We start from the raw sequence: 56,488 nt of genomic DNA on the forward strand, positions 1-56,488 counted from the left end.
GAAAAACTCAACGAACTCCTGATCAACCACGGTGTCGCACCCACCACCTGAGACCAAGGCCCCAAAGAAACCACTCCACCCCATCGAGCGGACCCACGAAAGCCGGGAACCACACCCCATCGAGCAGACAGCACCCAGCCGACCACCCACAAGGGTCACGGCACGTCCCTCAATAGGCTCACCACCGTTTAAACAAACCAAAGGCAGTGCTCTCCTGGAGAAGCGAATAGCTCTGGGGAGGCAACCATGTCCATACTCCGAACCCTGACCCTGTCACTGGCCGCGATCGCCGCACTGATGACCGCCCCCGCGACCGCCTCAGCAACGCCACCACAGCAATGCCCAGGATTCTGCCCAGCCGTCTACACCCCCGTATGCGGCATAGACCCGTCAGGCCACCAACGCACCTTCAACAACGAATGCGAACTCCGCCGCCACAACTGCCAGTACCACACTGCCTACGTCGTGCTGCACCAAGGCAAGTGCGTAGGCGACTGACCCTCACACCTCGACCAGGTCTGGCTGAGTGCGGCGGAGGACGAAAACCATCCCCGCGCCTCCCAGCAGCGCCAGCGCCCCGTAAATCGCGATCAACGACGGTGGTGTGGCGCCCGTCAGCGCGTCGCCGAGGATGACGGCGGCGGCTGTGCCGGGCAGGCTTCCGATGACGGTTCCCACCAGGAACGGTCGGAACGGGATGGTGGACAAGCCGCAGCAGTAGTTGACCGGGGCGAAGGGCACCACCGGGATCAGCCGCAGCGAGATCACGCCTGCCAAGCCGCCGCCGCTGAGTCGGCGGTTGACCGCGCGCACGGCAGCGCGTTCCAGATGCGGCTCCACCCAGCGCCTGCCCAGGCCCCTGACCAGGGTGAAGGTCAGGGTGGCCGCGAGCGCGGTGGCGAGCATGGCGATCAGGACGCCCGCGATCTCGCCGAGCAGGAGGCCTGCGGAGAGGTTGAAGACCGTGCGCGGGATCGGGGCCACTGTGAGCACGGAGTAGGCGAGCAGGAACAGCACCGGGGTGGCCCAGCCCGCGCCGTCCGCCCAGCCGCGGATTTCGGCTGGGGTGGGGAGCGGCACGAGGGAGCCCGCCACCACGAGGGCGGCGAGCAGCACGGTCACGGTGATCAGGGTGGCGCGGGCGGACACCCGGCACACGTTAGGCCCTGCGCGCACGTGACCGGGGCCACCTGGGGTTTGGCGTGGTCAGCCAGCCGAGCACCTACACTGGGCAGAGCCTCACTTCCGTCCACAGGGAGCGCTTCGGTGGTCACCGACCAGTTCAACACTGGCCCTTCCCAGTCCGATCTCCCCTCCGAGCAGCCGGAAGCCGAGCCGCGCGAAGAATGCGGCGTCTTCGGTGTCTGGGCCCCCGGTGAAGAAGTGGCCAAGCTCACGTATTACGGGCTGTACGCGCTTCAGCACCGTGGGCAGGAAGCGGCGGGCATCTCCGTCGCCGACGGCCACCAGATCGTCGTGTTCAAGGATCTCGGCCTGGTGAGCCAGGTGTTCGACGAGCAGGTGCTGTCCTCGCTGCGCGGGCACGTCGCCGTGGGGCACTGCCGGTACTCCACCACAGGGTCCACCACCTGGGAGAACGCGCAGCCCACGTTCCGGACCACGGCCACCGGCAGCGGCCTGTCCCTCGGGCACAACGGCAACCTGGTCAACACCGCCGAGTTGCGCGACCGGGCCGCCGAGCTGGGGATCAACACCCGCAACGGGGCCACCACCGACTCCGACCTGCTCACCGGGCTGCTCGCCGCGGGCGCCGCGGACAAGGGCATCGAGCAGGCCGCCCTCGAACTGCTGCCGACCGTGCGCGGCGCGTACTGCCTGACCTTCTCCGACGAGTCCACCCTCTACGCCGCCCGCGACCCGCACGGGGTGCGGCCGCTGGTGCTGGGGCGGCTGGAACGCGGTTGGGTCGTGGCCAGCGAGACCGCGGCCCTGGACATCGTGGGCGCGTCGTTCGTGCGCGAGGTCGAGCCGGGCGAGCTGATCGCCATCGACGCGGAGGGGCTGCGCTCGTCGCGGTTCGCCACCCCCGAGCCCAAGGGCTGCGTGTTCGAGTACGTCTACCTGGCCCGCCCCGACACCGCGATCGCGGGCCGGTCGGTGCACGCGGCCCGCGTCGAGATCGGCCGCAAGCTCGCCGCCGAGTTCCCCGCCGAGGCCGACCTGGTGATCCCGGTGCCCGAGTCCGGCACCCCGGCCGCCATCGGCTACGCCCAGGCCAGCGGCATCCCCTACGGCACGGCGCTGGTGAAGAACGCCTACGTGGGGCGCACCTTCATCCAGCCGTCGCAGACCATCCGCCAGCTCGGCATCCGGCTCAAGCTCAACCCGCTGCGCGACGTCATCCGCGGCAAGCGGCTCGTGGTCGTCGACGACTCCGTGGTGCGCGGCAACACCCAGCGCGCCCTGGTCCGGATGCTGCGCGAGGCGGGCGCGCTGGAGGTGCACGTGCGCATCGCGTCGCCGCCGGTGCGGTGGCCCTGCTTCTACGGCATCGACTTCGCCTCCCGCGCCGAGCTGATCGCCAACGGGCTCGACCTCGACGGCATCCGCCGCTCCATCGGCGCGGACAGCCTCGGCTACGTGTCGCTGGAAAGCCTGATCGCCGCCACCGAGCAGCCGCGCACCCGGCTGTGCTCGGCCTGCTTCGACGGCGAGTACCCGATTCCGCTGCCCGACGACGCGCTCATCGGCAAGCACCTGCTCGAAGGCATCGAGAAGGGTGTGACGGGGTCCGCCGCGCCAGTGCCCTCGGCCGGGTACGGTGCCGAAGACGCTTTGCGCCGACCCTGACCCTTCGACCTGATTAGAGCCATGACTGAGATCAGTTCCTCCGGGACCACCGTCAACGCCACCTACGCCGCGGCTGGGGTGAGCATCGAGGCGGGCGACGAGGCCGTCGAGAAGCTCAAGCCCTGGGCGGCGAAGGCGAACCGGCCCGAGGTGCTGGGCGGCATCGGCGGGTTCGCCGGGCTGTTCAAGCTGCGGCTCGACCGGTGGAAGGAGCCGGTGCTCGCCTCGTCCACCGACGGCGTCGGCACCAAGATCGCGGTGGCGCAAGCGCTTGACGTGCACGACACCGTGGGCATCGACCTGGTCGCCATGGTCGTGGACGACCTGGTGGTCTGCGGGGCGGAGCCGCTGTTCCTGCAGGACTACATCGCCGTTGGCAAGGTCCTGCCGGACCGGGTGGCCGCGCTGGTCAAGGGCATCTCGGAGGGCTGCGTCCAAGCGGGCTGCGCGCTGCTGGGCGGCGAGACCGCCGAGCACCCCGGCCTGATGTCCGACGGCGCCTACGACCTGTCCGCGACCGGGGTCGGCGTGGTCGAGGCGGACGCGGTGCTCGGCCCGGACCGGGTGCGCCCCGGCGACGTGCTCATCGCCATGGCGTCCTCCGGGTTGCACTCCAACGGGTACTCCCTGGCCCGGCACGTGCTGCTGCAGATCGGCCGCATCCCGCTGTCCGGGCACGTCGAGGAGTTCGGCCGCACCCTGGGCGAGGAGATGCTGGAGCCGACCCGCATCTACGCCAAGGACTGCCTCGCCCTGATCGCCGAGACCGAGGTGCGCACGTTCGCGCACATCACCGGCGGCGGCCTGGCCGCGAACCTGGCCCGGGTCATCCCCGATGGCCTGCGCGCCACCATCGACCGGGGCACCTGGACGCCGCAGCCGGTGTTCTCGCTGATCGCCCAGCGCGGCCGGGTCGACCGGCTGGAGATGGAGCGCACGTTCAACATGGGCGTGGGCATGGTCGCGGTCGTCGCCCCCGAGGACGTCGACCGGGCGTTGGCCGTCCTCACCGCCCGGCACGTGCCGTCGTGGATTCTCGGCGAGGTCCGGCCCAGCGCCGACGCCGACGCGCCGCGCGCCGAGCTGCACGGAGACCATCCTCGGTTCTGACGGCAACCTCCCCCGGGGCTGGGCCGTACTAACGGCTGAGGTGAGGGGGGACCAGTGCCGGATCGGGACGCGGAGTTCGGGGAGTACCTGGACAGCCGGGCCGTCGTCATGCGCAGAACCGCCTTCTTGCTCAGTGGTGGGGACTGGCATCGCGCGGAGGACCTGGTGCAGACAACGCTCGCGAAGATCTACGTGGCCTGGCCGCGGCTGAACCGCGACGGCAGTGTGGACGCTTACGCCCGCAAAGTGATGGTGCGGACGGCCATCGATGACTCCCGGCGCGCTTTCCGAAGACGGGAAAGCGTGGTCGAGAGCCTGCCGGAAATCGGTGTCGCCCCGGCCGGAGTGGACGACGCGGTGGACGTCCGGCGCGCGCTCGCGCGGCTGCCCGCCGGACAGCGCGCGGTCGTGGTGCTGCGCTACTGGGAAGACCTCTCGGTCGCCGAGACAGCGCAACTGCTCGGCAAGAGCGAAGGCACGATCAAGAGCCAGGCGTCCAAGGGTCTCGCCGCCCTGCGCGAGCTGCTGGCCGGTGGGCGCGTCCTGTTCGAGGGCCAACGATGACCGATGACGTGCGTGACCTGCTCGCGCTGGCCGTCCGGGACGAGCCAGCGCTGACCCTGGACCGGGACGCTGTCCTCGCCGACGGGCGCCGCGCGCTGCGCCGCCGCCGCACGGCCGCGGTGGGCGGGGTGGCCGCGGTGGTCGCCGGCGCCGTGATCGGCACGACCGCGCTCACCGGCGGCGCGTTCAACCGCTCCGACATGATCCAGCCCGCCGCGCCGGTGTCCACGACCGACCGGCCCCGCGCGCCCGCCCCGCCGACCGGCCCGTCGGTGACCACGACCACCAGTGCGCCGCTGTCGTCGGCGCCGGTGTCGTCGAACCCGCTGCCGCCGCGGACCACGGCCACAGCGAAGCACCTGGACGACCTGGCCCGCATTGAGGACATGATGCACGCGGAGAACCTCGCCTGGCCCGCGGGGGTCTCGGGCAAACGGGAGGCGGGCGGCGGGTACACCTCCACCACGAGCGGTGTGCTGACGGCCCGGTTGCGAACGGACGAGGGTGACCGGTGGTTCACCATCGACGCGTACCGGACCGGGTCCCGTATCCCGCCGACAATCCGGTGTGTGAGCGCGCAGGACGGCGAGCCGCTGCCCAACTGCCAGGAGTCACGCGGCCCGGACGGCTCGATTCGGCGGGTCAGCATCGAATACCCGACGAAGCCGCAGTCCCCCATGATCGTCATGGTGACCGTCGAGCGGGTCGACGGCACCACGGTCGAGGTCCTGGACACCGCGGGCATCGGCCCGGAATGGCGCTCGGCGAAGGCCCTGCCGACTGACTTCCTGTTCGCCGTGGCCGCGCTCAAGGGCTTGGCCGTCGCCCGGTAAACCGCGTCGCTTTCTCCTCGGCCGGTGCGGCATCCTGGACCGGTGCCCGACGAGCTGGTGGTGTCCCGAACGCTGGTGATTCCGGCGACCGAGCTGCGTGAGCGGTTCTCCCGGTCGTCCGGTCCCGGCGGCCAGGGCGTGAACACCGCCGACAGCCGAGTGGAGCTGTCTTTCGACGTCGCGAACTCTCCCTCGATCCCGGCGCACCTGCGTCCCCGCATGCTGACCCGCCTAGCCAACCGCCTGGTTGACGGCGTGGTCACCGTCGCGGCCAGCGAACACCGCGCCCAGCTGGCCAACCGCGCCGCCGCCCGCGAACGGCTGACCGCTCTCCTCCGGCAAGCCGCGGAACCACCCCCACCGGCCCGCAGGGACACCAAACCCTCCCGCGGCTCCCGCGAACGCAGGCTGACGGACAAGAAACGCCGCGCCCAGACCAAACAGTCCCGCCGCACTCACCACGACGACTGACTCCCGTTCGGCGGCGCAGCAGCCCCTGCCTGCCGCCGGTTGGGGGCGCCACCCGTCGACCGGCACGCTACCCGGCGAGCGCACCCGCCCGCGCCCGGCGAGATCCTGGCAGGTTCCTCTCGTAACGCCAGCACGGCCCTCGGGCGCACGCCAGACTGGCAGGGGCAGAGGAGGCGGTGTGTCCGGTCGGCGGTGGCGGCCCGTGCGGGTCCTGATTTCCGCGGGAAGCCTGCTGTGGCGGGTGCACCCGCGCGAGCAGGGTGGCGAGGAGTTCGCCACGTCGCGGGGGCGGTTCGACAGTGGAGAAAACTGGCTCTACGCCTCGGAAACCGCGGTCACCGCGCTCGCCGAGAAGTTCTTCCCGCACACCCCTCGCAACGTCGGCGGGATGTTGACGGTGCGCCGCCGGGAGGTGGCGGGGATGCGGGTGTCGGCGCTGCGGGTGAGCCGGGACATCGCGGTGGTGTCGCTGCTGTCCGACCGCGATCTCGCCGCGGCGGGGGTGGATTCGGTCGCGGTCACCGATGGGCCGGAAGGGTTCGTCGGCAGCCGCGAGCACGCCGCCGCGCTGCGCCGGGACCTGCCGGAGATCGCGGGCATCGCCTGGCCGTCCACCGAGAACCTCCCGGAGCGGACCTTCGTGCTGTTCGGCGACCGGGTTCCGGCGGGCGGGTTGCTGCCGGTGCCCGAACTCGGCCGCGACCTTGACGACCAGGCGGGAGCCGGGTGGCTCAATGAGACGCTGGCGCCGCTGCGGGCCCGGGTCGCCGTGCCGAAGGACGAGCAGCCGTTGGTGTTCGTGAACTACCGCAGCTCCGACGCGCACGCCGCGGCCGTGCTGCTCGACCGGGAGTTGACCGCCCGGCTGGGGCCGGACGCGGTGTTCCGGGACACCCGCTCCATGACGGCAGGCACGGTGTATCCCTCGCACCTGATGGCGAAAGTGCGGGCCGCCGAGGTGTTGCTCGTCGTCGTCGGGCCGAGGTGGGAAACGGCGCTCGACGCCGAAACCGGGAAACCGCACCTGCACGACCCGCGCGACTGGGTGCGGGTCGAAATCGAGATCGCGCTGGCGGGCCGGACGAAAATCATTCCGGTGTTGGCGGGGGCGCGGGGGAAGCTGGCCGTGGAGATGCTGCCGCCGAGTCTCGCCGCGCTGGCGGATCGGCAATTCGCGCAGTTGCAGCACGGGTTCGCCGAATACGCCGAAAGCTCGGTGACGACCGTGGTCGACCACATTCTCCACACCACACCGGCGCTCGCCGCGGCCGCGCGCGCCTGGGCACGGAAGTCCGCCGGATGACCGGCCGCCGCGCGCGCTTGGACACGGAAGCCGGCTGGGTGATCGGGGCGGATTCGGGTGCGTTTCACGGCGGTCACGCCTGCGGGGAGTGGCTGGTTCGCTGGGGGCTCGGGTCAGATCCAGCCGCGCTTCGCCGCCGCTACCCCCGCGGCGAACCGGCTGTCCACGCCCAGCGCCCCGTAGATCGCCTTCACGTGCCTGCGGACGGTGGTGGTGCTCATGTTCAGCCTGCGGGCGATCGTGTCGTCGCTGCCGATCACCATCAGTTCGAGGACTTGCCGTCGGACGGGGGTGAGGACTTCGGCGGTGCGGTCAGCCAGGTTGACCGTGAGGGTCGCCGGGTCGGACCAGAGCAGGTCGAACCAGTCGGCGAGCATCGACAGCAGGGGTTCGGACCGCACCAGCAGGGCGGTGTCGCCGGAGCGGTCGGTGCTGACCAGGGCGATCGAGTCGTCCACATGCAGCATCTGCACCGGCAGGGTCTGGCGCAGGCGGATCTCGCCCGCACCGACTGGGCCCGGGCCGCGCTGGCCGATCTGGTAGATCGTCTGGTACCGCGCGCCGCCCGAGGGCGCCAGGCCGCGGCGGGATTTGGGGCGCAGCGGGGAGCGGCCGGTCTCGGTGCCGCGGAAATGCCGTCGCGCGGCCGAGCGCAGCTCCGCGGCGCGGGTGGCGACCTCGGCCGGGTCGTCCAGGGCCAGCACGCCGTCGACCGCGGCCTGCCCCGCCGCCCGCAGCCGGTCCAAGCTCGCGCACACCTTCCGCTGCGCGGCCCACTGATCCGCGTCCGGGCCGACAGCGGCGGCGTGGATGTCGTCCAAGGCACTGCTCCTTTCGACGCGACGCGGTGAGAGGCCGCGTTCACCCTGGTATTCGGGGGTGGGGCGGACCAACGTGACAGTGGCAGCGGGATTCCGGGCCACGATACTTTTCCGCCTGGCCGGGAAATACCACAGGACGGGCCAGGATTGGAAGGAATCCGGCCGCTGCTGGCAGGTTGCCGCCATCGACAGGGGGCGGGGCTTGACTGTCCGCTACAACTAGGAAAGCTCTGCCACGCCCGTGGTGGCGAGTTCCCCCTTCGACGGCGGAAATCGAGAGGCCGGTGTCCGGAAAAGTGTCTGATGTGGACGGATCGACCGAAGTCGCGCCGCCCGGCTCGGCGCGCGAACCCGATTCCACAACCGACGACGGCGTGCGCGACCAAGCCGAAAACCAGCCGGACACCAGCGCCGACGACCAGGCGGGCGAGCAGGCCGAAGGCACGGCCGACGAACCGGCCGACACCTCTGCCGCCGATCTGGCCGACGCGCTCGCCGAGGCGGCCCGCGCCTACCACCTGCGCGCGGAGGCCAGAGAGCGCGTGATCGACAACCTGCACGCCGAGGTCGAGCGACTGCGGGTCGGCGAGCGGAACCTGCTGCTCCGGCCGGTGATCGTGGACCTGCAGAAACTCCGCGACGACCTCGCCCGCCAGGCCGCCGGGCTGCCCGAGCAGGTGACCCGCGCGCAGATGGCCGACCTGCTCGACTCGTTCGCGCTGACCGTCGAGCAGTCCCTCGAACGCTGCGGGACCGTGCCGGTGCGACCCGAGGTGGGCGACGCGTTCTCCGCCCGCGCGCACCGCGCGGTCAAGGTCGTCGCCGCCGCGTCGGCCGAAGAGGACGGCACGGTCGCCGCGGTCGTCGCCGATGGCTACCTCGACACCTCGACCGATCGCGTCACCACCCCGGCGCGGGTCCATGTGCGGCGCTGGACGCCGTCCGCCGAACCGGAGGACACCGATGTCTGAGACGAACCTGCGGGTGTTCGGCATTGACCTGGGCACCACCTACTCGGCCATCTCCTATGTGGACGAGACCGGCAGGCCCAGCGTGTGCCGCAACACCGAGAGCCTGGAGACCACCCCGTCCGTGGTGTTCTTCGAGAACGAGTCCAACGTGGTTGTCGGCTCGGTGGCGAAGAACTCTGCGGTGACCAACCCGGACCGGGTGGTGTCGCTGATCAAGCGGGAGATGGGCACGGACGCGCCGCGCATCTTCGACGGCAAGACGCACACCCCGGAGTCCATTTCCGCGCTGATCCTCAAGCAACTGGCCCAGGACGCGGCCGAGCACACCGGCGCGGAGGTCCGGCAGGTCGTGATCACCGTGCCCGCGTACTTCGGGATGCTGGAGCGGGACGCGACCAAGAACGCCGGGAAGATCGCCGGGCTGGACGTGATCGGCATCGTGCCCGAGCCGGTGGCCGCCGCGCTGCACTACGACGCGACCACCGAGGGCGGCGAGCGCACGATCCTGGTCTACGACCTGGGCGGCGGCACGTTCGACACCACGGTCATCCGGGTCGCGGAGAACGAGATCACCGTGCTGTGCACCGACGGCGACGACCACCTCGGCGGCGCGGACTGGGACGCGCGGCTGCGTGAGCACCTGCTGACCCAGTTCGCCCAGCAGGTGCCGCCGGAGGTCGACGTCGAGGACGACGAGGAGTTCCTGCAGGCGCTGGCGACGATCTCCGAGGAGACCAAGAAGCAGCTTTCCCGGCTGGAGTCGCGGCCGGTGGCGCTGCGCGGCGCTGGCGCGTCGGCGCGCATCGATGTCACCCGCGCCCAGTTCGAGGACCTGACCAAGGACCTGCTGGACAAGACGATCGACATCGTGCGGCGCACGCTGGCGATGCTGGCCGAGAAGAGTCCCGGCACGACGATCGATGACGTGCTGCTGGTCGGCGGCTCGTCGAGCATGCCCGCGGTGGCGCGGCGGCTGAGCGCGGAGTTCGGCTGGACGCCGAAGCTGCACGACCCGCACCTGGCCGTCACCAAGGGCGCCGCCCTGTTCGCGCTGGGCCGGGTCGTGCACCGCGAGGTGGACGAGGCGCGGGCGCAGGCGGGCAGCGCGGCGGAGGCGGAGACCCTGGTGGCCGAGGCGGTCGACACCGTCGCCGCGCGCACCGGCATCACCTCGGCCCGGTTGCAGGGCCTGGTGAAGGACACCCACAACGTGCTGCCGAAGGCGTTCGGCGTGAAGCTGATCGACACCACCTCGCCGGGGTGGCGCGACGAGCCGCCGCGCGAGTACGTCGAGCACCTGGTGCACGCCAACGACACGCTGCCCACCGACGACCGCACGCTGACCGCGTACACCGTCGAGCCGAACCAGACCGCGGTGGAGATCGAGCTCTACGAGCAGTCCGGGGTGGTCGCCGGGCGCGAGTTGAGCGAGAACAAGCCGCTCACCGAGGGCCGGGGCGCCATCGACGGCCTGCCGCCGCTACCGGAGGGCGCGCCGATCGACATCGTGATGCGGGTGGACGACGAGGGCCTGCTCGACCTGTCGGCCACCGAGCGCAGCACTGGCAAGACGTTGCGGATCCAGGTCCGGGTGAGCGTGCTCAGCGCCGAACAGGTCGAGGAGGCCACGCGCACGGTGTCCGGGTTGACGGTCACCGGCTGATGCCGCCGTTCGACCCGAGGGCCTACGAGGACGCGGTGGTCAAGCCGCTGCGTCGGCGCTCGGTGCGCGACCTGCCCGACGAGCTGGTGTCCCGGTACGCCGTCGACCTGGGCATGTCGGACGCGGAGATCGTCGCCCGGCTGGCCGAAGTCCGGTCGCACTGGAACAAGAGCGCCGCGTCGACCGGGAAAGCCGCTTCGGTCAAGGCGATCTACAAGGCGTTCCTGGCCGAGGACTTGGCGCTGCGCGGCGAGCACGGCGACCAGATGCACACCGTCGCCTGGTGGCGGGCGCGCGCGGCGGAGCGGGCCGGGGCGCGCCAAGGCGAGATCGACGCGCTCGCGGCGACGCTGCGGGCGCACTTCGGCGCGCTCGGCCTGGTCGCCGCCGGGCAGCTGGCCGCGACCATGCGGGCCACCTCGTCGTCGCTGGCGCCGGACGAGGTGGACCAGGCGCTGGCCGCGGCGAAGGTCCGGCGGGAAGTGCCGGTGGAGCTGCCGAAGACCAGCGGCTTGCAGGACACGGTGTACCGCACGCTGCGCGCCCGGCTCGGGGACGCGCGGGTCGGCAGCGTGGTCGAGCTGCTGCACGGGCCGCCCACCGACATGCGGCTCCTGCGGCCGGACCGCGTCGTGCCGGTGAACGGCCTGACCCCGGTCGCGGTCGCCGAGGCCGTCGACCGGGCGAACCGCCGGTCCGGCGAGCAGGCCGCCCGGGAGGCGCTGGGCATCCTCAACACCGCCGCCCGCGCCGGGGTCGACCTGCGCGCCCTGGCGCTGTTCCACCTGCTCGAAGACGTCCGGCAGGCCAGGGCGGACGGCGTGCCGGACGGGGTGCTAGTGCGGCGGCTGCGCGCGTCCGGGCTGGCCGACGACGAGGCGCGGCTGGCCGTGTTCAGCGTGCTGAACGAGACCGTGCGCGCGCCGGTCGGCGGGCCCGCCGGGGTCGCCGAGCTGCTCGCGGCGGGCAAGCTCATCGCGGCGCGGCAGGCGTTGGCCACGGTCACCGGGGACGACGCGGACGCGGCGGCGGCGCGCGCCGCCGTCGACCAGCAGGCCGAGCAGGTGCGGCGGTTGCGCGCGCTGGCCCAGGACGCGCTGGCCGCCGGAGACGAGGGCGCGGCGGCGCACCACCTGCGGCAGGCCGTCGCGCTCGCCGCGGACGACGACGAGTTGGCCGCGCAGGTCCTGCGCGTTCCGCCGCCGCCGGTGACCGAGGTGTCGGCGCGGGTCGACGGGCTCGGCGCGCGGGTGTCCTGGCGGGCGCCCGCGACGCACCCGGACGACACGGTCTACCGGGTGGTCCGCCAAGCGGGTCGAGCGCCCGGCGACCCGGAGGACGGCGCGGTGGTGCGGGAGGCCGCGGGCGGCTCGGTGTGCGTCGACGGCAAGGCCCCGGCGGGCGCGGTCGGCTACGCGGTGTTCGCGCGGGTCGCGGGCGGCGCGTGGTCGCGCGCGGCGACCGCGGTCGTGGACCTGCTGCCGACCGCGCACGACATCCAACTGTCCTCAGTGGACGGTAAGGTGGAGGCGCAGTGGCAGGTCCACCCGGACGCGGTGGCCGTCGAGGTGCGCCGCGACGGGTCCGACAACCCCGTGCGCTTGGGCGGCAAGACGTCGTTTGTCGACCGGCCGGGCAGCGGCGACCACGTCTACACCTTCGCCGTGGCCTACCGCGGCCCGGACGGCGCGCGGCGGTGGTCGGCGAAGACCACGGCTCGCGCTGGACATCGCGCCCGCGCACGGGCGGTGTCCGCGCTGCGGCTCACCGCGGTGCCCAGCGACGCGGGCGCCCGGGTGGCGATCACCTGGCGGCACGCGGAAGGCGTCGAGGTCACCGTGGTCCGCGCGGACCAGCCAGCGCCGTGGGCGTTCGGCGCGGTGGTGACCGCGGCGGCGGTGGCCGGGCACGGCGAGCCGGTGCGCGGCACGGTCGCCGACCGCGGCGAGTGGCGCACCCTCACCGCGGACGTGCCGGTCGGGCGGTTCTTCTACGTCCCGTTCACTCACGGCCCGGCGGGCATGATCCGCGGCCATGAGGACGTGTTGGGCGTCGCGCCGCCCGTCGCCGACCTGCGCTGCACACGGCTCGGGGCCGACGCCGTCGTGTCCTGGACGTGGCCCGCGGACACCGGGGCCGCGGACGTGCGGTGGACCGGCGGCTCCCGGCGGATCACCCGGCACGAGTACCAGAGCGAGGGCGGCTGCCGCATCCACTGTGGAACCGGCGCGGTCACGATCGCCGTGTCCGGGGTCGTCCCGACTCCCGGCGGCGACTCGGTGTCCACGCCGGTCGAACTCGTCCTCGACGCGCGCCCGCCCGCGGTCGCCTACACCGTCTCGCTGGCCCGCAGGCCGCTGGTCGGCGGCGGCACGGTCCGCGTCCGGCTGACCGCGGACCAGGAAATCCCCGACTGCACGGTCCTCGTCGTCGCCGCCCCCGGCCTGGTGATGCCGCTGCGCGCGGACCAGGGCCAGGTGCTGCTGCGGCGTACCCAGGACCTGCCCGCGGGTGATCCCGTGGAGCTGGTCGCCGACTTGCCCAAGCTGCGCAAGCCGTTCTGGGTCCGCTGTTTTCTCGACCATGACGTCCATGGCGTCGCCGCGCGCCTGGTCGACCCGCCCACTCGGCAGATGAAGGTGTCCTGATGCCGATAGTCGCCTGTCCCTACTGCTACCACCGCATCGACTCGAAGCAGCTGCTGTTCCAGTGCACCGGCCGCAGGGCGGCGGGCACCCGCGAGCGCTGCGTGAAGCGGCTTGACGAGGACCGCCGCAGGCTCACCGGCTACAGCGCCGACTCGTGGCCGACGTTCGCCGCCGAGAACCCGGGCCCTCTCGCGCCGTGCCCGAAGTGCCAGGTGGAGACCGGGGTGCGGGCGTGCCAGGTGTGCCACACGCCGCTGCCCGCGAACTTCGCCGACAGCCGGTCCCCGCTGATCGGCATCGTCGGCGGCAAGAACGCCGGGAAGACGGTCTACACGACCGTGCTGGCCCACGAGCTGCGGCACAAGATCCGCCGCCGGTTCAGCGCCGACATCTGGTTCGCGGGCGACCAGCAGGGCGGTGACGGCTCGGTCAGCGACTGGCTGGCCAAGTACGAGGCGGCCCTGTTCGAGGACAGCAAGCTGTTCGAGTCCACGATGAGCGCCGCCGACGGGATCAAGGTGCCGCTGGTGCTCCAGTGGCGGCAGGCGCGGCGCGGGGTCGGGACCTTCGGGCGGGAAGTCCTCAACACCACCACCCTGTCGTTCTACGACGCGGCGGGCGAGGACATGACGAGCCAGGAGTTCGTCAACGCGCAGGCCTACCTCGCCGCGGCGGATGGGCTGATCGTGCTGCTCGACCCGTTCCAGCTCGCGGGCGCGCGAGACCGGATCACCGTGCCGGACGCGGGCAGGCGCGACGCGGAGCAGCCGGTCAACGTGCTGCACCGGGTCACGGACCTGCTGCGGACCACGCACGGCGTGCGCGGGCGGGCCAAGATCGACGTGCCGCTGGCCGTGGTGTTCTCCAAGATCGACGCGTTCTACCCGATGCTGGGCGACGACCACCCGCTGCTGCGGCAGCCGCCGCAGGGCCCGCACTACGACGAGGCCGTCGGCCGTGACACCGACGACCACCTGCGCGCGCTGCTCGACGATCTCGGCGCGGACGACATCGACGCGCACTTGCGCGCGCACTACAAGCGGTTCCGCTACTTCGCGGTGTCCTCGCTGGGCGCCGAGCCGGACTACGACCGCAAGCTGCTCGGCGCGGGCGGGGTGCGGCCGTTCCGGGTGGACGAGCCGCTGCTGTGGCTGCTCAGCCTGTTCAAGATCATCAACAAGGTCGTGAGCAAGGCGGCGACATGAGCGAGCTCGCGAGCGAATCATCGACACAGGGCGCGGGCGCGCGGGGCTGCCGAACGAGTGAGGCAGCCCCATGACCGAGCCTGGGTTCCGGTCGCTCTATTACACCGATTGCCTTCCCGGGCAAGGGTTGCGCGGCGGCGCGGGCTTCCAGTTCCAGGCCGTGTCGCCGGGCGTGGAGCACGAGACGATGACCTTCGTCCAGCGGTCCTCGCTGTACGAGGCCCCGGTCGAGTGGATGCGCGCGCAGCGGCCCGTCGCCGACTACCCGCCGTCGCTGACCCACGTCCACGACGACGCGGCGGGCTATGTGACCGCCCGGGGCGTCTACCTCGGCGCCGAGGCGAACGGGGTGCGCGAGGGAAACCAGTTCACCCACGCGCTGGCCACCGGCGACGCCCGCGCCTACGGCCAGACCCGGCCCGCCCAGCTCTGGGACGCGCCGTGGTGGGTCGAGCGGCCCGCGCCGGGCACGGTGTGCGACCCGGTCGAGCCCGAGCCGGAGCCGGGACCGTGGGGGGTCGACGCGGTCCGGGAATGGGTGCTGGGGCGACCCGACGCGCAAGCGTGGCTGACCGCGGTGGCCTCGGCGTTCGACCGGCTCGACGGCGCGGACCGCAAGCGGGTGCTGTTCGTCGCCGCCGACCCGGCCGCGGTGCTGGGCTGGATCGCGGCGGGCACGCTGCTGCTGCCGCAGGAGCGCGCGCTGCGGGTCGGTTTCCGGGTGTACGCGACGAATCCGAACTTCAGCAGGCAGGACGTGCTGGCCGTGCACCCGGACTGGGCGGGCGCGCTGGGCGATCCCGCCCGCAACCGCGAGCACGTGGTGTTCAACCTCGACACCGGCGCGCGGTCTGAGGTCGAGCCGACCCCGGCCGCGCGGCACTGGGCGCCGCGGTTCCTGCGCGCGGACCCCTACGACCTGCTCGACGCCGTGGAGTTGGCGCACCAGTTCGCGGGCGAGCACCAGCCGACGGCGGCGGACCGGGTGGTCGCCGGGGTCGTCGTGCTCGGCGACGCGGTCGCCCCGGCCGAGACCGCCGCGCTGGCCGACTGGCTGGCCGCCCGGCCGTGGGTGTCCACAGAGGACGTCGCGGACCCGGTGGCGCGCATGGTGGTCGACGCGGGCCCGGATGTGGCCGGGTGGCGGGTGCTGGACGCGGCGATGGCCGCGCACCCGGACGGAGCGCTGGCCGAGCCGGTGCGGTTGGGCCTGCTGCGGGCGGAGTTGGCCGAGCTGCGCGCGGGCGGCGATCCAGCGACCGGGGCGCCCGCGCTGAGCGCCCGGCGGGCAGCGGGCGCGGTCGAGGTGATCGAAAGCGAGTTCGCCGTCGTCCCCGGGGCCCGCGGGGACGCGCTGCTGCGGCTGGCCGCCCGCTTCGGCCTCGCGCCGCGCCTGGACCGGGTGCGCGACGGCGTGCACCGGTTCGCCCAGTGGTGGGCCGATCACCCGGACGCCGCGGTCGAGCCGGACCGCTGGCCGCTGCGGGACGCGCTGGTCGACCAGTTGCGCGACGAGCTGGCGCTGCGGCTGACCGACGCCCGCGCCGCCGAGGTCGTCTCGGCGGTGCGCCGCACGTGGTGGCGGCTGCTGCTGCCGACCGCGACCGACCCGAGGATGCCGCTCGACGCGGTGGTCACCGCCGCCGCCTTCGCCGCGGGGGAGCGCGGGGTGGTGGCCGACGTCGTCGCCCGGGTGCGCGGGCTGCCGCAGCCGGAAGCCTCGGACGTGGCGTGGAAAGCGCTGTTCCAGCACGCGCGGCCCACCGCGGCCGACCTGGCCAAGTTCTTCGCCGGACTCCCGCTGGGCCGGATCGGGGAGGCCGCGGCGACCGGCGTGCACGACGCCCTCGCTGACACGGTGATCACGGCCCCCGAACTGGACTTGCTCGCGGTCCTCGCGGGCCACGGCTGGGAGCCCCGGCAGCCCGATCTGCGCCGCGTCCAGCACGACGACGGCGTGCTGCGGTCCTGGCTGGCCGCCCTGCCGAAGCTGCCCAAGGTCCCGGGCGCGGTGCTGGGCGATCTCGACCCGAAGGTGCTGGAGATCCGGGCCAGGACGCTGGCCGCCGCGCTCATCGACCGGCTGCCGCCCGCGACCGCGGCGGCCGTGCTCGACACCGCGACAGCCGGGCCGCAGGAGACGCTGCTCGACGCGCTGATGGCCACCTGGGGGCAACCGCGCACCGGCCCGCACGCGGTGGCGTTGAGCTACGTGTGCGCGATAGAGGGGACCGACCGCGCCGCCGATCGGTTCGAGGCCAAGGCCAAACCGTGGATTCGCGCCGCCGCGCCCGAAGCGCTCGCCGCCGTCGCGGCCGTCCTGACCGTCTGCGGCGGCGGCTGGGCCAAGCGGTGGCACGAATACGTGGCCGACGCGCGCGCGAGCCGCCGCAAGCACGCCAAACCCGCCCCGAAACCGGCCGCGGAGCAGAAGAAGCCCGGCCGGTTCTTCGGCCGGCGCGGCGACAGGAGCTGACCCGTGCAGATCATCGGCGCGCTTATCGGCCTGCTGTTCGTGCTCTGGCTCGCCGCGATGCTGCTCGGGTTCGCGATGGGCGTCGTGGTGACCATCGCGCCGGTTGTGTTCCTGGTGGGGATGTTGGCCGCGTTCGGGGTCGCGCTGATGGCGCTGGCGGGCGCGCGCGGGCGGCAGCCGCTCACCGTGGGGCCGGACGATGTGCGGGCGGGGCTGGGGAAAGTGCCCGTCGCGCCGCAGGCGGACCGCCCGGACCCGGCGTGGCCGGTGTACTTCGTCGGGCAGTGGCGGATCGACCTGGTCACCATGGGCGAGCAGACCTGGCGGGACCTGACCTGGGCGTGGCGGTGGCTGCGGGGCAAGCTGCGCTACCGCGGCGGCCCAGCCGCCGCGGTCGGCGTCGTGGCGTACCCGCTGCTGGTGATCGCCAGCGGCGGCGCGCTGCTGGGGCTCGGCCTGGTGCTGGTCCTGTGCGGGGCGCTGGTGGCCGTGGCCTGGCTGGGCTGGCTGCTGGTCGTCCTGGTCGCCGGGACGGTCGACCGGGCGGTGCGCGCGCTGCGCAAGGCGGAAAGCAGTTGCCCGACGTGCTTCCACGTCGCCAAGATCCCCGCGTTCCCCTGCGGGCACTGCGGTGAGACCCACTTCGACCTGCGTCCGGGCAAGCTCGGCGCGCTGTGGCGGCGGTGCGCGTGCGGCACCCGCCTGCCCACGACGGTGCTGCGCGCCGCGGCCAGGCTGACCGCGACCTGCCCTTCCTGCGCCGGTCCGCTGCGGCCCGGCGCTGGCGTGCTCACCGACCTGCGGCTCCCGGTGTTCGGCCCGGTGTCCGCTGGCAAGACGCGCTTGGTCTACGCGGCCATGCTCGCGTTGCGCGACCAGGCTTCCGCGCGCGGCGCTGCGCTCGACTTCGTCGACGACCACAGCCGCCAGGTGTTCGACCAGGGCACCGCCCTGATCACCAGCGGCGGCGACACTGTCAAAACTCCGGCTGGCGTGCCCTCGGCCGCGATCACCCTGCGGTTCACCCACGCCAAGCGCCGCGCCCTGCTGCACCTGTTCGACGCTCCCGGCGAGTCGTTCAGCGACCGCGACGAGAACACCGAACTGGAGTTCCTCGACCACGCGCAAGGCCTGGTGTTCGTCGTGGACCCGTTCTCCGTGCGCTGGGTGCGCGACCAGTTGACCGGCCCCAACGACAAACACCTGATCCGCGCCAACCCGGCCCACGACGACCCGGAACAGACCTACCACCTGACCGTCCGCCGCCTGCGGGACTTCCGCGTCGACACCCGCAAACGTCGGTTGGCCGTGGTCGTGGTCAAGGCCGACCTGCTGGACGACCTACCGGCGGGCGAGGGACTGCGCCCCGGCCGCGTGAAGCGCTGGTTGGAGGACGCGGGCCTGGACAACCTGGTCCTGGCCGCCGAACGCGACTTCGCCGAAGCCCGCTTCTTCGTGGTGGCGTCCCTGCCCGACCGGGGCACCCCCCGCTCCCCCGCGACCCCCTTCGCCTGGCTGATGGCCCGCTCCGGCTTCCCACTGCTCCCGGTGGACGACCCCGCAGAGGAGAACGTGTGAGTCCCGCCCCGATCCCACCCCCGCCAGGCACCACCGGATACCGCTGGGTGCTGTTCGGCGTCGTCGTGGTGCTCGCCATCCTGTTCGTGCTGGTGACCGGCTACGTCGTGGTCGACATCGTCACCCCGTGACAGCCCGACCCGTCACCGCGCGCGCGGCGGCGTCACCCGGGCCCCATACGCCACGAGCAGCGCGTTCAGCCACAGCGCGCCGCACTCGTCGTCAAGATCGAGCCCGAACACCGGGTCCGGCTCGAACACCGAGCCATCCACCCGGTCGCCGAACAGCACGACCAGACGGCCAGGCGCGCGCCGAGGCGGCCACAGCAGGCCGTGCGCGGTCGGGGCCTGCGCACGCAGCCAACTCGCCCACCGCCGCAGGCGCGGCGAATCACTTTCCGCGCTGACCACTAGCCAGGCGTTCTGGCCCACGGCGGCGAGGTCGGCCCCATCGCACAGGCTGACCAGGTCCAGTTCGCGGACAGTGCTCAGAGCGCTGATCCGCCTCCCCGCCACCGCGACCCGCCGAACCGTCCGGAATGCCTTGTCATCGAACGGAACCCCGTGCAGCAGGGTTTCCGCGATGATCGCCGACGCGTCGGTTCCGCCGCGGTGGGTGGGATACCGGTCGTGCGGGGCGCCCTCGAACCGCGCCCCCGTGTGCCGTTGCGCGGGCGGGCTGAAGTCCGCGGGCCGCTGCTTCTTCCCGTGCACGCGCCAGAGAACGCTGTCCGCTGGCAGCAGATGCCTGCGCGGCGTGCCGGTGTACGCGGCGGGCGGGTCGTGGTCGGGCACCGTCAAACCTCCGCTCGTTCGCCATGGGCGACGTCGATCAGCAGTTGGGCGTCGACCTCGCTCAGCAGGGTGGCCGGTGGCGCGGGCAGCCAGGCGTTCGCGCCGAGCCACCAGTCCGCCGCGCCCCACGGGTCGCCCGCAGCGTCGAGGATGCGGTTGACCGCCAGCACGGTGTCCAGCGGCGTCCCATCCGCGTCGAACTGGAACGCGGGCCACTGCCCGGAGCCATCGGGACGCTCCAGCCGGATCAGGTCGGCCGGGTCGATCGCGGGGTCGAGCGCGGCGTCCTCGACGGCGTCGGCGGCGAGCAGCCACGCCGTCGCGCCCGCCGCCACCTCGGCCACGGTCGGCGGCGGGTCCGGCAGCAGCGCCCGCAGGTCCGCGCCGAGCTCAAGGGACTCGCGCAGCCGGGCCGGGTCGGCGAACAGGTTCCCGGCGAGCCGGTGCTCGGTGTGCCCGAGCGCGACGCGGAACGGGTGGTCGCGGTCGAGGGCGTCGCCGAGCAGCAGCGCGATGTCCTCGCCCGCGGCGGCCTGGTCGTCGGGCAGTGCGGCCCGGGTGTAGGTCTCGACGTGCTCGGTCAGCTCGGCGAACCGCTCGTCGTCAAGCCGGTCACGCAGGTCGGCCCAGGTGTCGACCAGCGTCCGCAGCGCCCGGTGCAGTCCCATGTCAGCCGCTCACCTCGTGCCGCGCGATGCCCGCCCGCGCCTTGTCGACCGCGGCCTGGTCCCAGCCGCCGAGCCGCAGCTCGAACTGGACCCGCGCGCCGGAGTCCGGTTCGACGGCGGTCACGGTGAGCGTGCCGGTCTCGGACATGGCGAAGGTGACGTCGAAAGTCGTCCCCGCTGGCCGTGGCGGCAGCCGGGTGAGCAGGCCGCTGCCCACTTTCGCGTTGTCCTCCACCGCTTCGGACAGCTCCGGCCCGACCTGCTCCCACACCTCGATCTCGACCATCCGCTGGTTGCGGACCGACGTGGCGAACGGAAACGGCCCGCTGTCCGCGGGCAGCGCGGTGTTGGCGTGCAGCAGGTGCGCGATCATCTGCCGGGCGCGCAGCGGGTCGGTCAGCGCCAGCGGGTCGCGCGCGTCGATGGCCTTGACGCCGAACGAGCGCGGCACCACCGTGCGCACCTTCTTAGCCGCCAGCCCGGCGGCCCGCTCGGCGCTGATCCCGAGCCGTTCGCCCGCGGTCGCGCTGTCGAACCGCTTGGCCACCGCGTACAGCGCCGCCCCTTTGGCCACGGCGAGGTCCGGTTCGATCATCCGGGGCTTGGTGTCGAACCGCTGCGCCAGCCGCTCGCGCACCGCGGGCGTCCGGCTCATCCCGCCGACCAGCAGCACCTCGTCGAAACTGGTCACACCCTTGGCCGCGGCCTCGGTGACGGCCCGCTCGACCACGGTCATCATGCGCGCCAGCAACGGTTCGGTCAGCTCCGCCAACTTGGCCCGGGTCAGCTCGACCGTGGCCGACGCGCCGCGGAACCGGAGCGTGACCGAGCGGGAGTCGCGCCCGCTCAACGCGATCTTGGTTTCCTCCGCGAGGCCGATCAGCTCGTCCTGGAACAGCGCGTCCGCGGTCGGGTCAAGGCGCGGGTGGCGCGCGGTGAACTCGGCGACGAGGTGGTCGGCGATCGCGGTGTCCCAGTCGGCCCCGCCGAGCGCGGTGTCGCCCTCGGTGCAGACGGTGGTCACCTCGTCGCCGGACACGCTGAGCACACTGGTGTCGAAGGTGCCGCCGCCGAGGTCGCACACCAGCAGGGTGCGCGCCCCGGCGAGCGCGTCGAGTTCCTGGTAGTACAGGGCCGCGGCCACCGGCTCGGCCAGCACGTCGAGCACGGTCAGGCCCGCGATCTCGCCCGCGCGCAGCGTCGCCGCCCGCTGGGCGACGCCGAAGTCCGCGGGCACGGTGATCACCACGTCGCGCACGTCGAGCCCGGCGCCGTCCCGGGCGGCGCGGACGAGTTCGCGCAGCACCAGCGCGGAAAGCTCCTCCGGCTGGTATTCGCGGTCGTGGTAGACGCGCGGCGTGTGGTCCGGGTCGCCCATGTCGCGCTTGAACAGCTTGGCGACCAGGTGCGGCGCGAGCACCGCGGCGTTCTTCGCCGTCGCGCCGACCGTGGCCTGTTCCGGCCGCTCGAAGTAGATCACCGACGGCATGGTGTCCTGGCCCGCGGCGGTGGCAACCATGACCGGTTTGCCCGCTGTGTCCACATAGGACAAACAGGAGTGGGTGGTGCCCAGGTCGATGCCGAACGTCGTTTCCACGTGCTGCCTTTCTCCTCAGCGGCCCTGGTAGGTGAACGCGGCCCACGCGGCGACGTCGGTCGGGTCGCAGTGCGGCAGCTCCTCGGCGAGCTTCGGGTTCATCGTCGGCGGCACCCGGCGCGCGGCGTCGAGCAGCCACAGTTGCGCCGCCCGCAGCGCGGTCGCCGGATCGTCGTAGCCGCGGTTGAGGTAGTGGTGGAACATCGTCATCAGCAGCGCGGTCGGCACGTCCGGCACCGGCCACCGGGAGCCGACCACCCCGGCGGCGCCCGCGGCCAGGAACGTGCTCGCCAGGCTCAGCGGCTCGTCATGCCCCACGTGCCCGGTCACGTCGCTCGCGCACGCCGCCAGCACCACCAGCGCCCCGGGCGCGTCGGCGGGCCGGTCCCGCGCGTCGGCGATCAGATCGCGCACCCGCAGCGCGCTCTGACCGCCAAGCTCCACATAGGACTCAACCGGCGGCACGGCCTGGTGCGCGTGGCAGCCGAAGTGCACCAGCGACGGCCCCGGCGAGCGCAGCACCTCCCGCACCACCTTCGCCACGGCTTTGCGCGGATGCCGCCGCCGGTCCCGGCCGCCCAGGTAGACCCCGTGCGGGTAGAAGTTCGCGTGCAGCGTCTCGGTTTCCTGCGACGACCAGAACAGCCGCGACGACGCGACCCGCACCACCGCGGGCGCCTCGGTCCAGTCCCGCGCGCCCCGCGCCGCCGCCGCGACGAACTGCCGCGCCGACGCGGCGTAGGAGATCACCGCGTCCTCGCAGGCGTAGCGGTGCCCGCCGGTCACCCGCCGCCGCGCCGCGTGCCAGGGCACCGACGCCAGCGCCCCCACCGGAACCAGCACCAGCCGCTGCTGTCGCACCCCGGAGCCCACCAGGTCGGCCATCGCCGCGGGCCACGCCCAGTCGGCGAGCGCGGCAACCGCGGCCCGCAACGGCCCGGCGTCCTCGGCCGGGTTGGCGTACAGCGGCGCCAGGGCCGCCTCGAACGCGGCCACCAGCGGCTCGTGGCCGCGCGCGGAAATCGGGACGGCGGTGACGGTCTCGTTCCGGTGCACCAGAACGGCGGTCGCGTCGACCCGCTCTCCCGCTGGGAGAAGGTAGACCAGCGCGTCGCACCCGGACCGGTCCAGCGCGGCGGCGATCTCGGCGATCGTGGGCGCGGAGAACAGCTTCTCCCGCTCCGGCGTCCCGGCCAGCGCCACCAGCACCTCCCGCCGCAGGTCGCTCGGCACCCGGGCGGGCGCGATCGGGTCCGCACTGTCCGAAAAGGACTCCGCCCAGCGCGCGGCCAAGTCGTGCTCACCGCGGGCGCGGAGCAGATCGGGCACGTCCCGCTCGGAGCTCGCCGCGTGCAGGGCCATCGCCCGCCCGATTTCCAGCGCCAGCACCGTTTCCGGCAGCCGCTCGGCCGCCAGCCCCCACCGGGCGACCTCGACCGCTTCCCCGGTGGCCCGGACCGCCTTGTTCCACGCGTACCGCGTGTCGCTCTGCAACAGGACGTCGGCCGACCGCTCGGCCAGCGCCTCCAACCCCACCGCGACCGCCCGCTCCCGGTCGCGGAGCGCGGCGTCCGCGCGCTGGAAGTAGCTGTCGCCGAGCGCCTTGAGCACATCACCGCCGTGCCAGACTCCCGGCTCGGCGCGAATCAGCCGCCGCGCCTGCTCGTACCGGTGAATCGCCAACGACAGGTCATCGCGCCGCCCGGTCAGCGCGTGCCGCATCCCCAGCGTGTTCCCGCTCATCTCCAAGACCTCGATGCGCTGCTGCGGCCGGAGATCCACGTTCTCGGCGAGCGGCCCCAGCAACGCCACCGCCTGGTCGATCAACCGCCGGTCACGGGTCATCATTCCCTTGCCCGACAACGCCAGCGCCTGCCGCGTGGTGTGCACGTAGTGCCGCATCGCCGGGGGCATCCCCGGGTCGGGGGGACGCGCCAGCATCGCCTCGACGCCCGCGAGGTACGCGGTCATATCGGCCTGGCGTGGGTCGAATCCGCCGCGCAGCGCGGCCATCGTGCGGACGGTCTCCAGGGCCTCTTCGATCGTTTGCCCGGCCGGGGTGTCCGGCCCCGCCTGGTCGCGCAGGGCAACCAGGTCGTCGAGCGCTCCGCTGATCGCGGCCGGGTCCGTCATGACCGGTTCCCGCGTCCAGCGCGCCGCCACGGACAGCATGGGCAGGATGCCGTTCACCAGTTCCGCCGCGGCCCGTCCGCGTGGACCGAGATCGGTGGTGTCCACCGGGATTTCCGGCGGCGTGGCGAGTTCGACGGCCCGGTCCCGCTGTTCGAGGTTCTGGCCGTGCATGTTCTTGAGCAGCAGCAGCGAGCCGATCGCCGGGTCGATGAACGCACGGAGGCTGTGCTCGGCGGGCAACTGGGCGGCGGCCTCGCTCAGCAGCGTGGCCAGTTCACTCACCCGGGTGGTGTCTCCCGCGCTGATGTCGACCAGCCCGTCGGCCATCGCCGCGATGATCCGCGCTTTCGCGTCCGCGTCCGCACCGGCCCGTTCGTCGGCGGCCGCGGCGAGCAGGGCGTCCCGCGCGGCGGCCACTTCTTCGGGGGTGCCGTTGAGACTCGCGGTTTGCAACGCGGTCAGCGCCCGCCGCAGCGCCACCTCGCCCCGGGCCTCGTCGTCGGCGGGCAGCCGGGCCAGCAGCGCGTCCAGCGCCGAGATCTCGGCCTCGGTCTCGTCGTTGCCCTCCGCCGAGCCCGCGCTCGCCACCATCTTGGTGACCGTCCGCAGCAGCTCCGTGCCGCGCGGAAGCCGGTCGGCGACCGCGGTCGTGGCGCGCAGCACCTCGGCGAACGCGTTCGCGGGCACCTTGCCCCCGGACTCCTGGAAGGTCAGCAGCAGGGCCAGGACGGAGCGCATGGCGGCGCGTTCGGGCTCGGACAGATTCTCGTCGGTCTCCACCTCGGCGATTCCCGCGCGGACCAGGTCGGGTGAGACGTGCTCCAGCGGGTTGTCGCCGTGCCGGATGGCGTTGAGCAACGCGCGCGACGCCACGGGCACGGCGTGCCCCTGGGCGGCCAGGTCGCCGAGCCAGTCGTCCAGCGCGCCCGCGTGCTTCTGGACGTTGTCGGCGTCCTGGCCGCGCGAGGCCAACTCGAAGCCGACCAGCGCCCGGATAGGCCGAAGCCGCTCGTTCAGCGCGGGGTCGTCCAAGGCCAGCAGGGCGTCCAGTTCGGCGACGACGGCGGCGCCTTCGTCGCGGTCGATGGTCTCGTTGGCGCTGGTGAGGAAGAAGCACATCGCTCGCGCCGTGGTCGACCAGAGCCTGTTGGCCAGGACCAACTCCGCCAGGTCCGGGTCGATGCCGGAGCGGCCGATGGCGAGTTCGGCCAGGGCTTCGGCGAACTCGGCGATCTGGTCGGCGCCTCTCGGCTGCGCGATGGCCCACCGGGTGAGGGCGACCCCGAGGTCGTGGCCGATGGCCCAGCGGTCTTCGTCGTCGGCGGGCCAGGTGTCCCGGGCGGCGCGCAGCAGGGTGACGGCGGTGTCGAGGTCGGTGAGATCGTTCCCCTCGACGCGCAGCAGCAGGGCGGCGCCGAGCCGGTGGCGCAGCACCGGAAGGCGTTCGTCGGCCGGGTCCGCCAGGTCCAACGCCGCGAACCCGGACTCGATCGCGGCGACCGGCTCGACCGCCAGCGCCTCGACGGCGGCGGCCACCGGGTCGACGGGTTCGGCGGGGGCGCTGTCACCCGCCATCGCCGCACCTCACCCCCACGATCACTTCGGGGACCGAGCATATCGGCGGTGACCGGTCTGGTCACTGACAGCAACCTGTCGTTGACTACCGCTGGTCCTTTGTGTGCCGGTAGCGGCGTTCCGGCCTGCCCGCGCCGCCGTAGCGGAGGCGGACCTCGGCCTGGCCGGTCTGCACGAAGTGCTCCAGGTAGCGGCGGGCGCTGACCCGGGAAAGCTGGGCCACAGCGGCGCATTCGGCCGCCGACATGTCCTCATCGGCGGTGCCCAGCGCCTCGGCCACCACGGCGGCGGTCTGCGCGGTCAGGCCCTTGGGCAGGGCGGCGGCGCCCCGCGGACGGGATCCGAAAACCTGGTCGACATCGGCCTGTCCAGCGGTGGCGAGGCCGCCGAGCTTGGCGTGCAGGGCGGCGAAGTGCTGCAACTGGTCGTACAGCGCGGGATAGGAGAACGGCTTGATCAGGTAGTGCAGGACGCCGCCGCGCATGGCCCGGCGCACGGTGTCGATGTCGGTCGCGGCGCTGATGACGATCACATCCGGGTCGGCCGGGCCGTTGCGCAGTTCCCGCAGCACTTCCAGGCCACCGAGGTCGGGCAGGTAGATGTCCAGCAGCACCAGGTCCGGCCGCAGCGCTTCGGTCAACCGCAGCGCGTCGGCCCCGGTGTGCGCCACGCCCGCGACAGCGAACCCGGGCGTGCGCGCGATGTATCCACTGTGGACTTTGGCGACCATGAAGTCGTCGTCCACCACCAGAACCGAGATCGTCATCCGATCACCTCCGGCAGCCGGGCGGTGAACACCGCGCCCTGGTCGTTGTGGACCGCGACCGAGCCGTGGCGGCGGATGCAGATCTGCCGGGTCAGTGCCAGCCCCAGTCCGCGCTGTCCGCCCGCCTGGGCCGCCTTGGTCGTGAAGCCATGCCGGAACACCTCTTCCGCGATCTCCGGCGCCACCCCTGGGCCGGAGTCGCGCACCACGACCTGAACCGCGCCGTCCACATGCGACATCGACACCTCGATCCAGCCTTCCTTGCCGCGCAACGCGTCCAGGGCGTTGTCGACCAGGTTCCCCAACACGGTGACCAGATCCGCCGACATGCTCTCGTCCACTTCGCCGAGCCTGCTCGCCGCGGCCAGCCGCAGCCCGACGCCTTGCTCCGCGGCCAGGCTGGCTTTCGCGATGAGCAGCGCCGCCACCGCCGGGTCGTCAACGCGGGCGCTCACCTCGGCGTGCCAGGTCTCGCGGGTGTGGCTGACCCGGTCCACATAGCGACGCACCTCGTCATACTCGCCGAGCTCGATGAGGCCCGCGATCGTGTGCAGCCGGTTCGAGAACTCGTGCGCCTGCGCCCGCAGCGTGTCGGTGACGCCGCGGTTCACGTCGAGTTCGCGGTGCAGCGCCACGATCTCGGTGCGGTCCCGCAACGTCACCACGGCCCCAATCCCGCCGTCCCGCAGCGCGATCGGCATCCGGTTCATGACCAACACCCGCCCCCGGCGCAGCACAATCTGGTCGGCGCCCTCCGCGCGGCCGGTGAGCACGTCAAGCACCCGGTCGTTGAACTCGAAGTCGGTGACCGGCCTGCCCACGACGGCGCCCGGGTCCTCCGGCAGCGACAGCAACTCCCGGGCGTGGTCGTTGACCAGGGTGAACCGCTGCTGCTGGTCCAACCCCAGCACACCTTCCTTGATGCCGTGCAGCATCGCCTCCCGGTGCTCGACTAGCCCGGCGATCTCGGTCGGCTCCAGCCCGAGCGTTTGCCGCTTGACCCGCCGCGCCACGAGCAGCGAACCGACGACGCCGAGCACCGTGGCCACGCCCAGAATCAGCAACGCTTCCCCGGGGGAGTTCGCGATGCCCGCGAGGAACGACGGCGTGTCCTTTTCGGCCGCCACTATTCCGATCACCCGGCCGTTATTTCCGATCACCGGCACATGTGCGACGAGTTCGGGACCGACCTCGCCGACCCATGATCGTCCCGATCGGACAGTGCTCTCGCCGACTGGCAGTGGGCCGCCCACTTGTGACGGATCGGGTGAGGTGAGTACCCGCAGGTCTGGCAGGGCGATTACGACGGCCTTTGCCCCGGACAGGCTGCGTGCGCTCTCGGCGAACGGGGGAAGCTGGTGGTAGCGGAGAGGATCGGCCAGTGCCTCCCGCACTCCGGCGGTTGCGGCGACGTCTTCGGCTACCGACAGCATCCGCCTGCCCTCGGTGGCCCGGAACGCCGCGTTCGACTGGATGGCTGAGAAGACCGCTACCGCGCCTAGGAGGGCGGCGACGATCGTCATCTGCCAGCCCAGCAGTTGGCGGGCCAGGGAGCCGTGTCCAGCCATGGGCCTAGTGTGCATGGGTTTGGCTGTGGGGGTTGCTCGATGGGGTGGCTGGGTTGCTGGGGTTGCTCGATGGGGTGGAGTGGTTTCTTTGGGGCCCCTACGAAGGAAGATCGCCCGTGTGAAAGAGGGTGGGAAGCCTGCGGCATCACACGCGCAGCCAGCTTAGCGATCTTCCTTCTCCCCCGAAGAAACCACTCCACCCCATCGAGCACCTGGCGAGCGTTGGTTCGGCCTGGCAGGGGGTTGGGTTCGCTGGTCGGTCTACCCCATTGAGCACTTGGGGGCGTTGGTGCTGCCTGGTGGCTGGTTGTTTTCGCTCCTTCACTTAGTGCGCTGGGAGAGCTCGTTCTGTTGGCTACGGCCCCGGTGCTATCGACAGGTGGACTACCTGGTGAAGCTGAATAGCGGTCGTCCTGGTTCGTAGGGCTGTCCTTGGCTGACTTGGTGTGTGCCTACGCGGAACAGGGTTTCCGTTGGGGCGGTGAATGCCAGTTCGGTGAATCCTTGGTTGGAGAACCACTGGCGGATGGTGGTGCTGCGGTCGATCTTGGTTTCGCGGGCGCGGGTCCAGATGACGATGCCGCCGTTGGTGAGCAGGGTGGGCAGTGTCTTGATGGTTTGGGCTACGTCGGTGTCGGTCAGGTTGCCGAAAACTCCGCAGGTGAGCACTAGGTCGGCGGGGACGTGGGTGGCGTATGGGGTGGTTGTTCCGGCGTCTTCGGTGACCACCGTGACCGATGGCAGGTTCGCCGCTCGTTCCCGTGCGCTTTGGGCCAGGTGAGGGTCGAGTTCGACCAGGAGGGCTCGGGCTCGGGGGCGGTGTTCTGCCAGGACCGGTAGGAGGTCGCGGCCGTCGCCCGCGCAGAGGCTGACCACTGTCGGTTCGTCGGGCAGGAGGTTCAGTGCGTCTCGCACGTGTTGTCGCACCGTGATCAGCCGCTGGGAGAGGGGAGAGTCCGGGTCGTCGTAGTTGTGGTGCCAGTCCGCCCAGTTGGTGGTCATGTGACCACAAGGACCACAAGTACCGCTGTGGCCGCAAGCGCGACAGCGGTGTAACCCGGCGGCAACATAACTCGGCAAGACGAACGAGAGGTGGATCACAGTGCGTGTGTCCCCGCTGGTGGCGGCCGTGGCGGCGGTGGCCGCTGTGCTTCTGGTGCCGCCGTTGCTCAGCTCTGAATCCGATTCGGATGGTCCGGGTGCGCAGGTGCGGGGGCTGCGTGTGCTGGTGCCCAACTCGCCGGGGGGTGGGTATGACATCACCGCCCGCACGGCGGTGAAAGCCATGGAGGACGCCGACCTCAGCCGCTCCGTGGAGGTGTTCAACCTGCCGGGGGCCGGTGGCACGGTCGGGTTGGGGCGGCTGGTCAACGAGCGCGGCAACGACAAGCTGGTCATGTCCATGGGGCTGGGGGTCGTGGGCAGCGTCTACACCAACAAGTCGCCGTCCTCGCTGGCCGACACGACGCCGATCGCGAAGCTCATTGAGGAGCCGGACATCGTGGTCGTCGGCAAGGACTCCCCTTACCGCGACCTCGGCGCGCTGGTGGCGGCGTGGAAGGCGAACCCGGGGGCGGTGCAGGTCGGCGGCGGGTCGTCGCCGGGTGGGCCGGACCACCTGGCGCCGATGCTGATGGCCAAGGCGGTCGGGCTGGCGCCGAAGGAGGTCAACTACGTGCCCTTCGACGGTGGCGGCGAACTGCTGGCCTCGGTGCTCGGCGGCAAGGTCGCCTTCGGCGTGTCGGGCATCGGCGAGTACCGGGACCAGATCCAGGCCGGTGAGCTGCGCGTGCTGGCGGTGACCGGCCGCACCCGCATCCCCGGGGTGGACGCGCCGACGCTGCGGGAAGCGGGAGTGGACGTCGAGTTCACCAACTGGCGCGGCATCGTCGCCCCGCCCGGTATCGGCGACGGCGACCGGGACCGGCTGGTCGCGCTGTTCACCAAGCTGCACGACTCGCCGCAGTGGCGGGACGCGCTGGCCCGCAACGGGTGGGTCGACGCGTTCCAGACCGGCGGCGACTTCGGCGCTTTCCTCGACTCGGAGAACGCCCGCGTCGCGGGTGTCCTGACGGAACTGGGGCTGGCATGACCACCATCGAACGGCCGGGACCTGAGAACACAGAGCCTGAGAACACAGAGCCCGAGAACGGGCGCAAGAGCTGGCTCAGGGACCACTCCGAGTTGGGTGTCTGCGTGGTCTTGGCCGCGCTCGGCGTCCTCGTGCTCGTTGACGCGATCCGGATTCCGACCGACTTCGCCCAGCGCGGCCCGGTCGGCCCGAAGGCCGTCCCGGTGCTGGTCGGCGGCCTGCTGCTGCTCGTCGCCGCGCTGCTGGTCCGCGACGTGCTGCGCGGCGGCAAGGGCGAGGCCGAGGGCGGCGAGGACATCGACCTGTCCGCCCCGGGCGACTGGCGCACGGTGCTGCTGCTGTCCGCGGCGTTCCTCGCCAACGCCGCGCTGATCGGCGTCGTCGGCTTCCCGATTTCCGGGATGGTCCTGTTCTGGGGCGCCGCCTACGCGCTGGGCAGCCGCGCGCCCGTGCGCGATCCGCTGATCGCGGCCGGGCTGTCGGTGGGGACGTACCTGGCCTTCAACAACCTGCTCGGGGTCCCGCTGCCCGGCGGTCCGCTGATGGGAGTGCTCTAGATGGACGCGTTCAGCCAACTCATGGACGGGTTCGGCACCGCGCTGACCCCGACGCACCTGGCCCTTGCGGCTGTCGGCGTGCTGCTCGGCACGTTCATCGGCGTGCTCCCCGGCATCGGCCCGGCGATGGCCGTGGCGCTGCTGCTCCCGGTCACCTACGGCCTGGAGCCGACCGGCGCGTTCATCATGTTCGCGGGCATCTACTACGGCGGCATGTTCGGCGGCTCCACCACCTCGATCCTGCTCAACACCCCGGGGGAGAGCGCGGCGGTGGTCGCGGCGATCGACGGGAACCCGATGGCCCGCAAGGGCCGGGGCTCGCAGGCGTTGGCCGCGGCCGCGATCGGGCACTTCGTCGGCGGCCTGATCGGCACGACCCTGCTGGTCCTGCTCGCGCCCACGGTCGCGGAGTTCGCCGTGGGCATCGGAGCCCCGGACTACTTCGCGATCATGGTGCTGGCGTTCATCGCGGTCACCTCGGTGCTGGGCAACTCCCGGGTCCGCGGGTTCGCGTCGCTGCTCATCGGCCTCACCATCGGCCTGGTCGGGCTGGACGAGATGACCGGGCAGCAGCGGCTCACCTTCGGCTCGCTGCAACTGGCGGACGGCATCGACGTGGTGATCGTCGCGGTCGGCCTGTTCGCGGTCGGCGAGTCGCTGTGGGTGGCTTTGCACCTGCGCCGCCGCCCGGCGGAGCCGATCCCGGTCGGCCGGGCCTGGCTGGGCCGCGACGACCTGCGCCGGGCGTGGAAGCCGTGGCTGCGCGGCCCGCTGATCGGGTTCCCGTTCGGCGCGCTGCCCGCGGGCGGCGCGGAGATCCCCACCTTCCTGTCGTATGTGACCGAGAAGCGGCTGTCGAAGCACAGGGACGAGTTCGGCCACGGCGCCATCGAGGGCGTCGCGGGTCCAGAGGCCACGGCCAGCGCGTCCGCCGCGGGCACCCTGGTCTCGATGCTGACCCTGGGGCTGCCCACGACGGCGGTCGCGGCGGTCATGCTCGCGGCGTTCCAGCAGTACGGCATCCAGCCCGGCCCGCTGCTGTTCGAGCGCGAGTCGACGCTGGTGTGGGGGCTGATCGCGAGCCTGTTCGTCGGCACGGTGCTGCTGCTGGTGCTGAACCTGCCGCTGGCCCCGGTGTGGGCGAAGCTGCTGCGCATCCCCCGGCCGTACCTGTACGCGGGCATCTTGTTCTTCGCCGCGGTCGGGGCGTACGCGGTCAGCGGCCAGGTCGCCGACCTGCTGGTGCTGTTCGTCATCGGCCTGATCGGGCTGGTGATGCGCCGCTTTGGCCTGCCGGTGCTACCCGCGGTGCTGGGCGTGATCCTCGGCCCGGCCGCTGAGCAGCAGATGCGCCGCGCGCTGCAACTGTCCGATGGCGCGTTGTCCGGGCTGGTCAACACCACCTTCTCGGTAGTCGTCTACGTGGTTGTCGCCACGATTCTGCTGTGGCCGCTGGTGCGGCGGGTCAAGCGGATCCCGGAGCGCGAGAAGGTCGACGCCTAGCGGAACATCGGAGAGCGGGCGGACGCTGATGTGGTTCGTTGGACAACGAACCACATCACCGGAGGAACCCTGTGAGCCTGCTGTTCAGTCCGCTGACTCTGCGGTCGGTCACCCTGTCCAACCGGGTGGCGGTGAGCCCGATGTGCCAGTACTCGGCGACCGATGGAGTGCCCGGGGCCTGGCACCTGGTGCATCTCGGCTCCCGCGCGGTCGGCGGCGCTGGCCTGGTGATCGCCGAGGCCAGCGCCGTCGAGCCGATCGGGCGCATCTCGCCGGACGACACGGGCATCTGGTCGCCCGCGCACGTCGACGCCTGGCGCCCGATCACCGCGTTCATCAAGGCCCAGGGCGCGGTGCCGGGGGTGCAGCTCGCGCACGCGGGCCGCAAGGCGTCGACCTACAGCCCGTTCGCCGCCGGTAAGCACGGGGTGCCCGACGAGGACGGCGGCTGGACCCCGGTCGGCCCGACCGACGAGCCGTTCATCCCCGAGTACCGCACCCCGCAAGCGCTTGCGCCCGAGGAGATCGAGGCGCTGGTGGAGACCTGGGCGCGGGCCGCCCGGTACGCGGTCGAGGCGGGTTTCGAGGTCGTGGAGGTGCACGCGGCGCACGGCTACCTCTTGCACGAGTTCCTGTCGCCGCTGACCAACACCCGCACGGACTCTTACGGCGGTGACTTCGCCGGTAGGACGCGCTTCCCGGTCGCCGTTGTCCGCGCTGTCCGGGCGGCGGTAGGCGAGGAGGTGCCGGTGCTGGTGCGCATCTCGGCGACAGACTGGACCGAGGGCGGCCTGACCGGCGACGACGCCGTGGAGGTCGCCCGCGCGTTCGCCGACGCGGGCGCGGATCTGATCGACGTGTCCACCGGCGGGAACGTGGCGCACGCCACGATCGACACCGGACCCGGCTACCAGGTGCCCTTCGCCGACGCGGTCCGCCGCAAGGCCGAGGTCGCCACCGGAGCCGTCGGCGAGATCACCGACGCGCACCAGGCCGAGCGAATCCTCAGCGAAGGATCAGCCGACTTGGTGCTGGTTGGCCGTGAGCTGCTGCGCGACCCGTACTGGCCGTTGCGCGCGGCAGCCACACTCGGTGCGGAGGCCGCCCCGCCGGTCCAGTACGCGCGAGCGTTCTGAGCCGGGCCGTGAAGGCCACCCCGCGAGGGTCCGCGGGGTGGCCTTCACGGCGTACGGAGGGGGTGTGCGGCGTTGTGGGCCCAGCGCTAGGTGCGGCACTGGGCCCGGGTTCATCGCCGGTAGTCGTCGTACTCGTCCTCGGACGAGTCGTCGAAGCGGTCACCGCTGTCGTGACCTTCGTCGGACTTCCCGCCCGACAGCTCGCGCTGCAGTGCGTCGAAGTCCGTGTGGTGTGAGCTGTACTTGAGCTCCCGGGCCACCTTCGTCTGCTTGGCCTTAGCTCGGCCGCGCCCCATGGCTCGACCCCCTCGCACAGTGACGGGGCGGCCGGGGGAACGGCGGCCCCGTAGATGTCGACAGTTGATTCCTGCTAACTACCGTACCGTGCCGAAGGGGTTCGATGCGACGCGGCACGGTGTGCAGAACCTGACATCGGCAAGAACACCTCGCCCGAGCGACCGCGCGGCCGCCGTCCGTGAAAGCATGTGCGCGTGCCTCGTCCGTTCGTCGCCTACCTGCGGGTGTACGAACCATTGTCGTCCTTCGCGGAGCCCCTGGCAGGCCTGCTGCGCGGCGCCATCGAGGCAGGCGGCCTAGACCGCGCCGACATCGCCGCCCGAGAACGCGAAGTGTGGCTCAAGTCACAGTTGTATGCGCCCCCTGCGACCCTCCCCGGCGAACTCCCCGACGGCCGCCCCGCACCCAGTTCGCTGCGCGACCTCCTGGTGATCGACCCCGCCGAGGTTCCCACCGACCAGGCGGAGGTGGGCCCAGGCCCGCTGGTGTGCCCGCTGGACCTACGCGCCCGCTCGGCAGCGGCCATGGTCGGCTTCCTGGCCACCTCATCGCCGACCCTGCGCGCCGAGGTGCTGCTCTCCCAGACCCCGGAGAACGTCCGCCAGAAGGCCACCAGCGTCCTGGCCGACCTCCCCAGCGGCGCCGTCCACGTGGTCTCGACCACCTGGACAGTCCCTCTCCCTTGGTTTTCCCTGGTAGACCCAGCCCACCGCCACGTAGTAATGGCCCCCCGCGACGACCCCCGCCGCCAAATCTACTGGCGCACAGCCATCGGCGACGCCCTCCGCCGAGTAGAACGAGCCCGCACCCTCTCCCAACAAACCTTCGGCGACGTAGGCCCAACGAAGGTCCTGGCGGACACCGCCCGCTGGCTAACCAACTTCGACGACCACTCAGCAGTAGAACTCGACTACGGCGGCCTAGTCCAACTCCTAGACGACAAAGAACTGCTAGAAGACACCTCCGCAGAAGACGTCCACGCCATCCTCGACGCGATAGAGGCAGCCGACCCCACCCAGGTAGGCATCCGCTTCGAACGCCTAAGAACCTTCTGGGGCGACCTAGCCAACCGCGAACAGGCCAACTAGCAGTTCGACCCACCAGACCTGTCGACCTGTCTGCCCCCCCACCAAGCCGCACCCGGCCCTGCCAGGTGCGCGATGTGCGGAACGAGCAGCAGCGAACCCACCCTCCTGCCAACCGCACCCGCCCCTGCCAGGTGCTCGATGGGGTGGAGTGGTTTCTTTGGGGGAGAAGGAAGATCCCTAAACTTGCCGTGGTCGTGGGGCCGAAGGCTCCCCACCCGTCTTTCCCACGACGGGATCTTCCTTCGTAGGGGCCCCAAAGAAACCACTCCACCCCATCGAGCAACCCCCACAACCCAGCCACCCCGGGAACCCGCTCCACCCCATTGAGCAACCCACCCCAGCGAGCCCCCACGAGAGCCCGATCCACACCAAGCGAGCCTCAGACCAAGCCGTCCAGCACTCCGTCCATCAAACGCACAGAGCCGACAACCTCCCCACCACCCAACACAGCCTTCTCAGAAAACGCCCCAACACACCCGAGCGCACGCAACACCCCAACCAACACAGGAGTCCGCCCCCGAGCACCCCCATCATCGATCTTCATAGCCAGCGCCGTGCCATCCCCCAACGCAAAGGCGTGCACCCCTTCCGCACCACCCTTCACCAGAGAACCAGGCACAGCCCGCATCAGCTCCGTGTCATCACGATCACTGCCACCCACCAGATACGGATGATCACGCATGACACCGGCAACCCGCCAACGGCGAGTACCAACCGGAGCAGTCACCAGCCGCGTATAAGCGGCAGCCAACGCCGTCAGCGAGACAGCGAACAACGGCGCCCCACACCCATCCACCGCAGGCGCGCCAAGAGAAGAACCAGTCAGATCCGCGATCGCCCCAGCAACCGCCTCTTGAACCGGATGCCCCGGAGCCAGATACCCAGCGGTCTCCCAGCCACGTTGAACGCAAGTGGCGAGCATCGCCGCATGCTTGCCCGAGCAGTTCATCGCCGCCGCCCGCGGCCCCCCACCCGCCGCGATGACCCGATGGCGACTTTCCTCGTGCATCGGCCAGTCAGCCGGACACCCAAGATCGGATTCCGCCAAGCCATGCCCGGCGAGAATCCGCAGAACCCGCTCCACATGCTCAGGTTCCCCACTGTGCGAAGCGCACCCCAGAGCCAAGTCGGCGTCAGCGAGATCAAGCCCCGCGCGAAGCAGCCCCACGGCCTGCAAAGGCTTGTTGCACGACCTGGTGAAGACCGGCGTGTCGACCGAGCCGAGAGCCAGCCGGACGCGGCCGTCCGGGGCGAGCACGACGACCGAGCCGCGGTGGACGGATTCCACGACTCCGCCGCGCCGGACTTCGACCAGGATGGGGTTCAGCGCGGGGCTCCGCCGGGTTTCTTTCCCCGTTCGGCGGCCAGCAGGTCGTCCACCGAGGCGCTGCCCGCCCGGTAGCGGCTGCCGATCTGGTCGTTGAGCAGGTCCATGACCCGCTGCACTTCCCGTCTGCGCTGGGACACCGAGGCTTCTTCTTCCTCGTAGGTGCGCAGCGCCAGCGCGAGCCGGTCGTCGGGCAGGGACACGACGTCGGACAGGTCGGCGTCGGAGACGAGGGCTTCGACGTGTCTGCGGTGCGCTTCGGCGCGGGAGGGTTCCATGGTCTGGTACCGCCCGGAGCCCATGGCCGGGCCGACGGCGTTGTCCGACAGGATCGCCGCGAGTTGGTCGACCACGGCGGTGGACCCGCCGGTGGCGCGGCGGCGCTGTTCGGCGCGGACGATGTCGATCCGTCCGTGCAGGAGTCGCCGCAGGTAGGACAGGTCGGTCTCCTCCTGCGCCGCGTCGTCGCGGCGGGCGCGGACCTCGACGAGGTCCAGTTGGTCCAAGCCCTCGACGTACTCCGGCGACAGCACCCTGTCGATGCGCCTACGCCCACCCGGGCGGACTTCGATCACGGGCACATCCTCCGACATGTAGTGCTCGATGGCCATATCTTGACGACAATGGTGCTCAACTCGCCACCCCTAGAAGCACCTTCGCCTCGTCTGGACTCATCGGCGGCCGTTGGGCGATTCTTGCCAGTCCGGACGCTCTTGCGACCAGTTGGGCGTTGTCTTTCACCCGTTCGCCGCGCGCGTAGGACAGTGTGTCCTCCATTCCCACCCGGACGTGCCCGCCCGCGGACAGCGCGGCGAGCAGCACGGGCAGGGACGCGCGGCCGACGCCGGTCGCGGAGAACGTGGCGCCTTCGGGGATGCGGCGCAGCGCGGCGGCCAGCGTCTCGGTGTCGCCGGGCATCCCGCCGGGGACGCCCATCACGAGGTCGAGGTGCACGTGGCCGCCCGCGGGCGGGCCGTGTTCGTCCAGCAGCCTGCGCAGGGCGGTGAGGTGGCCGAGGTCGAAGATCTCGTACTCGGGGACGATGCCGCGCTCGCGCATCCGGTTGTGCAGTTCCACGATGAACGGCCACCGGTTGACGAACACGTCGTCGCCGAAGTTCACCGTGCCCATCGAGCAGGACGCCGAGTCGGGCAGCGCGTCGAGCACGGCGAGCCGGTCTTCTTCCGGGTCGGTCACCGCGCCCCCGGTGGACAGCTGCACGATCAGCCGCGTCTGCTCCCGCACGGCCGCGACCGTGTCGGTGAGCCGCTTGAGGTCGAGGGTCGGCTGGGCGTCGTCGTCGCGGATGTGGATGTGGATCATGGCGGCGCCGACCCGCTCGCAGTCCCGCGCGGTCTTCACCAGCTCATCGAGGGTGACCGGCAGGTTGGGCACGTCGGTTTTGCTGTGCTCGGCCCCGGTCGGCGCGACCGTGATCACCGTGCCGTGGGGAGTCGGTGGCATGGCGCGCCTCAGCCGCGCAGACCCTGCGCGGCGACCCGGCCCAGGCCGGGAGTGTCCTCGGGCACCGAGTCCGGGTCGATCGACGCCTGCGCCGCCTGCTCGCCCGCGCCCGCGACGAGTTCGGTGCCCGGCTCGACAGACCGCTTGATCAGCGCCAGCGCGATCGGCCCCAGCTCGTGGTGCTGCTCGACCGAGCCGACCCGCCCGACCACCCGCTCGCCCGCGAGCACCGGGGACCCGGTCTCCGGCAGGCCGTCCGCGGAGCCGTCGAGGTGCAGCAGCAGCATCCGCCGGGGCGGCCTGCCGACGTTGTGGACCTTCGAGACCGTCTCCTGCCCCCGGTAGCAGCCCTTGGCGACGTGCGCGGCGACGTGCACCCAGCCGACCTCGTGCGGGATCGTCTTCTCGTCGGTGTCCACGCCCAGCCGGGGCCGCGCGGACTCCACCCGCAGCGCGTCGAAGCCCCAGCTCCCCATCGGCCGGGCGCCCGCGTCGGTCAGCCGCGTCCACCACGCGGCCAGTTCCGCGCGGGGCACCAGCAGGTCGGCGGCGTCGTGGCCGGGCCACGGCATCCGCCGCACGATCACCTCACGGCCGCTGGCCACCGCGTAGTCGCCCACCGGCACCGGCAGCCCCACCGCGGCCAGCAGATCCGGCGTCTCCGGGCCGACCAGGGACAGCACGGCGCGCTCCTCGGTCGCGTCGCGCGGCTCCACCCGGGACCAGAACACCATCTGCTCCAGGTACTCCAGCAGGGTGACCTGCCCGCCGCGCGCGCCGGTCGCCGCCGCGCCGCGCTCGGTGTCGAGCCACACCACGCCGTCGACGTGCGCGAGGACCATGTGCGCGTCGACCCGGCCCTGGCTGTCGAGCACCAGCGCCTCGGTGCCCGCGCCCTCGGCCAGGGCGGTGACGTGCTGGGAGATCACCAGGTGCAGCCAGGACAGCCGCTCGTCGCCGGGGACGGCGATCACCTCGCGGTGCGACCGGTCGACCACGGCGACCTTCCGCGCGGCGGCCCGCTGCTCGGCGAACGGGTCGCCGAAGTGCCACGGCACGCCCGCGTCGATCGACTCGTCGGGCGGCGGGACGGCGCCGGGCAGGTCGAGGATCGGGGAGCGGTTGGTCACTGGGTCTCCTCGGTGCAGCTTCGGCACGTGCCGGACAACGCGAGATGCCCCGCGTCCAAGACGAACCCGTGCGCCACCCGCAGTGTCCCGCACAGCTCGTCCATCACCGCCCGGGGCGACTCGTCGATGTGCCCGCAGCGGTGGCACACCAGGTGGACGTGCTGGTGCTCGTGGACGGAATAGGTGGGCGCGCCGTGGCCGAGGTGCGTGTGGTGGACGAGGCCGAGACCTTCCAGCAGCTCCAGCGTGCGGTAGACCGTGGTGATGTTGACCGTCGGCGTGGTCCGCCGCACGTGCTGGCACACCTGTTCGGGGGTCGCGTGCTCCAGGTCGAGCAGCGCGTCGAGGACGAGTTGGCGCTGCGGCGTCATCCGCATCCCGCGTTGGTGCAGCGTCTCCCGCAGTTCGGCGCGGCGCCGGGACATCGGGTGGGCGGTCTCCACATCGCCGATGGTAGGCCTTCACCGCGCGTAAGGTCGGGTGCATGCGCGTGCTGGCGATGCTGGACGGAACCCTGGCCGACCCCGACCGACCGCACCTGCGGGTGGACGACCTCGGCGCGCTGCGCGGCGACGGCGTGTTCGAGACGATCCTCGTCGTGGACGGCAAGCCCCGCGAACTGGGCCCCCACCTTGATCGTCTGGCCAGGTCAGCCGCGATGCTCGATCTCCCGGTCCCCGACCGCGCGGCCTGGGAGCGGGTCACCGAGACCGTGATCGACGCGTGGACCGAGCCCGGCGAGATGGCCCTGAAACTCGTCTACACCCGGGGCCCCGAGTTCGGCGACGGCACACCGACCGGCTACGCCCTTGGCCTGCCCCTGGCGGCCAAAGCCCTCCAGGAGCGGGTGGCGGGTGTGGCGGTGGTCACTCTGGAGCGCGGGTTCGACCCCGAGGTGGTGGCCCGCGCCCCCTGGCTGCTCCTGGGCGCGAAGACCCTGTCGTACGCGGTGAACATGGCCGCCCTCCGCCACGCCGCCACCCGAGGCGCCGACGAGGTCGTCTTCGTGGCCGCGGATGAGACTGTGCTGGAAGGCCCGACGTCCACCGTGGTCGTGGTCAACGGCAACACGCTGCGCACGCCCCCGCCGTCGAGCGGAATCCTCCCCGGCACGACCCAGGCGGCCCTGTTCCGCGCCGCCGAACGCGCGGGCTGGTCCACCAAGGTCGAGCCCATCACCCGGACCGAACTGGCCAGGGCCGACGCCGTTTTCCTGGCCTCCAGCGTCCGCAAGATCACCCGTGTCCGCGAGCTGGACGGCGTGCCCCTCCCCGAGGCAACCGCTCTCCAGACCGAGCTGAACGCCCTCTACGAGTCCGAGTACGCCTGACCGGCAGGCGGCGTCACAGGTCGGCGCGAGCCCGCAGCCGCACCTTCGTCCCCGGCCGAGCCTGCCCCAACTCCGCAAGATGACGGGCGGGCACGACCCCGATCACCGGATAGCCGCCGGTGGTCGGGTGATCGGCCAGAAAGATCACCGGCCGCCCGCTGGCGGGCACCTGCACCGCCCCCGTCACGACCCCTTCACTGACCAGTTCCCGCCCCGCGAACGCCCCCGACCGCCGCAGCGGCGGCCCCAGCAGCCGCAGCCCGACGCGGTTGCTCTCCGGCGACACCGCCCACACCGCCCCCGCCAACTGCGCCGCCGGGTCGTCGAACCAGTCCTCCCGAGGCCCGAGCACCACCGGCACGGTCAGGTGATCGGCCGGACTGGGCGGCGGCACCGCGTCCTCCCCGACCGGCGGCCCCATCGGCGCCCCCAGCGGCAGGACGTCGCCTACCCGCAGCGGCGCGGGCCCGATTCCGGACAGCAGGTCGGTCGACCGCGACCCGAGTTGCGCGGGCACGTCCAACCCGCCGGACACAGCCAGGTAGCACCGCAGCCCCGCGACCGGCGACCCCAACTCCACCGTCTCCCCGGCCCGCAGGTGGACCGGCGCGTGCGACCCCATATCCCGGCCGTTGACGAGAACCGGAACGCTGGGCCCGGTCACCGCGACCGTGCACGAGGTCGACGCGCGCAGCCGCAGCCCGCCGAGCACCGCCTCGATCCCCGCCGCCCCCTCCGCGTTGCCCGCGAGCCGGTTGGCCAGCCGGAGCGACGGCACGTCGAGCGCGCCGGACGGCGGCACGCCCAGGTGCGCGTGCCCCGGGCGGCCGAGGTCCTGGATGAGCGCCTGCGGCCCGGTGGCGAGCACGGTGACGGCCCGCATCACGGCGCCGCCTCGAAGCGGACGCGGTCGCCGGGGGACAGGAGGGCGGCGGGGTCGCGGGACGGGACGAACAACGGGGCGGCGTGCTCGGCCAGCCGGGCCAGCAGCCGCCAGCCGCCAGGGGACGGGCGGGGGTAGACGCCGGTGAACTCGCCCGCCAGGCCCACCGCGCCCGCCGGGACGCGGGAGCGGGGAGTGTCCAGACGGGGCTGCCGCAGCGGCTCGGGCAAGCCGGTCAGGTACGCGAAACCGGGCGCGAAGCCGCAGAACGCGACCGTGAACTCCGTGCCGGAGTGCAGGGCGACTGTCTCGCGCACGGTAAGACCCGCTGTCTCGGCCACCAGCTCCAAATCCGGCCCGTCGTAGACCACCGGTAGGACAACCTCGTGCGAGGTGACGTCCGGAGCCGCGGACAGGTCCACCCGCTCCAAGACGTCCCGCACCCGGCGGATACCCGAAGAACCGGCCCTGAAAGACACCAGGACGGTGCGGGCGGCGGGCACCAGGTCGACCAGGCCCGGCAGGTCGGCGGCGGCCAGGGCGGCGCGGGCGGCGGCGACCTCAGTTAGCGACGCCAGTTCGACCAGGACCGCGTCCGGGCCGCACCGCCGCAGGCGCACAGGGTCAGGAGGGTCGGCCGACTCAGCCAACGACGCGGCGCAGATAGGCCGAAGTGTGCGGCTGCAACTCCTGGCCCACCATGGCGCGTTCCTCGACGTAGGCCAGGTCGCCGTTGTTCACCAGGCCGTAGAGGCGCTTGGCGGCGTTGACCTCCTTGGCCGTCGCCGTCCGAGTGACCAGGTCGGTGGCCAGTTCCCAGGACGTCTGGCCGCGCGGGGCGCCGTAGTAGATCTCCGAGACGCCGGTGGCGTGCGTGAGCAGCACCTCGATGGTGTCGTCGGCCTGCGGTCGCCACCAGCCGACCTCGCGGGCGGCGGGGCGGATGACCTTGCCGTCGCCGTCGAGCAGCCACGCGCGCGCCTCGTAGGACAGGAACGGCCTGCCGTCGTGCGCGAAGGTGATCTGCTGGCCGAACTTGACGGGCCCCTCGATGGTCGGATAGACCACCTCGCCCTCGCCGCGCCACACGCCGACCAGGGGCAGCAGGGCGAGGCAGGCGTCGTTGAGGTTCGGGCCCTCGCGCAGGTTCGCGGTGTCCGCCGGGATCGGCAGGTCCTCGAACTGCGGCAGGTTCCGGTGCCGGGTCGCCTCGGCGCGCTCGGCGGCGGCCTGCAGGGCCGCGTCGCCGCTGCCGGGGACCGGATCGGATGGCGCCATGCTCAGCGCTGGTCGGCGTAGAGCCGGTACACCACGTAGACCGCGAACCAGGTGGTGAGCAGGCCCATGATCACCAGCAGCGAAGTGAAGAAGATTTCCACGCCTGGCAGGATAACCCGTCCGGTCCCCGACGACTGTGCGCGGGCAGGGTGGCGGGAATCTCAGCGGGTCGGGCGGGATCGTCACAGCGGAGTCGTCACAGCGACGCGAACGCGGGGACGCCAGCCTTGGAGAGGGTGACCGAGACCCGGGCCTTGCGGACGAGCGGGCGGGTCTTGCGGAGGCTGATGTGGGCCGGGCAGTCGCAGTCGGGGTCCAGCGGGGCCGGGCAGTGCACCAGGCCGGTGCGCAGCGCGTCGACGGCAGCGTCGCTCAGCTCCCAGGACCACCACATGTCCCACTCCTCCTCCCATGGCGGGGCGAAGCAGTCGTGGGAGAAGTGCGCCACCGCGCCGTGCGCCTTGGGGCACGCGTAAGCGGTGGTGTGGTCGTAGACCACGTTGTGCCCGTCGGCGCCGTGTGGGACTCCCCGTTTATCGATCATGACGACGACCTCCGCCGGGTCGCCGCACTGTCCGCACGTGCTCATAACGGCCATCTTCACCCGCGAGACGGCAAGAGGTCCGGGAGTTCGCCGAACTCCCGGACCTCTTGAACGATCTTGCGGGCACTCAGCCCACGGCGACCGCGACGTCGTGCAGGCCGGGGCCCTCGGCGTTGACCTTGGCCTCGCCGTTGCCGCTGCGGTGCAGGGCGCGCACGGTCCACTCGCCGGGGGCGGCGAAGAAGCGGAAGTCACCCTCGGCCGAGGACACGACCTCGGCGGTGAACTCGCCGGTCGAGTCCAACAGCCGCACAAACGCGCCGCCGACGGGCTCGCCACCACTGGTGACCTTGCCGTTCAGGACGATTTCCTTGCCTGCGTCCACGTTCGCGGGCAGGGCAGCGCCCTGCTCCGGGGCGCCACAGGAGTCAGCCATTTGAGTTCACCTTTCGGGGGTTTCGCCGGGTTCGCTTACGCGCCGATTTCGACCGGGACGCCGACCAGGGAGCCGTACTCGGTCCACGAGCCGTCGTAGTTCTTCACGTCCTCGTAGCCCAGCAGCTCGTGCAGGGCGAACCAGGTGTGCGAGGAGCGCTCGCCGATGCGGCAGTACGCCACGGTGGCCTTGCCCTCGTCCAGGCCAGCCTCCTTGTACAGCTCGCGCAGCTCGTCGTTGGACTTGAACGTGCCGTCCTCGTTGGCCGCCTTGCTCCACGGCACGTTGATCGCGCTCGGGATGTGGCCCTTGACCTGCGCCTGCTCCTGCGGCAGGTGCGCGGGCGCGGACAGCTTGCCGGAGAACTCGTCCGGCGAGCGGACGTCGACGAGGTTCTTGGTGTTGATCGCGGCCACGGCCTCGTCGCGGAACGCGCGCAGCGACAGGTCCTGCTCCTTGGCGCTGTAGGTCGTCTCCGGGCGGCTCACCGGGTCGGCGTTGAGCGGGCGGCCGTCGAGCTCCCACTTCTTGCGGCCGCCGTCGAGCAGCTTGACCGACTCGTGGCCGTAGAGCTTGAAGTACCAGTACGCGTAGGCGGCGAACCAGTTGTTGTTGCCGCCGTAGAGGATCACCGTGTCGTTGTTGCTGATGCCGCGCGCGGAGAGCAGCTTCTCGAAGCCCGCGCGGTCCACGAAGTCGCGGCGCACCGGGTCCTGCAGGTCCTGGCGCCAGTCGACCTTCACCGCGCCCGGGATGTGACCGGTGTCGTAGGCGCTCGCGTCCTCGTCTACCTCGACAAACACCACTCCGGGCGTCTCAAGGTTCTCCTCGGCCCACTGTGCCGTAACCAGCACGTCTTCGCGGCTCATCGGGCGGTTCCCACTTTCTTGTTGATGATGGACAGACGGTTGAGCAGCAGATACGCCTCGCAGCCGAGGCAGAACCCGAACGCGGCGTTCAGGAAGGCCGCGGCGAGCGCGAACGCGGTCGCCACGACGCCGAGAGCGGTGAGCCCACTGGCGTAGCCGAGCACGCCGACCACGGCGAACCCGAAGCCGACCCCCTGGGCGAAGCGCAGCGGCGCGACATCCTCGCGCTCGTCGGTCGGCGCGAGCCGGGGCGCGACGAGAGCGCGGTAGAGCGCCGAGTACGGGGAGTGGCGCGGCCCGGCGAACGCGCCGAGCGCGAACACCACGGCCTGCGCGGCGAGCAGCGGCCACCAGCCGGTGACCAGCACCGCGACCAGCACGGCCGTGGTCACCCAGGCGGCGAACCGCGGCCCGCGCGGGTCGACGGTCTGGCGGCCGGACTGCTGGGCCGCGGGCGGTGTGGATTGAGGGTCTGTCGATCCGGACACTGTGGCCTCCTGACCTGGACGCGGGATCGGGGTCCGATGGGGCGGGCGCGGCGGGGCCGCGGACTGCCGCCCGGTCAGATCGATGCCCGACACAGGCTGCTGTCGACACGGCAGAAATCCACCGTGCGACGCCTGGTCAGGTAGCTGGTCACGGCCGGGAGCTTACCGCCAGTTCCTGGAGGTGGGAGGGGCTGCCCACTTGGTGAGACAGGCCGGACGGCCCTTGCGAAACCGGAAAGCGCAGGTGACGAGGGTCAGGCGGGCAGGTACGGGCGCAGCGCGGCGAGCAGAGAGTCCCGGTTCGGCACCCCGCCGACCCGCAGGAGTTCCACTCCGTGGGCATCGACGGCCAGCGTCGTCGGCGTGCGCAGGACCGCCAGCGCGGCGGCCAACGCGGGCCGGTCGGTGAGGTCGATGTCGGCGTGCGCCAGCCCGTTGACCCGGTCGGCGAGGTCGGACAGGACCACCCGCGCGTGCCTGCACGGCGCGCAGAAGGAGGTGGAGAGCTGGACGAGGGTGACGGCGGCGCCCGGGTCCAGAACCGCCCGTACGTCCTCGGGTACCCGGCCGCCCGATCCGGCGCGGGCTGCCCGGCTGTCGGCCTGCCCAGCACCGGCGGACCGGTCGCCCGCGGACCCGTGGTCCACCGGCCCGGTGTCAGCGGACTCGCCGCTGGGCCGCCCGGGGTCCGCCTCGGGGGTCGAGGGGGTGGCGGTGATTCGGGCGTAGGTGGGGTCGGCGGTCACGCGGATCTTGCCGTCGCGCGCGCGGAGCGCCAGGCCCACCGCCGCGGCCAGCAGCAGCGTGCCCAGCGCCACGAGCGCGCCGGTCACCGGCCCAGGACCACGTCGGTGGCCTTGCCCTTGACCGAGAGCAGGCCCGGCTCGACGGTCACCGCGGTCGGGGTGACCTTGAACGGCAGGCCGCCCGGGTCCAGGGTGATCGCGAACAGCGGCAGCACCCGCGCCTGGAGGGCTGCGGGCAGTTGCGCCGAGGACGCCGAGTTGCGCAGTTCGAGGCGCTTGGGCGAGACCTCGATGCTGCCCTCGACCAGGGAGATGATCGAGAACACGCACAGCTCCGTCGACTGGCCCGCGATGTCGGCCGTCCCGCACAGCTTCACGCCCGCGGTGGTGCCCTCCTGGTCGGCGACCTCGCTGGTGTCCTCCTCGGTCTCGCCGCCCTCGGCGGGCACGGTGTTGACCGTCCGCACGCTGACCGGGTCGATGGTGAGGTTGTTGATCGCCTTGACGACCTCGTTGCTGTTCTGCTGGATGGCGCGGTTGACGTCGGCGGCCTTGACCTTGACCTGGCCCTCGACCTCGCGCACCGGCACACCGGTGAGCGACCCGCTCACCAGCTCCGACAGCGGCGCCTGCACGCCGCGCAGGTCGGCGTGCACCTCGACGTCACGCAGGGCGTCCTTGACCGGCACGCCCTTGGCGTCGACGGTGACCAGGTCGTACTCGCCGGAGACGGCCTGGGCGAGGAAGGAGAACCCGCCGACCTTCACCGAGGGGTGGTCGCGCAGCCCGAACTGCGCCTGCGCGCGCTTGGACACCTCGTGCTCGAACACCGCCGCCGCGCCGAAGTCGGCCGCCACCAGCAGGGCGAGCAGCACCACCAGCGTGATGACCAGGCGCCGCACGGCCTTGGAGCGGCCCCGCCGCTGAGCCGCCTGCGGCCTCCCGGAGTTCGTCATGGTCGTCATCGCGCCACCCGTCCGTGTTCTTCGCCCTGCACCGCTGGTCCACCTGCACTGCCTGTTACTGCCCAGTTACCCGCTTGCCGCGCGGGTCACGCCGTCAATGATCCTGGTCCCCGCCCCCGGGCAGCGGTGGGGTCGGTCACCCCAGCTCCAGGGCACACTCAGCGTACGCAGTGCGCCCGGTTCGGGCGCTGATCTTCACGAAAGGCGAGGTCGCGAAACCGGCTCACGTTGCCGACCGTGACCGTCTTTCGCGTCTTGCCACCCGCGTAACAGGTGTTTCACAAACCATTCCGTGACAGGGTTTGAAAACCCGATCGAGTGGGCGCATCGGCAGGTGGACGCCGGATTAACGCAGCCGTAACACACCCTCCGGACGTCCCGGGATGCCCAGGTCCCCTGCGTGCATGCGTGTGATGCGGACGTCACGACCACGACATTTGGCGAGTACGAGGGTTATTCTCCTGCCAGCCGAAATCGAAACCCCCGATCGGGGGCCGCACCCCAACGACGCGGAGCGGATTCACGCAAGAGAGAGGCGGACTCGGATGAGCCTCGACCTGCTGCTGCTGACCGCTGACCCGGAGCCCGGATCCGTGCTCCCGTCGCTGATGCTTCTCCCGCACACGGTGCGCACCCAGGCGCCGGAGGTCACCGCCCTGCTTGAGGCGGGTTCCCGCGACGCGGTCGTCGTGGACGCCCGCACCGACCTCGCCGCAGCCAAGAGCCTGTGCCGCCTGCTCACCAGTGGCGGCGACAGCTGCCCCGTCCTCGCCGTGGTCAACGAAGGTGGCTTGGTGGCCATCAACAGCGACTGGCGCATTGACGAGATCCTGCTTCCCACCGCTGGCCCGGCCGAGGTCGACGCCCGCCTGCGGCTGCTGACCTCGCGCGGCCCCGCTGGCGCCGCCGCGGACGGCGCGCTGCGCCTCGGCGAGCTGGTCATCGACGAGGCCACCTACATGGCGCGCCTGCGCGGGCGCCCGCTCGACCTCACCTACAAGGAGTTCGAGCTGCTCAAGTACCTCGCCCAGCACGCGGGCCGGGTGTTCACCCGGGCGCAGCTGCTGCAGGAGGTGTGGGGTTACGACTTCTTCGGCGGCACCCGCACGGTCGACGTGCACGTCCGGCGGCTGCGCGCCAAGCTCGGCCCGGAGCACGAGCAGATGATCGGCACCGTGCGCAACGTCGGCTACAAGTTCGTGCAGCCGCCCAAGGCGGGCGGCTCCCGCCGCGAGGCCGAGCCGATGCCGGAGGCCGACTTGGCCGCCTACCCGATCGACATTCGGTAAGTCCGGCCAAGACACGTCAGACACGTCGGACAGCACAGACAGACAGTCAGGGCGGTCGCAAGAGCATGGCGGTAAGTAACGTCGGCCAGGTGACCGAACTGACCTGGGTGGCCGACTCCCCGGCCGCCGTCGAGAAGATCCGCCCGCTGCTGCTCGCCGCCCGGACCGAGGACGGCCGCCCCGAGGCACTGCCCGAGGGACCGCTGCCCCGCGAGTTCCGCGGCGGCGAGCACCTGCTGGCCGTCAGCGACTCCACGGACGACCTCACAGACGACCTCGCCGGGGGCGAGCTGGTCGGTTACGCGCACCTGGACACCGACGGTGATGCGTTCGGCCGCCAGGTCGCCGAGGTCGTGGTCCACCCCGCCGCCCGCCGCCGCGGCATCGGGTCCGCCCTGGTCGCCGCCGTACTGGCCAGGGCGTCGGAAAACGTGCGGATCTGGGCGCACGGCGAGCACCCCGCCGCCGCCCGCGTCGCCGCCCGGCTCGGCCTCGAACCGGTCCGCGAACTGCTGACCATGCGGCTGGAATCCGTGGGCGAGTTGCCCGACCCGGTCTGGCCCTCGGGCGTGCGCGTCCGCGCGTTCGAGCCGGGCCGCGACGAGGCGGCCCTGGTCGAGGTCAACCGGCTGGCCTTCGACTGGCACCCCGAGCAGGGGGCGATGACCGTCGCGGACGTGCTCGCCACCGAGGCCGAGCCCTGGTTCGACCCGGCCGGGCTCTTTCTGGCCGTCGACACCGCAGACGACCGGATCGTCGGCTTCCACTGGACCAAGATCCACTCGGACGGCGTCGGCGAGGTCTATGTCGTCGGCGTCGACCCGGCCGCCCAGGGCGGCGGCCTGGGCAAGGCGCTCACCCTCGTCGGGCTGGCCCACCTGCGGGCGGTCGGCGTTCCCGAGGTGATTCTCTACGTCGAGGCCGACAACAAGCCCGCCGTTGCGGTATACAGTCGATTGGGGTTCGTCCGTTCGGCCGCCGACATTCAGTACGCAGTACGGACACGCGCCGCACACGCCTGATCACTGAGAAAAAACCCAGGTCACAGGCAGGCCACAGGCGTGCTTCGGCAACGTCGCGGCGTCCATATAGACGGCCTTGTTCACTTGCCGTTCACCTCTAGAAGGTGGTCCGTCCACCACCGGTGCCTAGCGTCGCCGGCGAGGCGGCCTGACCTGGTGTCACGCCGCGACCTGAGAAGACTCCTGCTGGAGGAATCACTGTGATCATCAAGCGGCCCGCGTCCGTGCTGGGCATCATCGCGGCAGGCGCCCTCGCGCTCTCGGCGTGCGGCAGCGACGCCAACAACCCGGCGGGTGGCAGCTCCTCCGGGGCCGCCGCGCCCACCAACAGCGCCCCGGTCGAGTGCGGTGGCAAGAAGGCCCTGGTCGCGGAGGGTTCCAGCGCGCAGAAGGGTGCCATCGAGGCGTTCACCGCCGCCTACGGCGTCAAGTGCCAGGACTACCAGCTGTCCTACACCCCGTCCGGCTCGGGCGCAGGCGTGAAGCAGTTCACCGCGGGCATCGTCGACATCGGCGGCAGCGACTCGGCGCTGAGCAAGGACAAGGGCGAGGTCGAGGCCGCCGCGAAGCGCTGCCAGGGCAACCCGGCGTGGAACCTGCCGCTGGTCTTCGGCCCGGTCGGCATCGCCTACAAGCTCGACGGCGTCACCGACCTGACCCTGACCCCCGAGGTCGCCGCCAAGATCTTCAGCGGCGCGGTCGCCAAGTGGAACGACCCGGCCATCGCCGCGGTCAACAGCGGCGTCAGCCTGCCGGACAAGGCCATCACGGTCATCTACCGCGGCGACGAGTCGGGCACCACCGACAACTTCCAGAAGTACCTCAAGGCCGCGGGCAAGGGCGCGTGGACCAAGGACGCCGGCAAGAAGTTCAACGGCGGTGTCGGCCAGGGCGCGCAGGGCTCCGCGGGTGTCGCGGACGCCATCGCCGCCGGTGACGGCGCCATCGGCTACATCGAGTGGTCCTACGTCCAGGACAAGAAGCTGAGCTCCGCCAAGATCGACAGCGGCTCCGGCGCGGTCGCGCTCGGCGCCGAGGGCGCGGCGAACGCGATCAAGTCCGCCAAGCTCAAGGGCGAGGGCAACGACATGGTCCTCGACCTCGACGCGCTCTACGCCAGCAACACCGCGGGCGCCTACCCGCTGGTGCTCGCGACCTACGAGATCGTCTGCTCCAAGGGCTACGACGCCGACACCGCCAAGGCCGTGAAGGCGTTCCTGACCGTCGCCGCCACCGACGGCCAGGCCGCGCTCGCCGACGCGGGCTACGTCCCGCTGCCGAACGAGTTCCAGGCGAAGCTGCTGACCGCCATCCAGGCGATCGCGTAAGCGGCACTGGCACACTGCTAGCAGAGATGACGATATGAGCGATTCCGACATGGTCGGACGCCCCGCGGCCCCCGGTGCGAACACCGGTGGGCCGCGGGGCGGCGTTGCGTCCAAGACCGCACCGGAGGCACCGATTTCATCCACCGCGCCGGGCACGGGTGGTCCTTCCACCAAGAAGACCGCACCCACGGAGCCCACTCCGGCCGCCAAGGTTGTCACCCGACCCGGTGACAAGATCTTCAAGACGTTGACCGTCGGATCCGGCGTCTTCGTCGTCGCCATGATCGTGCTGATCGGCGTCTTCCTGCTGATCCAGGCGATCCCGTCGCTGGTCGACAACGACGCGAACTTCCTGTTCAGCAGAATGTGGGACGCCGAGCCGCCGGACCTGGCCTTCGGTGTGCTCGACCTGCTGCTGGTCACCGTGTTCAGCTCGGTCTTCGCGCTGCTCATCGCGATGCCGGTGTCGCTGGGCATCGCGCTGTTTTTGACCCAGTACGCCCCGCGCAAGCTGGCCCGGCCCTTCGCCTACCTGGTCGACCTGCTCGCCGCGGTCCCGTCGATCATCTACGGCCTCTGGGGCGCCTACGTGCTCGCGCCCGCGCTGGCCCCGATCAGCAAGTGGCTCAACGAGAACCTCGGATGGATCCCGCTGTTCGCCACCGGCAGCTCCGACCTTGGCATCGGCCAGACGATCTTCACCGCGGGCATCGTGCTCGCCGTGATGCTGCTGCCGATCATCACCGCGATCACCCGCGAGGTGTTCGACCGCACGCCGTCGATGCAGATCGAGGGCGCGCTCGCGCTCGGCGCGACCAAGTGGGAAGTCGTGCGCACGACCGTGCTGCCCTTCGGCAAGGCGGGCTACATCAGCGCGTCCATGCTGGGGCTCGGCCGCGCGCTTGGCGAGACCATCGCCGTGCTGATCATCCTCAGCTCCACCAACCAGAACTTCGGGTTCAGCCTGTTCGACGGCGGCGACACGATCGCCTCGAAGATCGCCCGCGCGGCCCAGGAGTTCAACGACCCGCGCGGCGCGGGCGCCTACATCGCCGCTGGCCTCGTGCTGTTCATCCTGACCTTCGTGGTCAACGCGTTCGCCCGGTCCATCATCGCCGGTCACAAGGAGTACGAATGACCACAGCGACTGACCTCGACCGGCCCGCGGCCCCGCCCGCGTTCCAGGAAGTCAACTCGGCCCGCCGGTTCAAGAACCGGGTGGCCACCATCCTGGTCGGTTTCGCCTTCCTGATCGCCCTCGCCCCACTGGTGTGGCTGCTGATCACCGTGCTCGCCAAGGGCTTCGAGCACGTCCTCAACGCCGACTGGTGGCAGAAGTCGCTGGCGGGCCTGACCTCCCGCCAGTTCGGCGGCGGCGTCTACCACGCGATCATCGGCACCCTGCTGCAAGGCCTGATCTGCGCCGTCATCGCCGTGCCGATCGCGATCATGGTCGCGATCTACCTGGTCGAGTACGGCAAGCGCTCCCGGCTGGCGAAGGCGGTGACCTTCACCGTCGACATCCTCTCCGGCGTGCCCTCGATCGTCGCGGCGCTGTTCATCTACGCGCTGTGGGTCACCACGCTCGGGATGCCGCGCAGCGCGTTCGCGGTGTCGCTGGCCTTGGTGCTGCTGATGATCCCGGTCGTCGTGCGGACAACCGAGGAACTGCTCAAGATCGTCCCCGACGAGTTGCGCGAGGCCGCGTACGCGCTGGGCATCCCCAAGTGGAAGACCATCGTCAAGATCGTCATCCCGACTGCGATGTCCGGCATCATCACCGGCATCACCCTGGCCATCGCCCGCGTCATGGGCGAGACCGCGCCGGTGCTCGTCCTGGTCGGCTACACCGTGTTCATCAACTACGACCCGTTCGGCGGCAACATGTCCTCGCTGCCGCTGCTCATGACCTCCGAGCGGCTCACCACCAACGCGGTGGGCGAGGCCCGGGTCTGGGGAGCCGCGGTCACGCTGATCCTCATCATCACCGTGTTCAACCTGCTGGGATCGCTGATCTCACGGCTGACGTCCCTGAAGACCAAGTAAGGCAGCGATCATGGCCAAGCGCATAGATGTGAAGGACCTGAACCTGTACTACGGCAAGTTCCACGCCGTGGACAGCGTCTCGCTGGCAGTGCCGCCGCACAGCGTCACCGCGTTCATCGGACCCTCCGGCTGCGGCAAGTCGACCGTCCTGCGGTCGCTCAACCGCATGCACGAGGTGATCCCGGGCGCCCGCGCCGAAGGCAAGGTGCTCCTCGACGGCGAGGACGTCTACGCCTCGTCGGTCGACCCGGTGTCGGTGCGCCGCACCATCGGCATGGTGTTCCAGCGGCCCAACCCGTTCCCGACCATGTCCATCCGCGACAACGTCGTGGCCGGGCTCAAGCTCGCTGGCGAGCGCGACAAGCGCAAGCTCGACCGGGTCGCCGAGGAGGCCCTGCGCGGCGCCAACCTCTGGGCCGAGGTCAAGGACCGCCTCAACCGCCCCGGCGGCGGCCTCTCCGGCGGCCAGCAGCAGCGGCTGTGCATCGCCCGGGCCATCGCCGTGCGCCCGGACGTGCTGCTGATGGACGAGCCCTGCTCCGCGCTGGACCCGATCTCCACCCTGGCGATCGAGGACCTGATCGGCGAGCTCAAGAAGGACTACACGATCGTCATCGTCACCCACAACATGCAGCAGGCCGCCCGGGTGAGCGACCAGACGGCGTTCTTCAACCTCGCGGGCGTCGGGCAGCCCGGCCGCCTGGTCGAGGTCGACGACACCGAGCGGATCTTCTCCAACCCCGGCCAGAAGGCGACCGAGGACTACATCTCCGGCCGCTTCGGCTGAGCCACCCGGCGCCAGTCGTCACTGACAGTCCAGGTCCCCCGCACGGTTCGCCCGTACGGGGGACCTGGGCGTTTCCGGGGAACTTTCGTCTTTCCCATCTCGTCACAGTCAAGACGAGCGCCGGACCGGATTGGTACGGTGCCCATGGCTTGTGTGATTGATGTTGGGTGCGGGTGGGCGAGCGGACCAGGGGGTGGCATGTACATCGATGAGGGCGGCAACGCGCCGCTGAGCCCGATCGGCAAGGCCATGAACGACTTCGCGGGCAACGCGGCCGCGGGCAAGTTCGCGGTGAACGAGAAGGGCGGCGAGGCCCTGCTGCGGGCCATTCGCGAGATGGCGGCGTGGGTCGACTCCGAGCAGGGCAGGCTTTTCGTCCTCGAACAGGAAGCCAAGCTCGGCAGCAGCAACAACGCCGAGATCATGAAGCCGCTGCTGCTGCAGGTCGCCACCGACGACCGGGGTTTCCTGACGCAGCTCAGGCAGTTCCGCGAGTCGCTGGTCAAGGCCGAAGAGGGCATCCAGCAGGCGATGGCCAACTACGTGCGGACCGACGAGTCCAACGCGGGCAAGTACACCGGCTGACCGAGCCGCTCGACCACGCAAAAGGGGAACAGTGAGGCACTCGCTCTGGTTGGCTCCGGCACTCGCCGTCCTGGTGGCGGGGGGAGCCGCCTGCTCCACCGACAGCCCGGGCAGCCCGGTCGTTCCGGGCGCGACCCAGTCGAGTGAACCGGTCGGCGGGACCAGCACGTCGACCTCGACCACCTCGACCACCCCGGCAGGCGGCGCGGAATCGCCGCTGGCCGAGGTCAAGCCCTGCGACCTGGTGCCCGCGTCCGCGCTCGGCTCGCTGGGCGTCACCGGCAGCCCGAAAGAGGAGAAAGTCGTCGGGAACCGGACCTGCCAGTACCGCGTCGAGAAGGCCAGCATCGCCGACAGCTACAACCTGAGCGTCGTGATCTACGAGGACCTGGGTCTCGCCGACGTCGTGGCCGCGGGCGAGAAGAAGTCGTTGAAGGTGAACTCGCGCGACGCCCTGCAGAGCCTGCGTGGCGGCGGTGGCGGGTGCGCGATCACCCTGGCCGTGACAGCGAAGTCGCGGGTGGACGTGCAAGCGGCAGGCGGCGACGGCGCGAAGCTGTGCGCGCCCGCCCTCGCGGCCGCCCAGCTAGTCGAGCCCCAATTGCCCTGAACGCAGGGGGAGGTTGACAACACCATGCCCGGACCGGTCAGAACCGCGTACACCCCGCACCAGGGGGACCGCACGACCACCGACGTGTCGAACCCGTCGAGTCGGAACTACGACCCGAGCCACCCGTCGTACGACCCGACGTACGACTCGCGGAGCCCGGTCTACATCGACCGGACGGGCACCTCCGACACCCGCGGCGACGTCCGCGAGCAGGCTGAGCAGCGCGTCGACCAGGACATCGAGAACGCCCCCTGGTACGAGGTCTGGAAGCAGTTCACCCGCAACAGCGAGATCAGCGAGCAGTACAACCAGGGGATGAACGCCCAGGCCAACCAGCTCGCCCAGGGCCTGTCGCTGCGGCCGACGGCCGCGATGCAGTGCTCCAACTACCTCAGCATCGAGCACGGCTCGCTCAAGCCCATGGTGACCGAGTCGGTCGACCCCGACCAAATCGGCGAGATGGGCGACCTGTACCTCAACGCGGGCAACGCGATGGCCCGGTTCCAGGACACCGTCGCCACCGCGATCAACGACAGCCAGGCCGACTGGCAGGGCTCCGCCGGTGACTCGGCCCGCCGGTTCATGGCCGACATCGGCAACTGGGTCGGCCGGGCCGGGCAGAGCGCGCAGCTCGCCGGAACGCAGACCGGCATCCAGGCCGAAGCGCTGGCCGAGGCGAAGAACTCGATGCCAGAAGAGGTCCCGTTCGACGCGGACGCGGCCAACCGCGACCTGATGAACACGACCGACCCGATCGAGCTGATGCGCAAGAGCGACCAGTACCAGGCGCAGTACCGGGAAAGCCAGGCGGCGCACGAGGAAGCCGCCCGGGTCGTCGGCTCCTACGACAGCACGCTGAGCAGTTCGGCGGCCATGCCCGCCTTCGACCCACCGCCGCAGATGGGCGGCGGCGGTGGCGACGAGGGCGACCGCCCCGGCGGCGACGACGGCGTCAAGCGGCCCGGTGACAGCACCGTCGACGTCAACCGCGACGGCGGCACCGGCCGCGACGGCTCGATCGACCAGCACCCCCAGCTTCCGCCCGACCGCCCACCGGTCGCCCCGCCGCCCGGCGGCATCGACCCGCACACCAACCCCAACGGCGACGACGGCAGGCCCCCACCGGTGACCCCGCTGCCGTACCCGAACCCCGGCGGCAACAACGGCACCGGTCCCGGCGGTTTCGACGGCTCCACCCCCAACCAGCCCGGCGGCGTCGGCCAGCTTCCCGGCGGCAACAACCAGCAGGGCGGCCACGGCGGCTTCCCCGGCGGCATCCCGCCGATGGCGGGCGGGCCGATGGGCCCCGGCGGCGGTGACACTGCCCGCGGTGGCCGAGGCGGTTTCGGCGGCGGCGGTGGTGGCCGCGGCGGCTTCGGTCCCGGTGGCGGTTTCGGCGCGGGCGCGGGCACGGGTGGTGGCGCCGGTGTCGGCGGCCGGGGCGGACCCATGGGTCCCGGCGTCGGCGCGGGCGCGGGCGCGCTCGCCGCGGAGCACGCGGCAACTGGCGGCCGCGGTGGCATCGCTGGCGCGGCGGGCGGTCGCGGCGCGGCAGGCATGGGCGCGGGTATGGGCGCGGGCGGCGCCCGCGGCCAAGGCGGCGAGGACGAGGAGCACTCGCGCCCGTCGTATTTGGTCGAGGCCGACCCGGACGAGGTGTTCGGCACCGACGAGATGACCGCTCCCCCAGTGATCGGCGGCTAGCGCCAGATGCCACGCTCGTTCTCGCTGTCCCTGGCCGCGGTGGACATGCTGTCGCAGGCGCTGCGGGTCAACTGCCGGTTGTTCCCGTTCGAGATCCCCAGCTTCGGCCAACTCGAAGAGGACCGGAACCGCATCGCCAAGGTCGTGTTCACCGACCTCGCCAACCGCGGCCTGATCCACCACTCGGAGGTCGACCCGGACGTGGCCGCCGCCTTGACGGTCACCAGCGACCACGACATCGGCATCGGCATGATGGGCACCGTCAACCACAACCGCCGCATCCGAGCCCGCGCCGCCGCAGCGGGCTCCACCGCGGTCCTAGCCATCCAAGAGGGCCAAAGCGTCCAGTTCGAGCTGATCAGCCCCGCCGCGCTCGCCCGCAGCCTGGTCGCGCTGCTGCCCCCCGCCCCCGCGGGCCCGGGCCAGTCGGTGCAGGTCACCGAAGCCGCCCCCCAACCCCGCGACGACTCCGGCGGCGGCTTCGTCCAACCAGTCCGCGCCCCCCGCACCACCACCGACGCCCAACTACGCATGGCAGCGGCCATGCTCGAACGCCCCCGCACCGGCTACGGCTTCTTCACCGTCAGCGGCCGAGGCAGACACGGCCGCGAGGTGGACGCGGGCACCGTCAGCTGGATCGACACCGACGCAGGCCGCTACCTCTCCCTAAGCCGCCCAGAACCCAACGGCGCCATCCGTGCCACCTACTCCCCCGCCGACAGCACCCGCCTGGCCCAACAACTGGGCGACCTCATCCTGTCGGCAGCCCCCACCACCAGGCCCTGACAAGGCCCAGGCCCCCAAGGAAACCAAAGGGAGCCACGCTGCCCAACCCCAACGTGGGTGGACAGGAGCACACGGCCCCAGCAGACGCGGCAAACACGCCGCCCTCCTGCCCGCCAACATCCCCAACGCTGCCAGGCCCCCGCTGGGCGGAGCGGCAGACCCGCCTGCCTGCCAGCCGCACCCCAATGCCACCAAGCACTCGACGGGAGCGAAGACAGCGAACCCGAACACTTGCCGACCGGCACTCAAAAGTTGGCAGGTGCTCGGTGGAAGCGGAGACAGCCGGACCCGGGCACCTGCCAACTGGCACCCAAAGTTGGCAGGTGCCCGGTGGAAGCAGTGACAGCCGGACCCGAGCCTCTACCGACCCGCACCCAAAGCTGTCAGGTGCCCGATGGGAGCAGTGACAGCCGGACCCGGGCACCTGCCGACCGGCACCCAAAGCTGTCAGGTGGCCGACCGGAGCGAAGACAACAAAGCCACGTTCCTGCCAGGCAGCACCAATGCTCGCCAGGTGCTCGATGGGGTGGAGTGGTTTCTTCGGGGGTGAAGGAAGATCGCTAAGCTGGCTCCGCGCGTGTGAGGCCGAAGGCTTCCCACCCGTCTTTCACACGGCGATCTTCCTTCGTAGGGGCCCCGAAGA

General features: G+C 71.5%; 54 protein-coding genes. 30 read left to right on the plus strand and 24 right to left on the minus strand.

The genetic code is table 11. The annotated features are described in order from the left end of the window. The first annotated feature begins 246 nt into the window (after positions 1-246). Complete coding sequence (locus ACZ6SD_RS24775) at positions 247-498, plus strand: Kazal-type serine protease inhibitor family protein (RefSeq protein WP_465319374.1); 252 nt, start codon at positions 247-249, stop codon at positions 496-498. A gap of 3 nt (positions 499-501) precedes the next feature. On the opposite strand, the gene ACZ6SD_RS24780 is transcribed toward ACZ6SD_RS24775, so the two are convergent. Further along, a complete protein-coding gene (locus ACZ6SD_RS24780; RefSeq protein WP_465319375.1) occupies positions 502-1,149 on the minus strand; it encodes a TVP38/TMEM64 family protein in 648 nt (215 codons plus the stop codon). Positions 1,150-1,266: 117 nt separating this feature from the next. On the opposite strand from ACZ6SD_RS24780, the gene purF reads away from it, so the two are divergent. The 6 genes from purF to ACZ6SD_RS24810 all read left to right on the plus strand — a co-directional run bounded on the left by purF (position 1,267) and on the right by ACZ6SD_RS24810 (position 7,092). Then, entirely contained in the window at positions 1,267-2,811 is a 1,545-nt protein-coding gene (purF, locus tag ACZ6SD_RS24785; RefSeq protein WP_465319376.1) for an amidophosphoribosyltransferase, read from the plus strand. Positions 2,812-2,832: 21 nt separating this feature from the next. Then, positions 2,833-3,921, plus strand: a complete 1,089-nt coding sequence (gene purM / locus ACZ6SD_RS24790; RefSeq protein WP_465319378.1) for a phosphoribosylformylglycinamidine cyclo-ligase — start codon at positions 2,833-2,835, stop codon at positions 3,919-3,921. Between the two features lie 54 nt (positions 3,922-3,975). Further along, positions 3,976-4,485 (plus strand): SigE family RNA polymerase sigma factor, encoded by a 510-nt coding sequence (locus ACZ6SD_RS24795; protein ID WP_465319379.1) that lies wholly within the window; start codon positions 3,976-3,978, stop codon positions 4,483-4,485. Next, entirely contained in the window at positions 4,482-5,318 is an 837-nt protein-coding gene (locus ACZ6SD_RS24800; protein ID WP_465319380.1) for a hypothetical protein, read from the plus strand. The genes ACZ6SD_RS24795 and ACZ6SD_RS24800 overlap by 4 nt, the downstream gene beginning before the upstream one ends. A gap of 42 nt (positions 5,319-5,360) precedes the next feature. Beyond that, complete coding sequence (arfB, locus tag ACZ6SD_RS24805) at positions 5,361-5,789, plus strand: alternative ribosome rescue aminoacyl-tRNA hydrolase ArfB (protein WP_465319381.1); 429 nt, start codon at positions 5,361-5,363, stop codon at positions 5,787-5,789. A 178-nt stretch (positions 5,790-5,967) separates the two neighbouring features. Further along, positions 5,968-7,092 (plus strand): RES domain-containing protein, encoded by a 1,125-nt coding sequence (locus tag ACZ6SD_RS24810; RefSeq protein WP_465319382.1) that lies wholly within the window; start codon positions 5,968-5,970, stop codon positions 7,090-7,092. Between the two features lie 113 nt (positions 7,093-7,205). On the opposite strand, the gene ACZ6SD_RS24815 is transcribed toward ACZ6SD_RS24810, so the two are convergent. After that, positions 7,206-7,913 carry a helix-turn-helix transcriptional regulator gene (locus ACZ6SD_RS24815; protein WP_465319383.1) on the minus strand — a complete coding sequence of 236 codons (708 nt, stop codon included), beginning with the start codon at positions 7,911-7,913 and terminating at the stop codon, positions 7,206-7,208. 305 nt (positions 7,914-8,218) lie between these two features. On the opposite strand from ACZ6SD_RS24815, the gene grpE reads away from it, so the two are divergent. The 7 genes from grpE to ACZ6SD_RS24850 all read left to right on the plus strand — a co-directional run bounded on the left by grpE (position 8,219) and on the right by ACZ6SD_RS24850 (position 18,585). Continuing rightward, on the plus strand, positions 8,219-8,884 hold the full coding sequence (grpE, locus tag ACZ6SD_RS24820) for a nucleotide exchange factor GrpE (protein ID WP_465319384.1): 666 nt from the start codon (positions 8,219-8,221) through the stop codon (positions 8,882-8,884). Beyond that, positions 8,877-10,547: an Hsp70 family protein gene (locus ACZ6SD_RS24825; RefSeq protein WP_465319385.1), complete on the plus strand. Its 1,671-nt coding sequence runs from the start codon at positions 8,877-8,879 to the stop codon at positions 10,545-10,547. Before grpE ends, ACZ6SD_RS24825 begins: the two co-directional genes overlap by 8 nt. Continuing rightward, a complete protein-coding gene (locus ACZ6SD_RS24830; RefSeq protein ID WP_465319386.1) occupies positions 10,547-13,195 on the plus strand; it encodes a SaeA-related protein in 2,649 nt (882 codons plus the stop codon). The genes ACZ6SD_RS24825 and ACZ6SD_RS24830 overlap by 1 nt, the downstream gene beginning before the upstream one ends. Next, complete coding sequence (locus tag ACZ6SD_RS24835) at positions 13,195-14,400, plus strand: zinc ribbon domain-containing protein (RefSeq protein WP_465319387.1); 1,206 nt, start codon at positions 13,195-13,197, stop codon at positions 14,398-14,400. Before ACZ6SD_RS24830 ends, ACZ6SD_RS24835 begins: the two co-directional genes overlap by 1 nt. A 70-nt stretch (positions 14,401-14,470) precedes the next feature. Then, a complete protein-coding gene (locus ACZ6SD_RS24840) occupies positions 14,471-16,876 on the plus strand; it encodes a GTPase-associated protein 1-related protein (protein ID WP_465319388.1) in 2,406 nt (801 codons plus the stop codon). A 3-nt stretch (positions 16,877-16,879) separates the two neighbouring features. Further along, complete coding sequence (locus ACZ6SD_RS24845) at positions 16,880-18,454, plus strand: TRAFAC clade GTPase domain-containing protein (RefSeq protein WP_465319389.1); 1,575 nt, start codon at positions 16,880-16,882, stop codon at positions 18,452-18,454. Further along, entirely contained in the window at positions 18,451-18,585 is a 135-nt protein-coding gene (locus tag ACZ6SD_RS24850; protein WP_465319390.1) for a hypothetical protein, read from the plus strand. Before ACZ6SD_RS24845 ends, ACZ6SD_RS24850 begins: the two co-directional genes overlap by 4 nt. A gap of 12 nt (positions 18,586-18,597) precedes the next feature. On the opposite strand, the gene ACZ6SD_RS24855 is transcribed toward ACZ6SD_RS24850, so the two are convergent. The 7 genes from ACZ6SD_RS24855 to ACZ6SD_RS24885 form a co-directional block, all read right to left on the minus strand. Continuing rightward, on the minus strand, positions 18,598-19,248 hold the full coding sequence (locus ACZ6SD_RS24855; protein ID WP_465319391.1) for an RES family NAD+ phosphorylase: 651 nt from the start codon (positions 19,246-19,248) through the stop codon (positions 18,598-18,600). Positions 19,249-19,250: 2 nt separating this feature from the next. After that, on the minus strand, positions 19,251-19,916 hold the full coding sequence (locus tag ACZ6SD_RS24860; protein WP_465319392.1) for a hypothetical protein: 666 nt from the start codon (positions 19,914-19,916) through the stop codon (positions 19,251-19,253). A gap of 1 nt (position 19,917) precedes the next feature. Further along, entirely contained in the window at positions 19,918-21,513 is a 1,596-nt protein-coding gene (locus ACZ6SD_RS24865) for an Hsp70 family protein (RefSeq protein ID WP_465319393.1), read from the minus strand. 15 nt (positions 21,514-21,528) lie between these two features. Next, positions 21,529-25,221 carry a CHAT domain-containing protein gene (locus ACZ6SD_RS24870; protein ID WP_465319394.1) on the minus strand — a complete coding sequence of 1,231 codons (3,693 nt, stop codon included), beginning with the start codon at positions 25,219-25,221 and terminating at the stop codon, positions 21,529-21,531. Between the two features lie 85 nt (positions 25,222-25,306). Continuing rightward, a complete protein-coding gene (locus ACZ6SD_RS24875) occupies positions 25,307-25,987 on the minus strand; it encodes a response regulator (protein ID WP_465319395.1) in 681 nt (226 codons plus the stop codon). Further along, positions 25,984-27,555 (minus strand): sensor histidine kinase, encoded by a 1,572-nt coding sequence (locus ACZ6SD_RS24880; RefSeq protein WP_465319396.1) that lies wholly within the window; start codon positions 27,553-27,555, stop codon positions 25,984-25,986. The genes ACZ6SD_RS24875 and ACZ6SD_RS24880 overlap by 4 nt, the downstream gene beginning before the upstream one ends. Positions 27,556-27,939: 384 nt before the next feature. Next, a complete protein-coding gene (locus ACZ6SD_RS24885) occupies positions 27,940-28,557 on the minus strand; it encodes a class I SAM-dependent methyltransferase (protein WP_465319397.1) in 618 nt (205 codons plus the stop codon). A gap of 118 nt (positions 28,558-28,675) precedes the next feature. Here ACZ6SD_RS24885 and ACZ6SD_RS24890 point away from each other — a divergent pair, with 118 nt between their 5' ends. The 4 genes from ACZ6SD_RS24890 (at position 28,676) to ACZ6SD_RS24905 (ending at position 32,843) form a co-directional block, all read left to right on the plus strand. Next, the gene (locus tag ACZ6SD_RS24890; protein ID WP_465319422.1) at positions 28,676-29,647 is read left to right on the plus strand and encodes a Bug family tripartite tricarboxylate transporter substrate binding protein; all 972 of its coding nucleotides are present in this window, start codon (positions 28,676-28,678) and stop codon (positions 29,645-29,647) included. Beyond that, a complete protein-coding gene (locus tag ACZ6SD_RS24895; RefSeq protein ID WP_465319398.1) occupies positions 29,644-30,204 on the plus strand; it encodes a tripartite tricarboxylate transporter TctB family protein in 561 nt (186 codons plus the stop codon). The genes ACZ6SD_RS24890 and ACZ6SD_RS24895 overlap by 4 nt, the downstream gene beginning before the upstream one ends. Next, the gene (locus ACZ6SD_RS24900) at positions 30,205-31,707 is read left to right on the plus strand and encodes a tripartite tricarboxylate transporter permease (RefSeq protein ID WP_465319399.1); all 1,503 of its coding nucleotides are present in this window, start codon (positions 30,205-30,207) and stop codon (positions 31,705-31,707) included. A 71-nt stretch (positions 31,708-31,778) separates the two neighbouring features. Next, the gene (locus ACZ6SD_RS24905) at positions 31,779-32,843 is read left to right on the plus strand and encodes an NADH:flavin oxidoreductase/NADH oxidase (RefSeq protein ID WP_465319400.1); all 1,065 of its coding nucleotides are present in this window, start codon (positions 31,779-31,781) and stop codon (positions 32,841-32,843) included. Between the two features lie 110 nt (positions 32,844-32,953). On the opposite strand, the gene ACZ6SD_RS24910 is transcribed toward ACZ6SD_RS24905, so the two are convergent. Then, complete coding sequence (locus tag ACZ6SD_RS24910) at positions 32,954-33,139, minus strand: DUF3073 domain-containing protein (protein WP_091450236.1); 186 nt, start codon at positions 33,137-33,139, stop codon at positions 32,954-32,956. A gap of 195 nt (positions 33,140-33,334) precedes the next feature. On the opposite strand from ACZ6SD_RS24910, the gene ACZ6SD_RS24915 reads away from it, so the two are divergent. Further along, positions 33,335-34,228, plus strand: coding sequence for a DUF8083 family protein (locus ACZ6SD_RS24915; RefSeq protein ID WP_465319401.1), 894 nt, complete (start codon positions 33,335-33,337; stop codon positions 34,226-34,228). Between the two features lie 379 nt (positions 34,229-34,607). On the opposite strand, the gene ACZ6SD_RS24920 is transcribed toward ACZ6SD_RS24915, so the two are convergent. The 5 genes from ACZ6SD_RS24920 to ACZ6SD_RS24940 are packed head-to-tail and all read right to left on the minus strand — an operon-like array spanning position 34,608 to position 38,574. Then, positions 34,608-35,546 carry an asparaginase gene (locus ACZ6SD_RS24920; RefSeq protein WP_465319423.1) on the minus strand — a complete coding sequence of 313 codons (939 nt, stop codon included), beginning with the start codon at positions 35,544-35,546 and terminating at the stop codon, positions 34,608-34,610. Between the two features lie 5 nt (positions 35,547-35,551). Beyond that, the gene (locus tag ACZ6SD_RS24925) at positions 35,552-36,130 is read right to left on the minus strand and encodes an RsiG family protein (protein WP_465319424.1); all 579 of its coding nucleotides are present in this window, start codon (positions 36,128-36,130) and stop codon (positions 35,552-35,554) included. 55 nt (positions 36,131-36,185) lie between these two features. Next, positions 36,186-37,019, minus strand: coding sequence for a beta-keto acid cleavage family enzyme (locus ACZ6SD_RS24930; protein WP_465319402.1), 834 nt, complete (start codon positions 37,017-37,019; stop codon positions 36,186-36,188). An 8-nt stretch (positions 37,020-37,027) separates the two neighbouring features. Further along, on the minus strand, positions 37,028-38,149 hold the full coding sequence (gene ygfZ / locus ACZ6SD_RS24935) for a CAF17-like 4Fe-4S cluster assembly/insertion protein YgfZ (protein ID WP_465319403.1): 1,122 nt from the start codon (positions 38,147-38,149) through the stop codon (positions 37,028-37,030). Further along, positions 38,146-38,574: a Fur family transcriptional regulator gene (locus tag ACZ6SD_RS24940; RefSeq protein WP_465319425.1), complete on the minus strand. Its 429-nt coding sequence runs from the start codon at positions 38,572-38,574 to the stop codon at positions 38,146-38,148. Before ACZ6SD_RS24940 ends, ygfZ begins: the two co-directional genes overlap by 4 nt. Before the next feature lie 59 nt (positions 38,575-38,633). Here ACZ6SD_RS24940 and ACZ6SD_RS24945 point away from each other — a divergent pair, with 59 nt between their 5' ends. Then, positions 38,634-39,479 carry an aminodeoxychorismate lyase gene (locus ACZ6SD_RS24945; RefSeq protein ID WP_465319404.1) on the plus strand — a complete coding sequence of 282 codons (846 nt, stop codon included), beginning with the start codon at positions 38,634-38,636 and terminating at the stop codon, positions 39,477-39,479. 13 nt (positions 39,480-39,492) lie between these two features. On the opposite strand, the gene ACZ6SD_RS24950 is transcribed toward ACZ6SD_RS24945, so the two are convergent. From ACZ6SD_RS24950 to ACZ6SD_RS24990, 9 genes are all read right to left on the minus strand, one after another. Continuing rightward, positions 39,493-40,362: a 5-oxoprolinase subunit C family protein gene (locus ACZ6SD_RS24950; RefSeq protein WP_465319426.1), complete on the minus strand. Its 870-nt coding sequence runs from the start codon at positions 40,360-40,362 to the stop codon at positions 39,493-39,495. Beyond that, on the minus strand, positions 40,362-40,982 hold the full coding sequence (locus ACZ6SD_RS24955) for a 5-oxoprolinase subunit B family protein (protein ID WP_465319405.1): 621 nt from the start codon (positions 40,980-40,982) through the stop codon (positions 40,362-40,364). The genes ACZ6SD_RS24950 and ACZ6SD_RS24955 overlap by 1 nt, the downstream gene beginning before the upstream one ends. Positions 40,983-41,004: 22 nt before the next feature. After that, positions 41,005-41,640 carry a heme-binding beta-barrel domain-containing protein gene (locus ACZ6SD_RS24960; RefSeq protein WP_465319406.1) on the minus strand — a complete coding sequence of 212 codons (636 nt, stop codon included), beginning with the start codon at positions 41,638-41,640 and terminating at the stop codon, positions 41,005-41,007. 196 nt (positions 41,641-41,836) lie between these two features. Continuing rightward, positions 41,837-42,229, minus strand: coding sequence for a hypothetical protein (locus tag ACZ6SD_RS24965; RefSeq protein ID WP_465319407.1), 393 nt, complete (start codon positions 42,227-42,229; stop codon positions 41,837-41,839). Between the two features lie 82 nt (positions 42,230-42,311). Beyond that, positions 42,312-42,620, minus strand: a complete 309-nt coding sequence (locus ACZ6SD_RS24970) for a DUF1416 domain-containing protein (protein ID WP_465319408.1) — start codon at positions 42,618-42,620, stop codon at positions 42,312-42,314. Positions 42,621-42,655: 35 nt separating this feature from the next. Further along, on the minus strand, positions 42,656-43,489 hold the full coding sequence (locus ACZ6SD_RS24975; protein WP_465319409.1) for a sulfurtransferase: 834 nt from the start codon (positions 43,487-43,489) through the stop codon (positions 42,656-42,658). Then, on the minus strand, positions 43,486-43,977 hold the full coding sequence (locus ACZ6SD_RS24980) for a DUF4395 domain-containing protein (RefSeq protein ID WP_465319410.1): 492 nt from the start codon (positions 43,975-43,977) through the stop codon (positions 43,486-43,488). The genes ACZ6SD_RS24975 and ACZ6SD_RS24980 overlap by 4 nt, the downstream gene beginning before the upstream one ends. 254 nt (positions 43,978-44,231) lie before the next feature. Then, positions 44,232-44,810 (minus strand): TlpA family protein disulfide reductase, encoded by a 579-nt coding sequence (locus ACZ6SD_RS24985; RefSeq protein ID WP_465319411.1) that lies wholly within the window; start codon positions 44,808-44,810, stop codon positions 44,232-44,234. Then, the gene (locus tag ACZ6SD_RS24990; protein WP_465319412.1) at positions 44,807-45,688 is read right to left on the minus strand and encodes an LmeA family phospholipid-binding protein; all 882 of its coding nucleotides are present in this window, start codon (positions 45,686-45,688) and stop codon (positions 44,807-44,809) included. The genes ACZ6SD_RS24985 and ACZ6SD_RS24990 overlap by 4 nt, the downstream gene beginning before the upstream one ends. Before the next feature lie 545 nt (positions 45,689-46,233). On the opposite strand from ACZ6SD_RS24990, the gene ACZ6SD_RS24995 reads away from it, so the two are divergent. From ACZ6SD_RS24995 to ACZ6SD_RS25040, 10 genes are all read left to right on the plus strand, one after another. Further along, positions 46,234-46,977 carry a winged helix-turn-helix transcriptional regulator gene (locus tag ACZ6SD_RS24995; RefSeq protein ID WP_465319413.1) on the plus strand — a complete coding sequence of 248 codons (744 nt, stop codon included), beginning with the start codon at positions 46,234-46,236 and terminating at the stop codon, positions 46,975-46,977. 89 nt (positions 46,978-47,066) lie between these two features. Next, complete coding sequence (gene mshD / locus ACZ6SD_RS25000; protein WP_465319414.1) at positions 47,067-47,999, plus strand: mycothiol synthase; 933 nt, start codon at positions 47,067-47,069, stop codon at positions 47,997-47,999. 200 nt (positions 48,000-48,199) lie between these two features. After that, positions 48,200-49,327 (plus strand): phosphate ABC transporter substrate-binding protein PstS, encoded by a 1,128-nt coding sequence (gene pstS, locus ACZ6SD_RS25005; RefSeq protein ID WP_465319415.1) that lies wholly within the window; start codon positions 48,200-48,202, stop codon positions 49,325-49,327. A gap of 34 nt (positions 49,328-49,361) precedes the next feature. Further along, positions 49,362-50,465 (plus strand): phosphate ABC transporter permease subunit PstC, encoded by a 1,104-nt coding sequence (gene pstC, locus ACZ6SD_RS25010; protein ID WP_465319416.1) that lies wholly within the window; start codon positions 49,362-49,364, stop codon positions 50,463-50,465. Further along, positions 50,462-51,373 carry a phosphate ABC transporter permease PstA gene (gene pstA, locus ACZ6SD_RS25015; RefSeq protein WP_465319417.1) on the plus strand — a complete coding sequence of 304 codons (912 nt, stop codon included), beginning with the start codon at positions 50,462-50,464 and terminating at the stop codon, positions 51,371-51,373. The genes pstC and pstA overlap by 4 nt, the downstream gene beginning before the upstream one ends. Before the next feature lie 10 nt (positions 51,374-51,383). Next, the gene (gene pstB / locus ACZ6SD_RS25020) at positions 51,384-52,160 is read left to right on the plus strand and encodes a phosphate ABC transporter ATP-binding protein PstB (RefSeq protein WP_091450254.1); all 777 of its coding nucleotides are present in this window, start codon (positions 51,384-51,386) and stop codon (positions 52,158-52,160) included. 198 nt (positions 52,161-52,358) lie between these two features. Next, positions 52,359-52,745, plus strand: coding sequence for a hypothetical protein (locus ACZ6SD_RS25025; RefSeq protein WP_465319418.1), 387 nt, complete (start codon positions 52,359-52,361; stop codon positions 52,743-52,745). 31 nt (positions 52,746-52,776) lie between these two features. After that, the gene (locus tag ACZ6SD_RS25030; protein WP_465319419.1) at positions 52,777-53,355 is read left to right on the plus strand and encodes a DUF3558 family protein; all 579 of its coding nucleotides are present in this window, start codon (positions 52,777-52,779) and stop codon (positions 53,353-53,355) included. Positions 53,356-53,379: 24 nt separating this feature from the next. Next, positions 53,380-55,059 carry a hypothetical protein gene (locus ACZ6SD_RS25035; RefSeq protein WP_465319420.1) on the plus strand — a complete coding sequence of 560 codons (1,680 nt, stop codon included), beginning with the start codon at positions 53,380-53,382 and terminating at the stop codon, positions 55,057-55,059. A 6-nt stretch (positions 55,060-55,065) separates the two neighbouring features. Further along, positions 55,066-55,845 carry an ESX secretion-associated protein EspG gene (locus ACZ6SD_RS25040; protein ID WP_465319421.1) on the plus strand — a complete coding sequence of 260 codons (780 nt, stop codon included), beginning with the start codon at positions 55,066-55,068 and terminating at the stop codon, positions 55,843-55,845. Positions 55,846-56,488 lie beyond the last annotated feature (643 nt).

It is taken from the genome of Actinokineospora sp. NPDC051303 (assembly GCF_055586285.1).

What these genes read in the sequence shown, in the direction of transcription:
- ACZ6SD_RS24775 (WP_465319374.1), top strand. Translation starts at nt 247, where the DNA reads ATGTCCATACTCCGAACCCTGACCCTGTCACTGGCCGCGATCGCCGCA.
- purM (WP_465319378.1), top strand. Translation starts at nt 2,833, where the DNA reads ATGACTGAGATCAGTTCCTCCGGGACCACCGTCAACGCCACCTACGCC.
- ACZ6SD_RS24800 (WP_465319380.1), top strand. Translation starts at nt 4,482, where the DNA reads ATGACCGATGACGTGCGTGACCTGCTCGCGCTGGCCGTCCGGGACGAG.
- ACZ6SD_RS24825 (WP_465319385.1), top strand. Translation starts at nt 8,877, where the DNA reads ATGTCTGAGACGAACCTGCGGGTGTTCGGCATTGACCTGGGCACCACC.
- ACZ6SD_RS24830 (WP_465319386.1), top strand. Translation starts at nt 10,547, where the DNA reads ATGCCGCCGTTCGACCCGAGGGCCTACGAGGACGCGGTGGTCAAGCCG.
- ACZ6SD_RS24835 (WP_465319387.1), top strand. Translation starts at nt 13,195, where the DNA reads ATGCCGATAGTCGCCTGTCCCTACTGCTACCACCGCATCGACTCGAAG.
- ACZ6SD_RS24840 (WP_465319388.1), top strand. Translation starts at nt 14,471, where the DNA reads ATGACCGAGCCTGGGTTCCGGTCGCTCTATTACACCGATTGCCTTCCC.
- ACZ6SD_RS24860 (WP_465319392.1), bottom strand. Translation starts at nt 19,916, where the DNA reads ATGGGACTGCACCGGGCGCTGCGGACGCTGGTCGACACCTGGGCCGAC.
- ACZ6SD_RS24870 (WP_465319394.1), bottom strand. Translation starts at nt 25,221, where the DNA reads ATGGCGGGTGACAGCGCCCCCGCCGAACCCGTCGACCCGGTGGCCGCC.
- ACZ6SD_RS24875 (WP_465319395.1), bottom strand. Translation starts at nt 25,987, where the DNA reads ATGACGATCTCGGTTCTGGTGGTGGACGACGACTTCATGGTCGCCAAA.
- ACZ6SD_RS24880 (WP_465319396.1), bottom strand. Translation starts at nt 27,555, where the DNA reads ATGGCTGGACACGGCTCCCTGGCCCGCCAACTGCTGGGCTGGCAGATG.
- ACZ6SD_RS24885 (WP_465319397.1), bottom strand. Translation starts at nt 28,557, where the DNA reads ATGACCACCAACTGGGCGGACTGGCACCACAACTACGACGACCCGGAC.
- ACZ6SD_RS24895 (WP_465319398.1), top strand. Translation starts at nt 29,644, where the DNA reads ATGACCACCATCGAACGGCCGGGACCTGAGAACACAGAGCCTGAGAAC.
- ACZ6SD_RS24900 (WP_465319399.1), top strand. Translation starts at nt 30,205, where the DNA reads ATGGACGCGTTCAGCCAACTCATGGACGGGTTCGGCACCGCGCTGACC.
- ACZ6SD_RS24910 (WP_091450236.1), bottom strand. Translation starts at nt 33,139, where the DNA reads ATGGGGCGCGGCCGAGCTAAGGCCAAGCAGACGAAGGTGGCCCGGGAG.
- ACZ6SD_RS24930 (WP_465319402.1), bottom strand. Translation starts at nt 37,019, where the DNA reads ATGCCACCGACTCCCCACGGCACGGTGATCACGGTCGCGCCGACCGGG.
- ACZ6SD_RS24940 (WP_465319425.1), bottom strand. Translation starts at nt 38,574, where the DNA reads ATGTCCCGGCGCCGCGCCGAACTGCGGGAGACGCTGCACCAACGCGGG.
- ACZ6SD_RS24945 (WP_465319404.1), top strand. Translation starts at nt 38,634, where the DNA reads ATGCGCGTGCTGGCGATGCTGGACGGAACCCTGGCCGACCCCGACCGA.
- ACZ6SD_RS24950 (WP_465319426.1), bottom strand. Translation starts at nt 40,362, where the DNA reads ATGCGGGCCGTCACCGTGCTCGCCACCGGGCCGCAGGCGCTCATCCAG.
- ACZ6SD_RS24960 (WP_465319406.1), bottom strand. Translation starts at nt 41,640, where the DNA reads ATGGCGCCATCCGATCCGGTCCCCGGCAGCGGCGACGCGGCCCTGCAG.
- ACZ6SD_RS24965 (WP_465319407.1), bottom strand. Translation starts at nt 42,229, where the DNA reads ATGAGCACGTGCGGACAGTGCGGCGACCCGGCGGAGGTCGTCGTCATG.
- ACZ6SD_RS24970 (WP_465319408.1), bottom strand. Translation starts at nt 42,620, where the DNA reads ATGGCTGACTCCTGTGGCGCCCCGGAGCAGGGCGCTGCCCTGCCCGCG.
- ACZ6SD_RS24975 (WP_465319409.1), bottom strand. Translation starts at nt 43,489, where the DNA reads ATGAGCCGCGAAGACGTGCTGGTTACGGCACAGTGGGCCGAGGAGAAC.
- ACZ6SD_RS24990 (WP_465319412.1), bottom strand. Translation starts at nt 45,688, where the DNA reads ATGACGACCATGACGAACTCCGGGAGGCCGCAGGCGGCTCAGCGGCGG.
- ACZ6SD_RS24995 (WP_465319413.1), top strand. Translation starts at nt 46,234, where the DNA reads ATGAGCCTCGACCTGCTGCTGCTGACCGCTGACCCGGAGCCCGGATCC.
- pstC (WP_465319416.1), top strand. Translation starts at nt 49,362, where the DNA reads ATGAGCGATTCCGACATGGTCGGACGCCCCGCGGCCCCCGGTGCGAAC.
- pstA (WP_465319417.1), top strand. Translation starts at nt 50,462, where the DNA reads ATGACCACAGCGACTGACCTCGACCGGCCCGCGGCCCCGCCCGCGTTC.
- pstB (WP_091450254.1), top strand. Translation starts at nt 51,384, where the DNA reads ATGGCCAAGCGCATAGATGTGAAGGACCTGAACCTGTACTACGGCAAG.
- ACZ6SD_RS25025 (WP_465319418.1), top strand. Translation starts at nt 52,359, where the DNA reads ATGTACATCGATGAGGGCGGCAACGCGCCGCTGAGCCCGATCGGCAAG.
- ACZ6SD_RS25035 (WP_465319420.1), top strand. Translation starts at nt 53,380, where the DNA reads ATGCCCGGACCGGTCAGAACCGCGTACACCCCGCACCAGGGGGACCGC.
- ACZ6SD_RS25040 (WP_465319421.1), top strand. Translation starts at nt 55,066, where the DNA reads ATGCCACGCTCGTTCTCGCTGTCCCTGGCCGCGGTGGACATGCTGTCG.